General features: G+C 54.6%; 44 protein-coding genes, 2 tRNA genes and 1 pseudogene. 19 read left to right on the top strand and 28 right to left on the bottom strand.

Annotation, left to right across the window (positions count from 1 at the left end; all coding sequences use genetic code 11):
• Nucleotides 1-49: 49 nt before the first annotated feature.
• Nucleotides 50-844: an NYN domain-containing protein gene (locus WA411_RS18910; protein ID WP_291910452.1), complete on the top strand. Its 795-nt coding sequence runs from the start codon at nucleotides 50-52 to the stop codon at nucleotides 842-844.
• 509 nt (nucleotides 845-1353) lie between these two features.
• On the opposite strand, the pseudogene WA411_RS19120 reads toward WA411_RS18910, so the two are convergent.
• The 14 genes and pseudogenes from WA411_RS19120 to WA411_RS18840 form a co-directional block, all read right to left on the bottom strand.
• Nucleotides 1354-1446: pseudogene (locus WA411_RS19120) on the bottom strand (PEP-CTERM sorting domain-containing protein); the annotation flags it as partial.
• A 1267-nt stretch (nucleotides 1447-2713) separates the two neighbouring features.
• Nucleotides 2714-3178: a DMT family transporter gene (locus WA411_RS18900; RefSeq protein ID WP_291910449.1), complete on the bottom strand. Its 465-nt coding sequence runs from the start codon at nucleotides 3176-3178 to the stop codon at nucleotides 2714-2716.
• 18 nt (nucleotides 3179-3196) lie between these two features.
• Nucleotides 3197-3637 (bottom strand): acyl-CoA thioesterase, encoded by a 441-nt coding sequence (locus WA411_RS18895; RefSeq protein WP_069185033.1) that lies wholly within the window; start codon nucleotides 3635-3637, stop codon nucleotides 3197-3199.
• Between the two features lie 72 nt (nucleotides 3638-3709).
• The gene (locus WA411_RS18890; protein ID WP_069185034.1) at nucleotides 3710-5179 is read right to left on the bottom strand and encodes an NAD-dependent succinate-semialdehyde dehydrogenase; all 1470 of its coding nucleotides are present in this window, start codon (nucleotides 5177-5179) and stop codon (nucleotides 3710-3712) included.
• Between the two features lie 29 nt (nucleotides 5180-5208).
• Nucleotides 5209-6366 carry an iron-containing alcohol dehydrogenase gene (locus WA411_RS18885; RefSeq protein ID WP_291910447.1) on the bottom strand — a complete coding sequence of 386 codons (1158 nt, stop codon included), beginning with the start codon at nucleotides 6364-6366 and terminating at the stop codon, nucleotides 5209-5211.
• Between the two features lie 9 nt (nucleotides 6367-6375).
• Nucleotides 6376-7032 (bottom strand): ATP-binding cassette domain-containing protein, encoded by a 657-nt coding sequence (locus tag WA411_RS18880; RefSeq protein WP_069185036.1) that lies wholly within the window; start codon nucleotides 7030-7032, stop codon nucleotides 6376-6378.
• Nucleotides 7019-7822, bottom strand: a complete 804-nt coding sequence (locus tag WA411_RS18875; protein WP_069185037.1) for an ABC transporter ATP-binding protein — start codon at nucleotides 7820-7822, stop codon at nucleotides 7019-7021. Before WA411_RS18875 ends, WA411_RS18880 begins: the two co-directional genes overlap by 14 nt.
• Entirely contained in the window at nucleotides 7819-8769 is a 951-nt protein-coding gene (locus WA411_RS18870; RefSeq protein ID WP_291910444.1) for a branched-chain amino acid ABC transporter permease, read from the bottom strand. Before WA411_RS18870 ends, WA411_RS18875 begins: the two co-directional genes overlap by 4 nt.
• A complete protein-coding gene (locus WA411_RS18865) occupies nucleotides 8769-9665 on the bottom strand; it encodes a branched-chain amino acid ABC transporter permease (protein WP_291910442.1) in 897 nt (298 codons plus the stop codon). The genes WA411_RS18870 and WA411_RS18865 overlap by 1 nt, the downstream gene beginning before the upstream one ends.
• Before the next feature lie 135 nt (nucleotides 9666-9800).
• Nucleotides 9801-11081, bottom strand: coding sequence for an ABC transporter substrate-binding protein (locus tag WA411_RS18860; RefSeq protein WP_291910440.1), 1281 nt, complete (start codon nucleotides 11079-11081; stop codon nucleotides 9801-9803).
• Between the two features lie 237 nt (nucleotides 11082-11318).
• On the bottom strand, nucleotides 11319-12608 hold the full coding sequence (locus WA411_RS18855) for an ABC transporter substrate-binding protein (RefSeq protein WP_291910439.1): 1290 nt from the start codon (nucleotides 12606-12608) through the stop codon (nucleotides 11319-11321).
• The gene (locus tag WA411_RS18850) at nucleotides 12605-13993 is read right to left on the bottom strand and encodes a sigma-54-dependent transcriptional regulator (RefSeq protein WP_291910437.1); all 1389 of its coding nucleotides are present in this window, start codon (nucleotides 13991-13993) and stop codon (nucleotides 12605-12607) included. The genes WA411_RS18855 and WA411_RS18850 overlap by 4 nt, the downstream gene beginning before the upstream one ends.
• Nucleotides 13993-15600: a sensor histidine kinase gene (locus tag WA411_RS18845; RefSeq protein ID WP_291910435.1), complete on the bottom strand. Its 1608-nt coding sequence runs from the start codon at nucleotides 15598-15600 to the stop codon at nucleotides 13993-13995. Before WA411_RS18845 ends, WA411_RS18850 begins: the two co-directional genes overlap by 1 nt.
• Nucleotides 15601-15775: 175 nt before the next feature.
• A complete protein-coding gene (locus tag WA411_RS18840) occupies nucleotides 15776-16375 on the bottom strand; it encodes a DUF938 domain-containing protein (protein ID WP_291910433.1) in 600 nt (199 codons plus the stop codon).
• 27 nt (nucleotides 16376-16402) lie between these two features.
• On the opposite strand from WA411_RS18840, the gene WA411_RS18835 reads away from it, so the two are divergent.
• Entirely contained in the window at nucleotides 16403-16996 is a 594-nt protein-coding gene (locus tag WA411_RS18835; RefSeq protein ID WP_291910432.1) for a GNAT family N-acetyltransferase, read from the top strand.
• On the opposite strand, the gene WA411_RS18830 is transcribed toward WA411_RS18835, so the two are convergent.
• Complete coding sequence (locus WA411_RS18830; RefSeq protein ID WP_222464393.1) at nucleotides 16993-17268, bottom strand: acylphosphatase; 276 nt, start codon at nucleotides 17266-17268, stop codon at nucleotides 16993-16995. The genes WA411_RS18835 and WA411_RS18830 overlap by 4 nt on opposite strands.
• Before the next feature lie 85 nt (nucleotides 17269-17353).
• Here WA411_RS18830 and WA411_RS18825 point away from each other — a divergent pair, with 85 nt between their 5' ends.
• Nucleotides 17354-18127 carry a fructosamine kinase family protein gene (locus WA411_RS18825; protein ID WP_291910430.1) on the top strand — a complete coding sequence of 258 codons (774 nt, stop codon included), beginning with the start codon at nucleotides 17354-17356 and terminating at the stop codon, nucleotides 18125-18127.
• On the opposite strand, the gene WA411_RS18820 is transcribed toward WA411_RS18825, so the two are convergent.
• The 3 genes from WA411_RS18820 to WA411_RS18810 form a co-directional block, all read right to left on the bottom strand.
• Nucleotides 18124-19071 (bottom strand): AEC family transporter, encoded by a 948-nt coding sequence (locus WA411_RS18820; protein ID WP_291910428.1) that lies wholly within the window; start codon nucleotides 19069-19071, stop codon nucleotides 18124-18126. The two genes, WA411_RS18825 and WA411_RS18820, sit on opposite strands and share 4 nt — an antisense overlap.
• Nucleotides 19072-19222: 151 nt before the next feature.
• Entirely contained in the window at nucleotides 19223-21556 is a 2334-nt protein-coding gene (locus tag WA411_RS18815) for a xanthine dehydrogenase family protein molybdopterin-binding subunit (protein ID WP_291910426.1), read from the bottom strand.
• A complete protein-coding gene (locus WA411_RS18810; RefSeq protein ID WP_069185050.1) occupies nucleotides 21553-22014 on the bottom strand; it encodes a (2Fe-2S)-binding protein in 462 nt (153 codons plus the stop codon). Before WA411_RS18810 ends, WA411_RS18815 begins: the two co-directional genes overlap by 4 nt.
• Nucleotides 22015-22175: 161 nt before the next feature.
• On the opposite strand from WA411_RS18810, the gene WA411_RS18805 reads away from it, so the two are divergent.
• Nucleotides 22176-22580, top strand: coding sequence for a DUF1330 domain-containing protein (locus tag WA411_RS18805; protein WP_069185051.1), 405 nt, complete (start codon nucleotides 22176-22178; stop codon nucleotides 22578-22580).
• Between the two features lie 11 nt (nucleotides 22581-22591).
• On the opposite strand, the gene WA411_RS18800 is transcribed toward WA411_RS18805, so the two are convergent.
• Nucleotides 22592-22921, bottom strand: coding sequence for a branched-chain amino acid transporter permease (locus WA411_RS18800; protein WP_291910422.1), 330 nt, complete (start codon nucleotides 22919-22921; stop codon nucleotides 22592-22594).
• Nucleotides 22914-23618, bottom strand: a complete 705-nt coding sequence (locus WA411_RS18795; protein ID WP_209397747.1) for an AzlC family ABC transporter permease — start codon at nucleotides 23616-23618, stop codon at nucleotides 22914-22916. Before WA411_RS18795 ends, WA411_RS18800 begins: the two co-directional genes overlap by 8 nt.
• Before the next feature lie 148 nt (nucleotides 23619-23766).
• Here WA411_RS18795 and WA411_RS18790 point away from each other — a divergent pair, with 148 nt between their 5' ends.
• The 4 genes from WA411_RS18790 (at nucleotide 23767) to pgsA (ending at nucleotide 27213) form a co-directional block, all read left to right on the top strand.
• Entirely contained in the window at nucleotides 23767-24018 is a 252-nt protein-coding gene (locus WA411_RS18790) for a hypothetical protein (protein ID WP_209397743.1), read from the top strand.
• 100 nt (nucleotides 24019-24118) lie between these two features.
• Nucleotides 24119-24781, top strand: a complete 663-nt coding sequence (gene uvrY, locus WA411_RS18785; RefSeq protein ID WP_069185056.1) for a UvrY/SirA/GacA family response regulator transcription factor — start codon at nucleotides 24119-24121, stop codon at nucleotides 24779-24781.
• On the top strand, nucleotides 24765-26627 hold the full coding sequence (gene uvrC / locus WA411_RS18780; protein WP_153637206.1) for an excinuclease ABC subunit UvrC: 1863 nt from the start codon (nucleotides 24765-24767) through the stop codon (nucleotides 26625-26627). The genes uvrY and uvrC overlap by 17 nt, the downstream gene beginning before the upstream one ends.
• 7 nt (nucleotides 26628-26634) lie before the next feature.
• Nucleotides 26635-27213: a CDP-diacylglycerol--glycerol-3-phosphate 3-phosphatidyltransferase gene (gene pgsA / locus WA411_RS18775; protein ID WP_069185058.1), complete on the top strand. Its 579-nt coding sequence runs from the start codon at nucleotides 26635-26637 to the stop codon at nucleotides 27211-27213.
• On the opposite strand, the gene WA411_RS18770 is transcribed toward pgsA, so the two are convergent.
• From WA411_RS18770 to WA411_RS18755, 4 genes are read right to left on the bottom strand one after another with little or no spacing between them, the layout of a single operon-like run.
• Nucleotides 27146-27799, bottom strand: a complete 654-nt coding sequence (locus tag WA411_RS18770) for an ABC-type transport auxiliary lipoprotein family protein (protein ID WP_227549416.1) — start codon at nucleotides 27797-27799, stop codon at nucleotides 27146-27148. The two genes, pgsA and WA411_RS18770, sit on opposite strands and share 68 nt — an antisense overlap.
• On the bottom strand, nucleotides 27796-28734 hold the full coding sequence (locus tag WA411_RS18765) for an MlaD family protein (RefSeq protein WP_136632070.1): 939 nt from the start codon (nucleotides 28732-28734) through the stop codon (nucleotides 27796-27798). Before WA411_RS18765 ends, WA411_RS18770 begins: the two co-directional genes overlap by 4 nt.
• Before the next feature lie 2 nt (nucleotides 28735-28736).
• On the bottom strand, nucleotides 28737-29561 hold the full coding sequence (locus WA411_RS18760) for an ABC transporter ATP-binding protein (RefSeq protein ID WP_291910413.1): 825 nt from the start codon (nucleotides 29559-29561) through the stop codon (nucleotides 28737-28739).
• Between the two features lie 11 nt (nucleotides 29562-29572).
• Nucleotides 29573-30739, bottom strand: a complete 1167-nt coding sequence (locus WA411_RS18755) for an MlaE family ABC transporter permease (RefSeq protein ID WP_291910411.1) — start codon at nucleotides 30737-30739, stop codon at nucleotides 29573-29575.
• A 152-nt stretch (nucleotides 30740-30891) separates the two neighbouring features.
• On the opposite strand from WA411_RS18755, the gene WA411_RS18750 reads away from it, so the two are divergent.
• From WA411_RS18750 to WA411_RS18715, 8 genes are all read left to right on the top strand, one after another.
• Nucleotides 30892-30967: transfer RNA gene (locus WA411_RS18750), tRNA-Gly, on the top strand.
• 60 nt (nucleotides 30968-31027) lie between these two features.
• Nucleotides 31028-31101, top strand: a tRNA-Cys gene (locus WA411_RS18745).
• 166 nt (nucleotides 31102-31267) lie between these two features.
• Nucleotides 31268-32983, top strand: a complete 1716-nt coding sequence (locus WA411_RS18740) for an NADH-ubiquinone oxidoreductase-F iron-sulfur binding region domain-containing protein (protein ID WP_291910410.1) — start codon at nucleotides 31268-31270, stop codon at nucleotides 32981-32983.
• A gap of 11 nt (nucleotides 32984-32994) precedes the next feature.
• A complete protein-coding gene (gene fdhF / locus WA411_RS18735) occupies nucleotides 32995-35865 on the top strand; it encodes a formate dehydrogenase subunit alpha (protein WP_291910408.1) in 2871 nt (956 codons plus the stop codon).
• A gap of 83 nt (nucleotides 35866-35948) precedes the next feature.
• A complete protein-coding gene (locus WA411_RS18730) occupies nucleotides 35949-36509 on the top strand; it encodes a hypothetical protein (protein ID WP_291910406.1) in 561 nt (186 codons plus the stop codon).
• Nucleotides 36506-37216 (top strand): hypothetical protein, encoded by a 711-nt coding sequence (locus WA411_RS18725; RefSeq protein WP_291910404.1) that lies wholly within the window; start codon nucleotides 36506-36508, stop codon nucleotides 37214-37216. Before WA411_RS18730 ends, WA411_RS18725 begins: the two co-directional genes overlap by 4 nt.
• 175 nt (nucleotides 37217-37391) lie before the next feature.
• Nucleotides 37392-38513 carry a metallophosphoesterase family protein gene (locus WA411_RS18720; RefSeq protein WP_291910402.1) on the top strand — a complete coding sequence of 374 codons (1122 nt, stop codon included), beginning with the start codon at nucleotides 37392-37394 and terminating at the stop codon, nucleotides 38511-38513.
• Nucleotides 38510-41149 (top strand): AAA family ATPase, encoded by a 2640-nt coding sequence (locus WA411_RS18715; RefSeq protein WP_291910400.1) that lies wholly within the window; start codon nucleotides 38510-38512, stop codon nucleotides 41147-41149. The genes WA411_RS18720 and WA411_RS18715 overlap by 4 nt, the downstream gene beginning before the upstream one ends.
• A gap of 124 nt (nucleotides 41150-41273) precedes the next feature.
• On the opposite strand, the gene WA411_RS18710 is transcribed toward WA411_RS18715, so the two are convergent.
• The 4 genes from WA411_RS18710 to dndB are packed head-to-tail and all read right to left on the bottom strand — an operon-like array spanning nucleotide 41274 to nucleotide 46231.
• Complete coding sequence (locus WA411_RS18710; RefSeq protein WP_291910398.1) at nucleotides 41274-41636, bottom strand: DndE family protein; 363 nt, start codon at nucleotides 41634-41636, stop codon at nucleotides 41274-41276.
• Nucleotide 41637: 1 nt separating this feature from the next.
• On the bottom strand, nucleotides 41638-43632 hold the full coding sequence (gene dndD / locus WA411_RS18705) for a DNA sulfur modification protein DndD (RefSeq protein WP_291910397.1): 1995 nt from the start codon (nucleotides 43630-43632) through the stop codon (nucleotides 41638-41640).
• On the bottom strand, nucleotides 43632-45152 hold the full coding sequence (dndC, locus tag WA411_RS18700; protein WP_291910395.1) for a DNA phosphorothioation system sulfurtransferase DndC: 1521 nt from the start codon (nucleotides 45150-45152) through the stop codon (nucleotides 43632-43634). Before dndC ends, dndD begins: the two co-directional genes overlap by 1 nt.
• The gene (dndB, locus tag WA411_RS18695) at nucleotides 45149-46231 is read right to left on the bottom strand and encodes a DNA sulfur modification protein DndB (protein ID WP_291910393.1); all 1083 of its coding nucleotides are present in this window, start codon (nucleotides 46229-46231) and stop codon (nucleotides 45149-45151) included. The genes dndC and dndB overlap by 4 nt, the downstream gene beginning before the upstream one ends.
• 55 nt (nucleotides 46232-46286) lie before the next feature.
• On the opposite strand from dndB, the gene WA411_RS18690 reads away from it, so the two are divergent.
• Genes WA411_RS18690 through WA411_RS18680 form a run of 3 tightly spaced genes read left to right on the top strand, consistent with a single transcriptional unit; the run spans nucleotide 46287 to nucleotide 50046 of the window.
• A complete protein-coding gene (locus WA411_RS18690; RefSeq protein ID WP_291910391.1) occupies nucleotides 46287-46925 on the top strand; it encodes a hypothetical protein in 639 nt (212 codons plus the stop codon).
• A 2-nt stretch (nucleotides 46926-46927) separates the two neighbouring features.
• The gene (locus WA411_RS18685) at nucleotides 46928-49048 is read left to right on the top strand and encodes a DNA sulfur modification protein DndB (protein ID WP_291910389.1); all 2121 of its coding nucleotides are present in this window, start codon (nucleotides 46928-46930) and stop codon (nucleotides 49046-49048) included.
• Complete coding sequence (locus tag WA411_RS18680; protein ID WP_291910387.1) at nucleotides 49045-50046, top strand: hypothetical protein; 1002 nt, start codon at nucleotides 49045-49047, stop codon at nucleotides 50044-50046. The genes WA411_RS18685 and WA411_RS18680 overlap by 4 nt, the downstream gene beginning before the upstream one ends.
• Nucleotides 50047-50104 lie beyond the last annotated feature (58 nt).

Raw genomic sequence — 50104 nt, 5'->3', positions numbered from 1 at the left:
TCTGTGGCCTGACGGCCACTCGGAGGTGGGTCAAAATTAATGGCCAGTAGTGGGTCACTTTAATTGGCCACTAACATATGGTAAAGATGCCGCTGACCATGCGCTGATAATGGATGCTATTGAACTAACCATTAGCAATCCAAGGATCGATGCGGTGTGTATTGTTTCATCCGATGGCGGCTTTCATACACTTGCCCAGCGAGTTCGCGAAAAGGGGCTTTACGTGATGGGCATAGGTAAGAGAAATACTCCGACAAGACTTAGAAGAGCTTGCCATCATTTCGTTTACACTGATCTGCTTGAGAAAGACGAGCCCGAGCCAGTTGTAGCAGAAGAACAATCTCTCGAAGAGTTGTTGATCAGAGCTTATCGGGCGACAGATAGCGATGGGGAGGCTGTGTACCTAGGGCAGCTCGGAACTCAGCTCAAAAAGCTTGATCCGGCGTTTGACCCTCGTAGTTACTCATTCCCATCTTTAAAGGCCTTAATAAAGGCTAATGCTCATTTATTTGAAATGGAAAGTGAGACACACGACCGCTGCTTTATATCTCTTAAACATGGTGCTGTGCCGGAAGAGACAAATCAGGTCACAGAAGGAGTGGTTAGGCGCTGGCTTGGGCATTATGGGTTCATTGATGCTGCCCACGGATCGTATTACTTCGCGAAGGTAAATGTGATTCAGGAACAAAGGGATCGTCGGCTGAAGTCTGGTGATAAGGTCCGCTTCGTAGTGGCTAAACATCCAGAGCCTGCGGCAGAGCATTCCTCTGATCAGAACGGTAAGGCCAAGGAAATCGAGGTCATAAGTGATTCGTTTGTGGAAAATGAAATGGCTCAACTGTAATCGCTAACAGAAGGGGCCGTCTCGGCCCCGCATTTAGGAGGTTGCAGCACCCGCTTTTTCGTAGGATCTTGTGATAACTCAGGTCGCAAAGCGAACGCTCAGCTTTACGCCAAGTCTTGTAACATCTGATTACGGATGCACCGATTTTAGGGGATGGTTACAGTACAACGGAATACGAGATTGAGTGATAACGACTGCATTAATTCACAGTTCGTCTAGAGGTAAGGTCAACCTAGACGGGGCAGAAAACAGCATTTGTTATCTTCGCTACGACCGTGCTGCTTCTCCATGCGCATCGCCCACAATCACTTATGTGACCAAAGACTGTTTGACCAGATATCGCCATAACCCTCAAAAAGCCAACTTGTTTTTCTTATATTGCAGAGGTCGCACTTCGCCCATCCCCAAAACATTTATCCTGAAATGATAGCTTTCGGCCAAATGTGGACATTCATCACTTACAAAAAAACCCCACTCAAGGCGGGGTTTTAGATTAATGCGGATTTCATTCAGACTTTCTTTTTGCGTCTTGCCGCGCCCATTCCGAGAAGGCCAATACCCATGAGTGCAAGGGTGCCGGGTTCAGGGACAGAAGTGGCAGAATTGTACTCGAACGTAACTTCAACAAAACTTGGCGGCTGAAAAAGGTTTACGTCGTCAGAAAGATCAACAAAGATGCTTAGGAGACCGTCTGCCACGATAGAACTCACAGCTGCGGCAGATAAAGAATAAGTTCTCTGAAACTCGATATTTCCGGCAGCTTGAATCAGGTTTGTGAAATCAAACGGGCCGCCTACTCCACCGCTACCATCACTATTAAAGCCACCTACACCACTCGCTGAGGCAAATCCTTCGATGTCCCAAGACAAAGCCTCACTTACGCCACCAGTGTAGTCGCCGCCGGCATGGAGAACAAAGGTCCCGCCTGTACCGTCTGAAGGGGCTAAGCCAGAAAAATTGAAAAGGAAATCCTGACCGCTGATAGTCTGCGTTTGACTATCAGTGAGGGTTATCAGTGCAGCATTCGCCGCCATCGGTGACAGCAGAACAGTTAGTAATGCAAGAAACGAGCTTCTTGTTCTTTTCATCAGTTTTCTCCTTGATTAATGATCCTTGCTCCATTCTGCAACTGCCGTACCAGAAACGCGCGCATTTTTAAAAAACAGGGTGATAGCTGTACTTTCCGAAAACCTTCCAACTCCTGTTGGCGCGCCCTGTAAAGAAATCCGACACAAAAAGGCTGCTACGAAAGCAGCTGATAAGAGGTAAGAAGGAGCCAGTAGCCCGTTGAAAACAATATCGCCCTTCCCAGGTGCACGTGACAGCTTGAGCTGTGCGGCATAACGGCTTATTGGTTTGAATTCTTATTGAGCCGCAAAGGTAACCACCTCAATTAAAACTACATAAAAGCCCAAATAATCGTAATTATTTAGTGTCCTACGAGCCCATTTTTGCGAACGCAATCAATCTAGCCTCTTTCAAAAGTTCGCACGCGGTTATTTTTGCAGGTTTCTGCAAGTTAAACCTAGAGAATGGAAAATTTCCTGACAGCTGTGGTTGCACCGACGCAGAGCGGATGCGATTAGTGCCCCTAACCATAGTGTTTTTGAGCACATGGATGAAGCAGCGGGGATCAAAGCGACCACGTACAGCCATTCTTGGGTTCTGTTAGCCCCGAAAATCAGTCGTGTCGGGTTGTCGGCAGTTCAAGTTCGTCTGCAGCTTTCTAGTTTGACGTCCTTTCACGATAAGGCAGGATACTTGCCTGGTGGGTAGGTGCGCTGCTTGCCATCTTTTTAGCGGGCTTACCAAGGTTCGCTTTTGTTTAATAGCCGTCATTGGCCCGACTAAAGAGCAGACATCAACTCCCTACCTGACTCCGCCCGGTACTTTGTTCAGCACCAGGAAAACGCCAATTGTCATCACTCCCAGCCCGGTAAGCCTCTTAAGGCTCATCGTGAATTTCTGCACGCCCATCAAACCAAAGTGGTCGATGAGACTCATCGCGATGAGTTGTCCCAGTAAAACGAATGCAATAGCGTTGGATATCCCAAAGCGAGGCGCTACCCAGGTGATGGTCAGAATGTAAAAGAGAACAAAAAAGCCGCCGAAATAGAAGTACACGGGGACATTGGCCGGGAAAAGTTTGTCGGGAAGCCCCTCGGTGGTGACCAAATAAGAAATCGCTAAAACCAGGGCAACGAAAAAGAGGATCGTTGCGGCCAGGGCTGGGCTCTGAAGTCTCGCGCCGAGTCCTCCGTTGAGCGTTGCCATCACGGGTATTCCGATACCTGCGATCAACATGAGCAGGGCATAGACGAATGAACTGTTCATTTTTACCCTCAGGGACATTCAAGTTTCTGCAGCACTAGCCTGGGCGGGCAGGATTTCTTCAAGACAGTCCCGAATTTGTTCAGGAATAGGTACTGAGCAATTTTGGTCACGATCCACGAAAACATGCACCACCTGACCATGGGCTGCGGCTTCTTCTTCTGATTCGCGGAAAACAGCCAGCTCATAAGTGACTGAACTGTTTCCAAGCTTTGAGACCCTGAGACCGACAGAAATTGAATCTGGATAGGCAACGGGACGCCGGAATTGGCAGGATGAGCTTACGACATAGCCCACGATCCTGGACGAGTGAATATCGAGCCCACCATGCTCAATCAGGTATCGATTGATCGTTGAGTCGAAATAGGAGTAATAGGTAACGTTGTTTACATGCCCGTAGACGTCATTGTCCATCCACCGGGTATATACGGGGTAGAAAACCGTGAAGTCTTGCCGGTTCATTTTAGTCCTCCAAGATTAGAACCGGGGGCGCCCCTGTTTCTGATAGCGGGACGCCCTCGCGAAATTGAGGCGCTATTTCATACCGCCAAGACACAGGTACTTGAGCTCCATGTACTCGTCCAGACCGTAGTGGGAACCTTCCCGCCCGAGGCCACTCTCCTTCACTCCTCCAAATGGGGCTACTTCCGTCGAGATGATACCTTCGTTGACTCCAATCATTCCTGATTCGAGTTCTTCCGCTACGCGCCAAACACGATGAATGTCACGGCTGTAGAAATAGGCTGACAAACCGAACTCGGAATCATTTGCCATCGAGATGGCCTCGTCATCGGTTTCGAACCTGAACAGGGGCGCAACGGGCCCGAACGTCTCCTCGCGGGCGATAAGCATGTCCTGGGTCGCATGAGTGAGAATCGTGGGTTGGAAGAAAGTGCCGCCCAGGGCATGGGGCTGTCCACCCAAAGCTACCTTGGCACCCTTCGATGTAGCGTCTTCAATGTGCCGTTTGACCTTGTTTAGCGCAGCGTCGTTGATCAGCGGACCCTGCTGGGTTTCGCCTTCAAGACCCGGACCAACCACCATTTTGCTGACGGCAGCCTTCAGCTTTTCGGTGAAAGCGTCATAAACGCCGGCCTGAACGTAAACCCGGTTGGCGCAAACGCAAGTCTGGCCAGTATTCCGGTACTTTGACGCCATCAACCCGGCTACGGCCGCATCAAGGTCCGCATCGTCGAAGACAATGAAGGGAGCGTTGCCGCCCAATTCCAGGCTGACTTTTTTAACCGATTCGCTGGCTTGTCGCATGAGCAGCTTACCAACCGGGGTAGATCCGGTGAACGAGACCTTGCGCACAATGGGATTGCCAGTCAGTTCTCCACCCACGGCAACGGCATTCGGTTTGGAGCAGGTAACAATATTGATCAGACCGGGTGGAACGCCCGCTTCTTCAGCAAGTGCGGTGATTGCCAAGGCCGAAAGAGGAGTATCTTCAGCTGGCTTTACCACCACTGGACAGCCAGCTGCGAGTGCCGGCGCGACTTTGCGAGTGATCATTGCAATCGGAAAGTTCCACGGTGTGATGGCAGCGACTACGCCCACCGGCTGTTTGATAACAACGATGCGCTTGTCTTTTGCATGCCCTGGTATGACATCGCCGTAGGCCCGTTTGGCTTCCTCGGCGAACCATTCGATAAAGCTTGCGCCGTAACCGACCTCGCCTCGGGATTCCGCCAAAGGTTTCCCTTGTTCAGCGGTCATCAGGCGAGCAAGATCCTCTTGGTTGGCCATGAGCAGATCGAACCATTTGCGCAGAATACCCGCGCGCTCTTTGGCCGGGGTGGAACGCCATGCAGGCCAGGCGGCTTCTGCCGCCTCAATGGCTGCACGGGTATCGGTATCATCCATGTCAGGTACCGTTGCCAACTGATCACCGTTGGCAGGATTGGTCACGGCAAAAGTCTTCCCCGACTTGGCCATTATCCATTGGCCATTGATGTAAGCCTGTTCGCGCAGAAGTCCGCGATTCGTTAATTCAAGAGACATGAGTAACCTCAATCAATGCTATGGCCGAATCAGAAAGCGGCCTTGTAGATTGCCAGGGCATCCGTTTCAGACACTTCCCTGGGGTTGTTCACAAGCAGCCGAGTTTGCTTCATGGCATCCGACGCCAGGGTGGCCAGATCTGCCTCCCCAATCCCGACCTCACGCAGAGTTTGCTCCAGCCCCAGGTCAGCACTAAGCGCCTCGAGGCGGTCGATGAACTGATTGACCCTCTGATCGCTGGGGGTAGCAGCCAGATCCGGGAAGACATCGGTCGCCAGAACGGCATAGGCTTCGCCGCAGGTCTCGGTGTTAAAGCGCATCACGTGAGGGAGCACCAATGCGTTGGACAGTCCGTGGGGTACATGGAAAATTCCGCCGATCGGGTAGGCCAGGGCATGCACTGCCGCTACGGGCGAATTGGCAAATGCCTGGCCGGCCAGCATGGCACCCAGCAGCATGTCAGAGCGAGCCTTGACATCGGTTCCGTCTTTCACGGCTGACTCGATATTGGCTCCAAGCAAGCGTAGGGCTTCGCGAGCGAGTGCCTTGGAAACCGGATTGTTGTTTGCGGAAGCTGAGGTATAGCTTTCGATTGCATGAACCATGGCATCAATTCCGGTAGCCGCGGTCACGTGAGCAGGAAGCCCGAGGGTCAACTCGGCGTCCAAAAGAGCAATGTCGGGAAGCAGTTGAGGTGCAACAACACCTTTTTTCTCGGTTTCACCAACGGTAATGATTGAGATCGGGGTGACCTCTGAGCCCGTTCCTGCCGTCGTTGGAATCTGAATCAGGGGCAATCGTGTGCCTTTGGCCTGTCCAACACCGTAAACGTCGTCAAGCCTTTCTCCGCCGCCAATCAGAAGCGCAATCAGTTTGGCAACATCCATGGATGAACCGCCACCAAACCCAATGACCCCATCCACCGCTGCTTCTCGCGCGTCGGCTAACGCTGCTTCCACGACCGATACAGGGGGGTCGGCAACCACGCCATCGAATAGCGTGTATTCCACGCCTGCCTCGTTGAGGGATCTTGTCGCTCTATCGAGCAGTCCTGCTTTGATCAGGCCGGGATCCGTAACGAGCAGTACCTTTTTACCCATTTGTTCTTTTACGATTTCCCCGAGGCGCTTAATCGCGCCGGGTTCGCAAATAACGCTTTTGGTTGTGTTAAACGTAAATGCAGACATTTCTTCCTCCTAGGTCAGCGACGCAATCGGTTCGACGCTTCCACGCTCAATCTGAAAGGCTTTGTCGACAAGATCTGCGGAATGGGATTGGTCCGATTCTGAAAGTAACACAGTCAGGCCTTCATCTTTGAGTGTGCTCAAGACGCTGGCGAGCCGTCTTGAGAGTGCCGGTGCCACCCCCTCAAACGGCTCGTCCAGTAGCAACAAGTTGGTTCCAGTCATCATTGCTCGGGCCAGGGCAACGAGCTTTTGTTGGCCGCCAGATAACTGGAGCGCTCGGCGATCGGAGAAGGACTCTACCTCTGGCATCATTTCATAGATCCAGGCAAGTCTGGCCTCTGCGTTAACGAGTTGGCAGGCCCATGCTGGCGCCATGATATTTTCCTCGACCGTAAGATCTGGTACCAGACGACGATCCTCTGGCATGTAGCCAATGGACATGCCCGCTCGCTCAAAAGAACCCTGATTGGTCATGTCCTCGCCATTGATCACTATCTGGCCCGCTTTTGGCTTGATAAGACCCATAATCGATCGGAGAGAGGTGGTTTTTCCCGCGCCGTTGCGTCCGATCAGACCAACCATGGAGCCCTTGCTGACGGAAAAGCTAACGTCCCGGAGAATAGTGGTACCGGCAATCTCCGTCGTGACATTCTTAAGTTCTAGCATGATCAGGCTCCTTGCTGGTGTTGGACTCGTTTTCGCCAAGATCGAGGTGATGCCCCACCACCAATTCCTGGACCTTGGGGTCAGACAGAACGGTTTGGGTCGGACCGTCCGCAAGAACCCGGCCGTCGTAGAACGCGAGGACCCGGTCGGCGTAACGCAAAACAACCTCCATGTCGTGTTCCACGAACATTGTTGCGGCGTCACTTTTCCGAACGGCCGCCATTACGGTATCCATCAGCAGGAATTTGTCTTCGATGGCAACGCCTGAGGTAGGCTCATCCAACAGCATCAGCCCGGGTTCAGCGAGCATAGCCATGGCAATGTCCAACAGCTTGCGAACCCCTTGGGGCAGAGTGGATACGACCTCCTCCGCATACTGCTCAATTTCGTATTCGCGCAGTACCGCTCGGGCTTTTTCGACTTTTTCTTTGGACCTCAGGGGCTTCAGAAAACTCAACTTGCGATCGACTGAGAAACCGAACGCAATCAGCATGTTCTCAAGAACCGTTAATTCCTGGAATAGTTGAGGCACCTGAAAGGAGCGCCCTACGCCGGCCAGCGAGACGTCCCTGGGGGACTTCCCGATGATGGATTGGCCGCGCACGAGAATGTCGCCACCGGAGGGTTGAATATAGCCAGTCACCATATTAATGAAGGTAGTTTTGCCGGCGCCATTGGAACCGATGACGCCAACGACTTCGCCGGAATTCAGTTCGACATTGATGTCAGTCGCTGCAGTTACGGCACCAAAAGTTCGTTCCAGGTTTACAGTTTTCAGCAAAGCGCTCATGACGTTTTCCCCGCTTTCTTGTTCTGGAATCGTTCGACCAGCGACCACAGACCAGAAGGCATAAAGATAATGATTGCCAACAGGGCAAAGCCAAGAATCATCTGCCAGGTGTATGGGGAAACGGCGAACGCGTAGGTGCGCAAGGCCTCAAACAGAACAGCTGCAACCAGCGGTGCCGCGACATGAGCAGTACCGCCCATCAGAGCGATAAACACGAACTCCCCGGAAGTGGTCCAGTAAGCCATCTCCGGATCAACGTGACCGCTTACCAAAGCGGTAATGGTGCCACCAATAGCCGCCAAAGCCGCGGCGATTATGTACTTCACATACACCACGCGGAACACAGAGCCGCCCAGGTACTCCAACCGGATTTCGTTTTCTCTGACGGCTTCTCCGGCGTAACCGGAAAGCGATTTCAGGTACCGCCATGCAACGGTTCCAAGAGTGATTACAAGGATTACTGCAACAACCAGCACCAGATCTGATGAAGCTTCTGCACCCGGCGTCCAGCCCAACAGGCTCGGATTGGCAACGTTAAAACCATCGGTGGATCCAAGGAACTGGTTGCGCACCAGCAAGCCATAAAGAATCATCGAGAACGCCATTGAAAACATGGCGAAGAAGATTTCACGGTAGCGGCAGAGTAGCAGGCCGATGATGGCTGCTATGGCAACGCTGACGGCAACCGAGGCGAGCATTATGACCAGGATGTCAGTGACGTCTGCAAATTGGGTCAGCATGCCCGCAACGTATGCGCCCACGCAGTAATACAGACCTTGGCCAAAGGAGACCAGGCCGGCTCGCATGAGAAGGACCAGCCCGAGAACTACGAGGCCTTTGCCCATGGCAATGGTAAACAGGTAAGACATCCACTGTGGTAGCAGGAGGCCACCAACAATGACGGCCAACCCGAGTACAGATAAAAGCGCTAGGGATCTCGTTTTCATTAGATTTTCCTCGCGTTGGCAACAGCAAACAGGCCTTGCGGACGGAATGCCAGCACAAGCCCCATGACCGCATAGATAACGAACAACTCGACATCAGGGTAGAGATGTACAGCTGTAGCTCGGGCCATGCCCACGATCAGAGCACCTACAAGGGCGCCAGTGATGCTGCCAAGGCCGCCAATAACTACCACGGCGAACGCAAGCACAATCACTTCAATGCCCATGCCCGGCACCACGGAGAGACCCGGCGCAGTGAGAGCACCGGCTAGAGAACCGATACCAGCGCCGATCAAAAAGGTGATTGTGAAAATTCGCGCGACGTTAATGCCAAGTGCACTGGCTATCTCACGATCGTGAATTACGACTCGAAGCAGCTTCCCGTTGCGGGTGCGGTTCAGGCCATACCAGAGGGCGATACCGATCAAGATGCTCACGCCGATAAGCATGAAATCGTAATTGGCGAACGATAAGCCGGCGAGCTTGGTTCGACCCAACAGGGTATAGGGCTGGTAAGCAAAGTAGGGCTCAACACCCCATATAAGCTTGATGGCATCTTCCATGATGAGCAGGACGCCATAGGTGACCAGAATCATTACGACTTCATCCCTGCCGTACATGAAGCGCAGGAGACCGCGTTCTACCAGAAGTCCCACGGAAATACCGGCGACAAGAGCGGCAGCGATCAACGCGACGAAGCTGAACCAGGGAACGGAGCCGGTGGAGAAGTACCAGCCAACCATGGCGGCGCCCGAGTACGCACCTAGGGCGTAAAAGCTGCCATGAGACATATTGAGTATTCGCATGACCCCGTAAATCAGGGTTAGACCGGCAGAAATGATGAACAGCCATGAGGCATAGACTGAGCCATCCACCAGTATTGCAAGAAGTTGTTTCATTGTAAGACTCCCGATACTTCGCACAGACCTCGCCTGTCGTCCGGGCCATCTTCCGGTCGGGGAGGAGTGAAAGATCGTTGGAAAGTCTCATCGGGACCGGATGGTCCCGATGAGCATGTTGCTAGATCAGTGGATTCAGTTGCACTCGGCACCTGGCATGCCGGCTTTGATCCACTCTACGGTCTCTGCGCCTTCCGGCGGGTTGACGCAATCTGCCGGGTAGCGGGTAATGTCGGTAAAGGTGATTTCACCGTCTACTCGCTTGAGGCGGCCATAGACCATCTCTGTTGCAGCCTGATGACCGTTACCACGGCTCATCTCAACCCGGCCGCCCGGGCCGTCAAATTCAAGACCTTCAAAGGCAGTGATCACCTCTTCAGTCGAGGCACCGACTCCAGCCTTATCCTGGGCCAGCTTGAGGCCAATCAGCGCATGAGCCATGTGGTAGGCAGGGAAGGTGGGCGGCGTGCCGAAACGCTCAGTGAACTCGGTCTGGAACCAGGTATTCAGTTCGCTCTCTGGAGCAAAGGGACCGAAGGGGCCACGGGCACCGATGATGGCGCCGTCCGGGAGGTGCTCGCCAAGACTGTTGAGTGCTGTTTCGCCCGCAGTGAAGATAACCTGGTTGTCCGCCAGCAGACCACGAGCGGCTGCCTGGAGTACGAACGCGTCTGTGTCACCACCCCAGAAAGAGGTGTGAATTACGTCTGCAGAGTTTACCTGTAGAGCAGAAATTTCGGCACCGTACTGGCCCGCGAACAATTTGGGGAACTGTTCTGTTGTGATCTCGAGATCACCGCCACGCAGTACCTTCAGAGTCTCGGTGAAGTCGCGCCAGCTGTCGTGACCCCAGGAGTAGTTCTGGTTGATGCCTGCGACAGATTCCAGATCGGGAATGTTTTCATGAACGTAGCGGGCCGCCGCGATGTTGTCCATGCTGGCGGTGGAGTGGGTGCGGAAAACATACTCGTAGTCAGCTTCCTCGAAGACCCGAGGTGTGCCGCAGTCGAACAATACGGTGAGCATCTTTAGTTCTTCAGCGACTGCCGGGATGGCGAGACAATCACCGGAGGAAATATAGCCTACAACCGCATCGACGCCATCGCGCTCAACAAGGTTTCGAAATTCAGAGGTTTGTTTCGTCGCTCCACCAGCTTCGTCAACGTAGATAGGCGTAATCATTCGACCGTCAATTCCCTTGCCTTCGATAGGGGCGGGGAGTGTGCCGTCGTTGATAGCATCGATTACCAGGTCAGCAGCGTTCTTTGCGGGAATTCCGAAAGGCCCGGAAGCTGCGCCTGAGAGAAAGGTTACAAGGCCCAGTTTATACTCTTCATTGGCGTAAACGTTGAGGCTCATGGCGCCTGTCGTCATGGCACAGGCGACCGTCGCTGCGGTAAGCAGGGGACGTTTCATATCAGATCTCCAGACTGTTGTTCTTGTGTCGTTTTGGTTGGACAACCAGTGTTGTTTTTTTCCGGTGTCCTGCCCGACGTTTTCAAGCCGGCCTGTGACTGATTGCACGCCCTATGCCAGAAATTCTACCTTCTTAACTATTTGTTTTTATAAGAAATAGAAATCGGCGTCAGATTTTCATGAAGTCGATGAGCGGAATGCGCTCATGTTAGGTGAGCGTAAATGAGCGGATTCCGCTCATTGTGTTATCGAGTGAACTTGCTCGTAATCAGACGGGTAATAGATTCGCCAATTACCCAGCATTACCTTTGCGGGAGGAAAGCGAGGGTCCTCTACCGTCTCACCAATCGCCATTACTTGGCGGATTTGATGGGTAACCGGATCCATCGAGGATTGGAAACCTGGCGGATCCTCTGGAGTAGTCAGGCTCAATTGTTCAAAAGCTTTCTCGATGTTTTCAAGGTTTGTGTAGTCACCCCCTGCCTGGCGGGCTGCTTCGGCGATTGCGAGTATACCGGTGAATGCACCTTGTGCTCCGGAGGAGGGGTAGTAGCCGGCCTGCCGCTGAAATTCCTGAACAAACCACCGGTTAAAATCTGTTTCTGGCCAGTTGTTGTGATGCCGGGATGCAAGTAACAATCCCAGAGGCATGCGATTGCCCAGGTGAGCAAAGATCTCGTAATCGCCACCTTTTTCAAAGTTGGCGAAGCGGGAAACATCAAACAGCCTGGTGTCAGTCGCCTGGGTGACAAAAGCGACGAAATCACCTCCCCACAAGCTATTCACGACCAAATCCGGTTTTTGTCGGATCAGCTCATTGATGTAGTGACTGTAGTCTGGCTCGCTTAAACGGGGCCAGAGCGCACCAGCAATCTCGTAATCTACGCCCAGTTTATTCAAAGCTTCTCGAAAATCGGCCCATACCTGATAACCGTACTCGTAGTCGGGACCCAGGTAGGAAATTCGAAGCGGTTTTTTCTTCAAGTGGTCAGCAAAGTAGTCTCTGATAAACAGCGCTCCGGCTGTCATTGATTGGCGGGTGTCGTTCGTGACGCGGAAATATCGATCGTGGAAAAATTCATCAGTGAGCCTGGACGAAGCGTGGTCTGTACCGACAAAAAATGCATCCGCGGAAGCGGCAATTTCGGTCACCTGAATCGCAACTGACGAATTAACAACGCCACAGAGGAATGTGGCCCCTTCTTCTTCAACGAAACGTTTGGCAATCGTAACGGCGGTTGATCGTTTGGATTTGGTATCCCCGAGCAAAACCCTGAGACGAGGTAGTGCCGGCAGCTCCTGCTGTTCAATGTATTGAAGTGCGAGCCGTATACCCACCACTGAATCCCGACCCAGAACACCAGCTCGTCCGGACATGGGGTAAAGGCACCCAACAACAATATCCGCAGTGTCCTCGCTTGCCCCCAGAGACTCCAGCGCCTTGGATGGCATTGCAAATGTGACAAGAACCAACTGACAGATTGCAACCAGGATGCCGGTAAATCGGTTGCGGGAAATAGGGATCACAGTTCGTCTCCGGTGAGCCCCAGTTTCTGCATCCTTCTTTTCAAGGCATGTCTGGATATTCCGAGGGAATTTGCAGCTTCGCCTTTACGGCCATTGGATTGAGCCAATGCGTCCAGAATGCACTGGGCCTCGCGTTTTGCGATTTCACTGGTCAAGGATCCATGGCTTTCGTTGCTGTCGGCATCCTTTTCAGTCACCAGGGGGGGCATTTGATCAGATGAGTCGATGATTTCGGGCGGCAGTCGATCAACGCTAATGCTCTCGCCAGCATGCAATATGGTGAGTCTCTCAATGGTGTTGCGGAGTTCCCGGATATTTCCCGGCCAATCGTAATTACGGAGTCTGGCGAGGGTTTCGGGTGTAAGCCTGATCGGCTTGCAGCCCTCTTGCGCTGCCAGCTCCGAGACGAAGTTCGTTGTCAAAACCGGGATATCCTCCTTGCGCTCAGCCAGAGACGGGATCGTCAGTGGCATAACGTTCAGACGGTAGAACAGGTCCTCACGAAATGTTCCCGCTTGGGCTTCTGTCTGCAGATCTCTGTTACTGGCCGCTATGACACGCAGATCCGCGTCAATCTCCTTTTGACCGCCCACTGCGCGAAAACGGTGAGTCTCGAGGAAGGTTAATAATTTTGCCTGCAGGGTTAGCGGTAGCTCACCGATTTCATCCAGGAAAAGAGTGCCCCCGTTGGCTAACTCAACCAAGCCTGTCCGGCGTTTGTCGGCACCGGTATAGGCTCCTTTTTCTGCGCCAAACAGTTCAGCTTCCAGCAGGTTTTCAGGCAGCGAAGCGCAATTAACGGATACGAACGGCGCGGCTTTGTCTTTTGTGGCGTGCAGCGCTTTCGCAATGAGGGTTTTGCCGCTGCCAGATGGTCCCTGGAGAAGTATGGTGCGCGCAGAGCTTTTACCGATTCGCTCGACTTGATCGAGCAGCTTTTTCATGGCTAAGGAGTGGCCAACAAGGCCATGAACTTCAGATTCCCGCTCTCTCCGATACGCCACTTCCTCTGTAAGTTGGCGATGTTTGTGATTGCGCTGAATTAAAAGAATCAGTTCGTCCAGGTCAAACGGTTTAGTGATGTAATCCTGTGCGCCTTTTTTGACCGCCTCGACAGCAGCGCGAGTATCGCCATGGGCCGAAATCATAATCGTGATGGGCGGGGCAGGAAGTGCCTGAACCTGGTCGAGAACCTCAAAACCGGATTGGTCAGGCAATTTAAGATCGAGCAAGACCACGTCTGGTGTTTGTTTTTCAATCTCGGCGAGACCGCTTTTCCCGTCGTAGGCGGCGAAAACCGTCATTTCTTCTTCTTCGAGTGAAAACATCAGACTACTGACAAGATTTTTCTCGTCATCGATGATGAGGACGGTTGGCTTTCGCATTAAACTTTTTCCTGGTTTTCGTTGTTCAGATAAAGCGGCAGTTTCAGAGTGACTTTCAGACCTTCGCCGGAAACGCTCTGGAAACGAAGGTTTCCTTGATTGGCCTGCGCGAGCTGTCTGCAAATGGCCAGGCCGAGGCCAGTGCCGTTGGTTTTCGTTGTGAAAAACGGCTCTGTCAGGTGGCTCAGGTGGTCTGCGCTTACACCAGGGCCGTTATCGCTGACAGAAACATAAACGGCCAAGCCCTGCTGTTTGGTTCTTATGGTAACTCGGCCCCCAATACCTTCCATCGCCTGAATTGCGTTCATCACCAGATTCATCACTATCTGGCGGACCTGTGCCGAATCGGCCCACGCGTAAACAGGCTCGTGCTCGACTTGTACCAACTCGATCCCATGACGATGCGCAACGGCATCGGCAAGAATTTTAACTGTTTCAACAACGTCGATAATATTGACCTTGTTCGCCTTGGCTTCTCTGGGGCGAGCGTAATCCAGGAGCAGTTGAACAACGTCATTTACTCGGTCGATTTCATGGTCAACTGACTCCATTAATTTTTGGCGTTTGGGATCCGACTCCTTCCGTGACAGGGCCTGAATGGTTGTTTTGATGGTAGCGAGAGGGTTTCTGATCTCGTGCGCGACACCGGCGGAGAATTGCCCCAATATGGCACGTCGCTCAACGTCAACCATGCTTTTCACCAGTCGACGAAGACGAAGCCGCATACGCTCGAGAGCGAAAGCCAGATAACCTATTTCCGCCGTACCCTCCGTGTGTAGCGGAGTATCGAAATCTCCTCCAGCGACGCGGTCAGCTCCCTCAATCAGCGGCGTAACCTGCTTTTCCAATCTTCTGGAGAGGTGACGGGACAACAGGATAACGGCCAGAGCTGCTCCAGAAGCCAGAAAGATTAACCCGAATCTCGCGGATTCCAGGGGCCCTAACAACGGGTCGCCCAGCCATTGAAGGCGTATGTGCCAGCCTTCGATAAAATCGTTTGAATCGATGTCTTTAGCGGAAGAGGAGGAGTCTCCGGGTATGTTGCCTACGGCAGTTATCGGCACGTCTTGGGGGGTTACGACAAGAGGGTTCTGCAAGCCAGTGAGGCTGAGGTCCTTTACCTGATCGGTGAGGCTTGCAAGACGGACAACCAGACCTACCCAAGCTTCCGGGGTTGGATTAAGCCCCGTCGGACTGAGTCTGAGAATAAACCAGCCGGGCCGATTCTCAGTTGGCAGGGCGGGGCCGATGATTTCTCCGTTGGCAAACGGAGTGAGAGGTAGCTGATCTAATGCCACTTGATCCAGCAACGTTTGTGTCAGGTACCACAAAGGAACCTCAAATCTGGAGGGTTTTACGACTACCCCGTACAGATGAGGACTATCGAGAGCCTGGCGAAGCTGTGTCATTACCTCCGCACTTGGCTCTTCATTGGGGCTGGCAGTGGTTAACCACTCGAAAACCTCAGGTATGTCGGCAAGAGCCTCTAGCTCATAGATTCGCTCTTGAAGAAAAGTTCTCAAAAGGTTCTCGGCACCAGCAAGTCGTGCGTTTGTCCGACTTTCAGTCACCTTTTCAAGTGCTTTCACATACTGGGTGTCATACATGAACGCCAGTACGATAAGTGGCACGAGGGCAATTAACAGTGCGCTGAACAGATATCGTCTTGCCAGGCCATTCCGACGGAGCACCCTCAAGCGAGGCGGAGTCGAGGCGTCATATTTTATTATGCTTTTCATGGAGCGATCATATCGGTAGTTGAGCGGTCTTGGAATCGACCTGCTACTTCCTCCAAACCAACAACCGATTATTAGCCGGCATCCCAAAATCTTCATCAAGAACCAACCCGGTTTCTCTACCCAGCGCCTTCAGATCCTCCATATCCCGTATCCCCATATGCGGCGCCTGCGTTCTCAACGACAGATCAAACCGCGCGTTGCTCTCACTGGTGTGCCGGCCGCCATAGCTGAACGGCCCATACAGACAGAAGATTCCCCCTTGCGGCAACACCTCCGATACACCGCGAAACATTGCCTGAACCTCCTGCCAGCCCATGATATGGGCGGTGTTGGCAGAAAAAACGCCATCGATGGCGGGCAGATCGGCCCAGCTTCCACCGAGCACGTCCAGGGCCAGGGGCGTGTTGATATTGGTAAGCCCTGAGTCATCGATCCACGCCCGAGAGAGCTGGGCATTACTGGGATGATCGGTGGGCTGCCAAACCAGGTGCGGTAGGTGGCCGGCAAAGTGCACCGCGTGCTGGCCGGTGCCCGTGCCAATCTCCAGAATGGTGCCTGGTTGTTTGAAAAGTGCCCTCAGTTTTTCCAGAATCGGCGCTTTATTGTTTTCGCAGGCTTGGGAAAACGGCTTGTCCTGTTGCATGCTCGACCTTTTGAAAGGGGGTAATAGATGGCGGTATCGATGATCCGGCTCAGCGGCGATCAGATTAACCCATACATTGATGATCTCGCACGTCTGCGAATCGAAGTATTTCGCAGCTTTCCCTACCTGTACGACGGCGATATGGGCTATGAACGCAAGTATCTGGATACCTACGCCCGCTCGCCAGAGAGCCTGTTCGTTCTGGCAATGGATGGGGAGTCGGTTATTGGTGCCGCAACGGGTATCCCGATGGACCACGAAACAGAAGAGTTCAAAGGCCCGTTTATAGAGCAGGGTTATGAGCCGGAAAAGATCTTTTATTTCGGTGAGTCGGTGCTGTTGCCGGAATACCGGGGGCAGGGCATCGGGGTGGCCTTCTTTGACCACCGCGAAGGCCATGCCCGGGAGCATGGCCGTTTCACACACTGCTGTTTCTGCGCGGTAGAACGGCCGTCGAATCATCCGCTGAGGCCTTCGGATTACCAGCCCCTGGACCAGTTCTGGCACAACCGCGGATACCGGAAAGTACCTGAGTTGGCCACCACCTACACCTGGAAAGATGTGGACCAACCGGAAGAAACCGCCAAGCCAATGACCTTCTGGCTGAGGCGAATCGATTAACGCACGCTGAAATTGCTGAATTCGCCGGTCGGGGACTCCTGGGCAATATCGACCGCGTCCACCCGGGCATCCGGTGGCCCTTCCGCGCACCAGGCTTTCAGTTGATCCAGCCGGTCTTCAGGCCCTTCGGCGATAATCTCGACCCGCCCATCGGGCAGATTGCGGGCGAAACCCGTGAGTCCAAGGGAGGAGGCCTTCTGTTCCGTGGAAGCGCGGTAGTAGACTCCTTGTACCCGCCCGGATATAAGAAGTTGCCAGCGTTTGGTGTCCATGGTTTGCCCCCGCTCGTTGTGTCGTGTCAGTCTTCATTTCAATCTACCGGTTCGGGCATCACAACTTCAAGGAGCGCGAAAGTCGATGGCCAATACCCACCTGAAACACAATGCCACTGATTATGCTGATGCCCTGATCTGTGAAGCGGAGGGGTTGGAACGCCTCGCCAGCGCACTCGATGAGGCCGGGGTGACGGGCATTGGCGTCCCGCGCGTTCACCGGGTGGATGAAAATGAACTTGAAATCACCGCCATACAGTCGTCAGGTGCCTCGGATCGGGCTCCCGAGGTCCTGGGTGAAGGGCTGGCGAGAATGCACGCTTTACGTCAGAAGGCCTACGGCTGGGGACGGGACAACTACATTGGCCTGTCGCCGCAACCCAATCGCTGGTGTGACAGCTGGGGTGAATTCTTTGTTCGGGACCGCCTTGGCTACCAGGTCTCCCGTATCCGTGATACGGGCCAGAGGAGCCGTTTCCAGAAGGTTCTGGATGAGTACGGAGGCACGTTGATTGATTGGCTGAACGCCCACTGTGAGCACCCGAGCCTGCTCCACGGCGACCTCTGGAATGGCAATGTCCTCTATGGCGCTGACGGCCCCTGGCTGATTGATCCGGCTGTTTACTGCGGTGACCGCGAGGCCGATATTGCCATGACCCAGATGTTTGGCGGCTTTGGGGAAGCGTTCTACCGGGCCTACGACGCGCACTACCCACGAACGGCGGTGTATGGCACCAAGCGGGACGTCTACAACCTCTACCACTATCTGAACCATTACAACCTGTTCGGCGGCGGATACCTAGGGGGATGCCAGGCGGGGTTTGCTGTTGTCGAGTCTGTCGGGCGCGGTGAGGCCTAGATCAAACCCGCGCTGCGAAGTACAAAGACACCCAGAGTTACGGTAATACTCGCCAGCAGGGTGGTCAGCGCAATGATATTGGCCGCCAACCGGTCATTACCGCCCAACGCCTTAACCATCACGAAACTGGCGGCCGCCGTCGGGCTGGCGAAGAACAGGAACATCAGGCCCAGCTCGGAACCCCGAAAACCAGCCAGCCACGCTGCGGCTGTGCAGAGCGCTGGCAATATCACCATCTTGAACAGGCTGGACCCCAGCGCCGTCTTGCTGTCGCTGCGGATGGCGCTCAGGGAAACCGTGGCGCCAATGCACAGCAGCGCCAGGGGCAGGGTGAGCGAGGCGAAATAGTCGCCGCTGGTCATTACCCAGCGTGGCAGCGTGATATCCAGGGCGGCATAGGGGATGGCCACAAAGACCGCCAGGATGAGGGGATTGCGGACGATGTCGTGGAAAATCTTTGTCCAGTCCGTTGTCTGTCCCGGCTGGTAGGCCACGAGCACGATCACCGAGAGAATGTTGTAGGATATAATCACCAGGCCAAGCAGGATGCCCCCTGCCGAAAGGCCAAAGTCGCCGTAAAGATTGGCGGCCAGAGCCAGGCCGACGATGCCGCAGTTGCCCCGAAAGGCCCCTTGTACGTAAACCCCTCGATCTTCACGAACCACGCGCCACCGGGCCCAGAGCCAGGTTATGGCAAAGCTGGCCAGTGTCGCGACCAGGTACAACACCAGCAGGCCAGGATTGAACGCGGTATCCAGGTCGGCCCGAATGATGCTCAGAAACACCAGCGTCGGCAGCGTGGCTTTGAATACCAGTGCGGAGGCGGTATTCACAAACGCATTGTCGATCCAGCCAATCTTCCGAAGCCCCAGGCCGATAAACACCATGGCAAACACGGGCAGTGTGGTTTCCATGGTTTGCAGGAACAGGTCGATCAGGGTCATCAAGGGTGGCCGTTGGGTAGAGGGAAGTTAAGAGATCCAGCCGGATTATAAGCGGGGAGAAAGCTAGGATGCTATGGGAATACCACGAAGGTATGGGCCGGAAAGAAAATAGCCAATAAAAAATCAGGGCCCCGGAGGGCCCTGATCGATTTCACCCTTTCAGCTGGTCGCCAACCGGCAACCGCCTGATGCGTTTACCGGTTGCTGCATAGATCGCGTTGCAGAGCGCCGGCGCTACAGGGGGCAGGCCAGGTTCACCTACGCCCCCCATGGCCTCACCCGGATTGTCGACCAGATGGACCCTCAGGGTTTTAGGGGCGTCCGGCATGCGCGGAATCAGGTACTTGTCGAAGTTACCCTGCTGCGCCACGCCGTCTTCAAAGGTCACCTCGCTTTGCAGCGCGATGCCAATGCCCATCACGGTGGCGCCTTCCAACTGGGAACGAATTCGCTCCGGGTTGGCCTGGGGGCCGCAATCGAAGGCGATGTCTGCCCGGTGAATGGTGAGCTCGCCCTGGTCATCGACTTCCACGTCAAACACGATCGCGGTATAGGAGACAAAGCTGTGGTGAAACGCCAGGCCAAGCCCTCGGCCTTTACCCATGGACTTGCCCCAACCGGCTTCCCTGGTCGCGCGCTCAACGACGTTGCGCATTCGGCCGATATCGATGGGGTAGAGGTCCGGGTCTTCGCCATAGTTCCAGCCATCGCCTACGGTCAGGTTGTGGATCTTCCGGTCCGGCCCGAGCAGGTCCAGAACGTAATCCCGATGGTCCTTGCCGGCCGCCACAGCCATTTCATGGGCAAAGCTCTGGATCGCCCAGGCATGGGGCAGGTTGTAGACCGAGCGGAACCAGCCAATGCGCACATGGGCGGGTGCAGGCGGGTTTTCCAGCCTCAGGGCAGGCACCGAGAATGGCATGGTGTTAAAGCCCATGCCCAGTTCAAACTCGCCCTTGTGCTTCGGGTCGGGCGCGAATAGCGAGCCGATACTCGGTGACAGGGTCCGGTGTAGCCAGCCTGTGGCCTTGCCATTGCCGTCCAGCCCGGCCTCCAGATAATCGACAGACACGGCATGGAAGTAGGCGTGGTGGATATCGTCTTCCCGCGACCACTGCAGCCTCACGGGCCGACCTTTGAAGGCCTCTGCAATGCTGGCCGCTTCAATGGCGAAATCCGGCTTGGATTTCCGCCCGAAGCCGCCCCCAAGCAGGGTAACGTGAACGGTGACATTCTCTGCATCAAGGCCGAGCCGGCCGGCGACCGTATCGCGGGTTGCCTGCGGATGCTGGACTGGCGCCCAGACTTCGGCCTTGCCGTCCTTGATTTGTACCGTTGCAACCGGAGGTTCCATGGGGGCCTGGGCCATGTGAGGCATGTAGTAGGTGGCGGAGACACGCTTGTTGGCCTTCTCCAGGGCTGTGTCCAAATCGCCATGCTGGCGGACCACCGTGCCGGGCTGCTGCGCTGCCTTTTCCAGAGATTCTCGATAGGCGGACGAGGTATAACTGGCGTTGTCTCCGGCAGCTTCCAGATCCCAATCGATCTTCAGTGCTTTGCGTCCTTCCATGGCGGCCCAGGTATTGGAGGCCACCACGGCAATCCCACCAAGAGGGCTGAAGCCAGCGGGCTGGCCAGTACCCTCAACCTTCATTACCTTCTCGACGCCGGGCACCTTAAGGGCTTCGGTATCATCGAAGCTGGCGACGGTTGCGCCATAAACGGGTGGGCGTGCAATCACGGCATAAAGCACGTTTTCAAACGGCACATCTGCCCCATAAACCGCTTTACCGGTCACGATATCTTCGCCGTCGATCGCTTTCGGGTAAGCCGATTTCAGCTCGCCGTTGATCAGACCGGTTTCCTTGCCGACGAATCGAAGCTCTTCATCGCGCTTCAGTACCAGTGCATTGCGCCCGGGAACCTCGAGTTCCCTGGCTTTTGCGGCGAGTTCGCCAAAGCCGAGCTCTTTGCCGGAGGATCTGTGAACTACTTTATGTACACCGGCCTGAACGTCACTGGTCGAAACGCCCCACTCATTGGCGGCGGCTTGCTCCAGCATCTGCCTGGCGGCTGCTGCGGCGCGGCGCATCGGCTGGTACCAATGGCGCATACTACGCGAACCGTCGGTGTTCTGGTTTCCGTATTTGCTGTGATCGCCTTCGGCCTGTTCGACTCTCACCTGGTCCCAGTCAGCGCCAAGCTCGTCAGCACCGACCATTAACAGACTGGTCCGGATACCCTGACCCATTTCAGACCGGTTGTTCACGATGGTAACGAGGCCATCGGCATCGATATGAATAAATACGTTGGGGTCGTCGACCCAGCCGCCGGGCATTGCACCGGCGCCAAATTGAGCTTTTTCATTGCCACCCAGGGCCACGTCCCATCGGGCGGCGAGCACTAGGGCAGAGCCGCCGGCCAGGCCCATCAGGAACCGTCGACGGCTAACGTTGGCAATCATCAAGTTGTCATCGGTGCTCATGCTTCACCCTCCTTGCCGGAAGCCCGTTCAATTGCAGCAAGGATTCGGTTGTAGGTGCCACAGCGACAGAGGTTGCCTGCCATGGCGTCAACAATCTCGGCGGTTTCGGGATTCGGTGTCTGTTTCAGCAAAGCGGTCGCGTTCATGATCTGGCCTCCCTGGCAGTAACCACACTGGGCGACACCGAGGTCGAGCCAGGCCTGCTGAACCTTGCTGCCAACCGGGTCGTCAGCCATGGCTTCAATGGTGGTGATCTCGCCGGTGGCGGCAGAGACCGGGGTCACGCAGGAGCGGATTGCTGTTCCGTTGAGGTGTACCGTGCAGGCGCCGCACTGGGACATGCCGCATCCAAACTTGGTTCCTTTGAGGCCGACAACATCGCGGATCACCCAGAGCAGGGGCATGTTATCGGGAACGTCGAGCTCATAGCGCTCGCCGTTAATCGTGAGGGTAGCCATATCGTCCTCTCATTTATGAGTTTTGCGTCTCCTTCACTGTAGCCTTACGAACAAAGAAGGCAAAAAGAGCAAACTGAATGAAAGGTAATGAAATCGCTTGCGCGTACGCCTCTGGCCTGGGCTATAGTAGGCCCCGGAAACACGAGAAGAAGAGGATAAGGATGGACGCCGTTAATCCCACTCCCGAACAGCTTCAGAAAGTCCTGGCAGATACCCCGAAAGACCAGCCTGTGGTCATGCTGAATCTGCTGCGCTTCCGCGACCGGGCCAACTACAAGGAAGAGGCACCGGAGCGGACCGGCCGTGAAGCCTACACGCTCTACATGGAAGAGGCCGCTGCCTGCGTAAGATCGGTGGGCGCAGAAGTCATCTGGTCGGGCCGCAGCGTTGGATCACTGATAGCACCCCCGGATGAATCCTGGGATCAGGTACTGCTGGTCCGCTACCCGTCAATCGACGCCTTTATGGCCATGATCGAAAGCCCGGAATACAAAGGCGTGGTCAAGCACCGGACCGCTGCATTGCAGGATTCCCGGCTGGTCGCCAATCTCGAAAACAGGGTGTAAACCCGGCCAGGTCAGAGCCCGGCTTGCTGGATGGCCATGTAGCTGATGGTGCCCGCAGCAATGGAGAGCAGGGCGTTGCGGCGCCACAGGTGAATGATGACCACCAGGGCGCCGGGCAGCAGGGCATCAAAGCCCATCCATGCACCTGACCAGTCCGCCGAACGTAGCAGGAACACCGTCGCCAGCAGGGCCATCACCGCCGCAGGTAAATAACGCCCCAGGTGTCGGACCAGCGGGTGTTCCGTATGCCGCTCGAAAAACAGGAAGGGAATCACCCGTGTGGCGAAGGTGGCGAGTGCCGCGACCGCTATGAAGGCTGCCAGATAGCCGGATTCACCCATGGTTACTCTCCCTGTGCAGTGCTTGCCTGCGATGCTTCCGGTATTCCACCAAAAGCACGGCGGTTACCAGCGCTATGGCCCCGATCAACTGGTGTGCCGGCGGCAGTAGCAGCATGGCAACACCCGCTGCGGCGGCCCCAAGCCAGATCGGAAAGCCTTCGCCCAGAGCCTTGAATTGCTCCAAAGTGAGAACAATGAACAGAGCCACCAGCGCGAACTCGATGCCCGTGCTGTCAAAGGCGACGTTGTCGCCAAGCAGTGCACCGATTGCGCAGCCTGCCACCCAATAGCACTGATTGAACCCTGTAATACGGAAATCCACCTCCTGCTCATGAGCCCGGTCGGTTCCGCGCGGGCGACTGGTGAGCAGGGAATAGGTTTCATCCGTTAAACCGAAAATCAGGTACAGCTTGCGCCAGCCCGCCCCCTTGAACTGGCCAAGCAATGAAAGCCCGTAGAACAGATGGCGAGCATTCAGAACAAACATCGCGATGAATACTTCCAGCAGGCCGGCGTTAACCGCCAGAAGACTCACAGCCAGTATCTGGCCGGCGCCGGCGTAAATCACCAGGCCCATCAGAGGTGCTGCCCACCAGGCATAGTCGAGCTGGGTGGCAAACAGCACGCCAAAGGCCATGCCCAGCGGTAGGTAGCCGAACAGAATGGGTAAGGTGAGTCGAAAGACGGACTGGTTCATTAGCATCCAAACGGTCTGAAAGCGGCGATCATAGAGAATTCGTCACACTTTTTGAAGTAAGTCGCAGAAGCCGCACAGGTTTTCAACAGCTTGTTACCTTCATTCCCTGTCCGTTTATCCGTAACATGGTGGCGTCACAGGAGGTAGTATGACTGACAGCCCCGAAAACCAGCCAGAGCAAGATCCCCGGCAGGAAAAGTTCATTGTTGATACCGAGTTGCTGACCGAAGACCAGCTCCAGGGCCTGGTGGAGGAATATTGCACCCGGTACCACGGCCTGAACGATACTGAAAACCCCATGGGCGAGCAGAGCAGGGTGATGTCTGCGGTGCGGCGGGGCGAGCTGGTGGTCTGGTTCGACCCGGTTGAGAATACCGCTGGTCTGGGTGTGCCGGGTTAGGCGTCAGGTCTGTCACGGTATTTATGTTTGCACCTACCCGGGGCCGGAACTAAACGTTACAATCGCGCTGTTTTCCCGAAAGCCGTGTGCGAGGTGAATTTTGATCAGGGTACTGGTTGTAGATGACCATGAGCTGGTGAGGTCCGGCATTACCCGGATGCTGGCTGACAACCCGGACATTGAAGTCATCGGGCAGGCGTCATCCGGCGAGGACGCTATCGATTTTGTTCGCCAACAGCGTCCGGATATTGTGCTCATGGATATCCGCATGCCGGGTATCGGGGGCCTCGAGGCAACCCGTCGTATCCTCCGAATTGATGATTCCATTCGTGTGATTGTGGTCACCGCCTGCGCAGACGATCCCTATCCGACACGCGTTATGCAAAGCGGCGCCACGGCTTACATCACCAAAGGCGCTGATATCAAGGAAATGGTCCGCGCCATCCGTATGGCACATACCGGTCAGCGCTATATCAGCCCGGAAATCGCCCAGAAGATGGCCCTGAAGCAACTGGGCGGCGGTGATCGGGATGAAGACGGTGAGCTGTCTCTGTTCGACCGGCTGTCCGAACGGGAAATGCAGATTGCCATGATGGTGGTGGATTGCCAGAAGGTGCAGGATATCTCCGACAAGCTGTGCCTGAGCCCCAAGACGGTGAACAGTTACCGCTACCGCATCTTTGAGAAACTGGAAATCTCCAGTGATGTTGAATTGGCCCTGATGGCAGTGCGGCTCGGGTTGCTTGATGCCGACAAGGTCTGACCCTGAGAGCACCCGCATCGGGGAGTTTGACAGCAAGAGCTTCCTGAAACAGTTGACCGAGCGGCCCGGCGTCTACCGAATGTACGACGAGGGTGGCTCGGTTCTTTACGTGGGCAAGGCCCGCAACCTGAAAAAGCGGGTTGGCAGCTACTTCCGCAAGACCGGCCTCGCGCCCAAGACCGAAGCCCTGGTTGGCAAGATTGCCTCCATTGAAGTGACCATCACCGGCAGCGAAACCGAAGCACTGCTGCTCGAGCAGAACCTGATCAAATCGTTACGGCCGCCCTACAACATCCTGCTCCGTGACGATAAGTCCTATCCCTATATCTATTTGTCTTCCCACAGCGATTACCCCTCGCTGACGTTCCGACGTGGGCGCACAAAAAAGGGTGGCGGCACCTGGTTCGGGCCGTTTCCAAGCTCTGGAGCAGTCAAGGAAAGTCTTAATGTTTTACAAAAGATTTTCCGCATAAGGAACTGTAGTGAAAGCTTTTTCAGGAATCGAACAAGGCCTTGCCTGCAGTACCAGATCAACCGTTGCACGGCACCTTGTGTTGAATACATCACGCCCGAGGAGTATCAGCAGGACATCCGTCACGCCACAATGTTTCTGGAGGGCAAGAACCCTGCGATTCTCCACGATCTGATGAACGCCATGGAGGCGGCATCAAAGAATCTGGAGTTTGAAAAAGCGGCGGCCTACCGGGACCAGATCAACCACCTGCGCCACGTGCAGGAGCAGCAATCAATCGAAGGCGAGGGCGGCGACGCGGATGTCATTGCCATTGCCCAGGATGCCGGGGTTGTCTGTATTGTTGTGATCATCGTTCGGGGTGGCCGGGTGTTGGGGACCAAAGACTACTTCCCCCGTTACTCCATCGAACAGACCGAAGGCGAACTGCTCAGCGCCTTTCTTGGCCAGTACTATTTCGGGGGCAACACCCGCCGGGAGATTCCTCGGGACATCCTGGTGCCGGTTGAGGTGGAAGGCCAGGAACTGCTGGCCCAGGCCCTCAGCGAGTCCGCAAACCGGGAAACCCGGATTCGCGGCAATGTGCGGGGTGAACGCCGCCGGTGGCTGGAGCTGGCGATGACCAACGCCCGCCAGACCCTGCTCACGCACCTGGCGAGCAAGGAGACCGTGTACCGGCGCTTGCTGGCATTGAGGGATCTTCTGGAGCTGGCAGAAACACCGCAAAGAATGGAGTGTTTCGACATCAGCCACAGCCACGGGGAAAATACCGTCGCATCCTGTGTGGTTTTCGATGAGAATGGCCCCCTGAAGAGCGATTACCGCCTGTACAATATCGAGGGTGTCACCGCCGGCGATGATTACGCCGCCATGCGACAGGTGCTTACCCGCCGGTACAAGCGGATGGTGGCCGGGGAGGGCAAGCGCCCGGATCTGGTCTTCATCGATGGTGGTAAAGGGCAGTTGAACATTGCCCGGGAAGTGTTTGATGAGCTTGAGATTTCCGATATCCCGCTGATTGGTGTCGCCAAGGGAGTGACCCGTCGTGCAGGCATGGAGCAGCTGATTGACGCCATGACTGGCGATGTGTTCCGGGTGCCTGCCGATTCACCGGCGCTGCACCTGATTCAGCACATCCGGGATGAATCCCACCGGTTTGCGATTACCGGGCACCGGGCCCGGCGGGACAAAAAACGCCGGCAGTCTACACTGGAAGGCATTGAAGGCGTGGGACCGAAGAAGCGTCGCGACCTGATCCGGTATTTTGGCGGCATTCAGGAACTCCGTAAGGCCGGAGTTGATGAGATGGCCAAGGTGCAGGGCATCAGCAAATCACTGGCCGAAACCATATACGCAGCATTGCACGACGAGTAAGGACAGCATGAATCTACCAAACATCCTCACCCTCTCCCGCATCATCATGATTCCGGTGTTTGTGGTGATTTTTTACCTTCCGGTGGGGTGGAGCTACCTCGTGAGCGCGGCCATTTTCGGGTTGGCGGCGGCCACGGACTGGCTGGACGGCTATCTTGCCCGCAAGCTCAACCAGAGCACGCCTTTCGGCGCCTTCCTCGACCCGGTTGCAGACAAGCTCATGGTAGCCGTTGCGCTGGCTGTGCTGATCGAGGAACACTCGGCGATCCTGCTGACCATTCCGGCCACGGTGATTATCGGTCGTGAAATCGTGATTTCCGCTCTGCGGGAGTGGATGGCAGAAATCGGCAGCCGCGCAAGTGTGGCAGTCTCCTACATCGGGAAGATCAAGACTACGGCACAGATGGCAGCCATCGTGGGCTTGCTGGCCTTCCCCCCTGGCGTGCTCTGGGCCAATGTTGCACTGGCGCTGCTCTACATCGCCGCTATTCTCACGCTCTGGTCCATGGGTCTCTACCTCAAGGCTGCGTGGTCTGATCTGTTTCCCGAGAAGGCCTCAGCCGAGGCGGATAGTCACACGTCGTAGCCCAGTCAACCACCTTGGCGGCCAGCTGGCTGCCAGCGGTTCCGAACGCCTCAACAATCTGGTCAACCGATGTGCCCGCCGCGGGCTCAACAATCCGGACGGTACGTGTACACAGGTTGGCCCTCGAACGATTGTGAATCATCTGCAGGTGTAGCTCGATAACCACCTGGGGGCCGGTGTCCGGGGTTTCCGAATTAAACGCAGAGAGTTCGGTCACCAGCGTCAGCTCAGCCTGCGCGGGATTGGTATCGGTGATGACGTTTGTGAAGGCGCCACTCTGGCGAAGGCTGGCAACCAGGGTATCCCGGACCACCACAGGCGCTGTATCCCTCCATCGGATGGCCTCGTAGGCCCGAAACTCCTGCGGTATGGGCTTTGCCAGAATCAGCGAGCCATTGAAGGGCTCTGAGGCGTAGGGAGTATCCACGCGAAGGGATGCCTGAACCGTTTGCTCGACCGCGGGAATTGGCTGTACCAACGCCAGGTCCATAACCCTGGGTGGCTCGGGGTTCGGAAACACCGTGCAGCCACTGGCAAAGGCAGCGCCCAGGAGAAGCGCAACGCTTTTGATTGACCTCAATGTCACTGTGCCATCTCCTTCATGGTTTCATTGCCGAATAGCGTGCCTGTGGGATCCTGTTCCAGCCGGTGAGTGAACTGGTTCAGGCTGCGCAGGGTTGCCCTGAGCTCCCGAAGCGCGGGTGCCAACTCGCCCATGCCTTGAAGCCCGGCGTCCATGGCACCCTGATTGTCACGGGTCAGCTCATCAATTCGCCCGATGGTCGTGGTGATTACCGCCAGGGCTCTGTCCATGGATTCCAGAACCCGCTGGCCATCGGTTTGCAACAGTTCGTTGGCATTATCCGATACATTGGACACCTTTTTGGCGGCTTCTTCTGCGCGAATGGCGGCAGCGTCGAACTGTTCAAGCAGGGCGGTCAGCTGATCCCGGCGGTCGAGCAGGGCATCCGTGGCCTCGCGCGTGTTTCTCAGGATCGCAGAGGCGTTCTCGATATTGTCTCCGGACAGCAACTCCGTGGCGCTGGTAAGCAGCTGGTCCGCCTTGGCCAGCAGTTGTTCGCTGTTGGCCAGCAGGTTGTTGAATGCCGACGGCTCGGCAAAAATGACCGGCGGGTTGTCCCGGTCGCCCTTTAGCACGGGCTGGTCGGGGCTCCCACCGCTGAACTGGACGCTCATGCTGCCGGTAATATTGGCGAGCACCATGCCGGCCTTGGTGTTCTCGCGGATGGGAATCGACTGATCAACCCGCACCAGAACCCGCACATGGGCCGGATTGTTCGGATCGAGGTTCAGTTCCACGACATCGCCAATCTGCACGCCGTTATAAAGCACCGGATTACCCTCGGACAGACCGCCGACTGCCTGCTCGAACACGATCTCATAGTAGCCCCATTCCCGATCGGCAGAGGATTTCGCCAGCCACAGCGAAAAGATCAGTGCGGCGGCGAAGGCTAGGATGGTAAACAGGCCAATGATCAGGTGATGGGCCCTCGGCTCCATGGTTACTGCTCCTGCGTCCGTGTGTTCGAATGGTCCCTGAAGGCGTAGCTCGCCGCCCTGCCACGGGGGCCGTGAAAGTAATCCTGGATCCAACCGTCTTCCGTGGCGGCAACGGCCTCCAGCGTATCGGCTACCAGGACCTTTCGCTGTGACAGAACCGCAACCCGGTCACAGGTTGAGTACAGGGTGTCCAGATCATGGGTGACCAGGAACACGGTCAGCCCCAGGGCATCCCGAAGCGTCACAATCAGCCGGTCGAATGCCGCGGCCCCGATGGGATCCAGGCCGGCAGTGGGTTCGTCCAGAAACAGGATTTCCGGATCAAGGGCCAGGGCCCGTGCCAGGCTCGCGCGTTTAACCATGCCGCCGGAGAGTTCGGACGGGTAGCGAAGCGCCGCATTGGGCGGTAATCCGGTCAGCGCCAGCTTCATGCGGGCCAGCTGTTCCGCTTCGGGCCGCTTCAGGCCGGCGTGTTCAATCAGGGGAACCGCTATATTCTCCTGCAGGTTCAATGAGGTGAACAGGGCGCCCCCCTGGAACAGTACACCGAACCGTTGCTCTATCCGGGAGCGTTCACGCGCCGGGAGCTGAATAAGATCCTGGCCAAACACCCGGATATGGCCCGAGGTGGGCGTGTTCAGCCCAACAATGCTGCGCAAAAGCACGGTTTTGCCGGTTCCAGAGCCACCAACCACACCCAGAATCTCGCCCCGAAGCAGGTCCAGGTCGAGGTCCTCGTGAACAACATGATCGCCAAACTGGTTGCATAGGTCCCGTACCGCAATTACCGGTTTACTGCCGGCTTCACTACCTGGGGATCCGCTCATAGCCGCCATGATTACCAGCCCATTTCCATAAAGAATAGTGCAGCAATGGAATCCAGCAGAATCACCATGAAGATGGACTGAACCACGCTGGAAGTGGTGTGTTCGCCCACGGACTGAGCGCTGCCGGCCACCTTGAACCCTTCAAGGCAGCCAATCACGGCAATCAGGAACGCAAAGATCGGGGCCTTCACGATGCCCACAAGAAAATGCTGAAGGGCGATGTCCCGCTCAACGATCGCCATGAACTGCGTCGGCGAGATATCCAGCACCAGGGCGCAGACCATGGCGCCGCCCACCATTCCCGAAATCATACCTACAAAGGTCAGGATCGGAAGGCTCACCATCATGGCCATCACACGGGGCAGCACCAGCAGTTCGATCGGGTTAAGGCCGAGGGTGCGGATGGCATCCAGCTCCTCGTTCACCTTCATGGCACCAATGTGGGCTGTAAAAGCGCTGGCGGTTCGGCCGGCGAGCAGTATCGCGGCCAACAGCACCCCGAATTCCCGCAGGAAGGAGAAGGCCACCAGATTGACCGTGTAAATGGTCGCGCCAAAATCCTCCAGCACGGTTGCCCCCAGGAACGCCACCACGGCACCCACCAGAAACGTAAGCAGTCCCACAATGGGCAGGGCATTCAGGCCGGTGTCGTGAACCGCAGCAACGAAGGGTGTCATACGCCAGCGCCAGGGCCTCGGAAGGTTCCAGGCCAGGGTGCCGAGCGTCTGGCCGATAAAGCCGACGAGGATCCATAGCAATCGGAATATGCCTTCCACTTTCTGACCGGTCCCGATCACGAAGCTCCGGATAAGGGAAGGTGCGCCCCTGTCTGGCTCGGGCTGGTCTTTCATCGCCTCGCAAACGGCCGCAATCAGGGCAGATTTTTCCCGCGGCAAGTCGCCGGCAGAGGCCACCGCTTCCAGCAGGCGCTGAGGGCCAATGAGTGAGGCCAGCTGGGATGCTCCGGCCGTGTCAATTCTGTTCAGGCCCGAGAGGTCTATTGATAACGCGCCCGTGTCTCTGGGGGACATGGATGAAGCCAGGGACGCCAGTGACCGGTAATGACTCAACAGCCAGTCATCCGTCACTCTCAGGGTGCCGGCCTCAATGGTCACGGATCCGGGTTTGGAGGACGGTGGTTGTGGGTCGGTCTGCTCGGAAGAATCAGGACTGGGCACGTTCTGTCGAATCCCTGAGTGATTTGGCCTGCCAATTACTAGCTTACCCACAATCTCCAATAAAACAAAAACTTGATAAAAAACTGTTGACGCCCGAACGGTAATCCGTAGAATACGCAGCCGTTGACGAGGCAATGCCCCGGAAACAAAGAGCGGGAATAGCTCAGTTGGTAGAGCACAACCTTGCCAAGGTTGGGGTCGCGAGTTCGAATCTCGTTTCCCGCTCCAATTTCAAGTCTCTCAATGCCCACCTGAGAGCACAAAGATTCGATCTCTTCGATCTTTTCCGGCGCGGTGGCAGAGTGGTTATGCAGCGGACTGCAACTCCGTGTACGCCGGTTCGATTCCGACCCGCGCCTCCATTATTTCCCTAGCTTCAAAGTTCCAGACCCAAGGCCAGTACAGACCCTCGGTTGATTCCGTTATTCATCGTCTGGCGCCATCCCGTCTTCCTATGCTTCAATGATTGCAAAGCAGTCAAGCCAGCCAACAAGGCTCTACCTGGATCCCCGGCGCCTGGTCAAAAGCATGGATACGGACGAAAAAGTGGTCAAACGTCGGCGCTCCGCCCTTCGGGGCCGTCAACTGGAACCGGCTATATTGTCGGAGCTGCGTGAACTGATCGGTGACGAACGCGTCGATTCGTCATTGCGAGACCGCGATCGCCTTATCGAGCACCTGCATGTATTGCAGGACGCAGACGGTTATCTCTCCATGCCCCGCCTGCGGGCCCTTGCGGCTTTCATGAATCTGCCCATGGCCGCCATCTATGAAACCGCCACCTTCTATGCCCATTTTGATGTTGTTCACGACGAACAAACGCCACCACCGGCACTAACCCTGCGGGTGTGCGATTCGCTTTCCTGCCAGTTGGCCGGTGCCGAGGCGCTGCACCAGGCGCTGTCCGAAGGCGCTGATCTCGCCCAGGTGCGTGTGCGGCGCGCTCCCTGCATGGGGCGCTGCGACACGGCCCCAGTGGTCGAAGTCGGCCATCGTCACGTGTGCCATGCCAATACCGAAAATGTGGGTGCGGCGGTAGAGCAGGGCCAGATTCACCCGGAAGACATCCAATGGCAAGGACTGGCGGATTACCGTTCAACCGGCGGTTATGGCCTGCTGGCTGATTGCCATGAAGGTCGGGTGAGCGTTGAATCGCTGGCCGAGGAACTGGAGCATGCAGGCTTGCGCGGCCTCGGTGGTGCTGGTTTCCCCACCTACCGCAAATGGCAGGCCGTTCGGGCGGAACCGGGGCCACGCTATGCAGTGATCAACGCCGACGAGGGCGAACCGGGCACCTTCAAAGACCGCTATTACCTGGAACATGAACCGCACGTATTCCTGGAGGGCGCGCTGGTTAGCGCCTGGGCTGTTGAGGCGGAAGCTCTCTACATCTATTTACGAGACGAATACCCCGGCCTGCACCGTGTTCTGAAAGAGGCGATTGCTGAGCTCGAAGCGGCCGACATCGCGGAGCCAGGTTTTATCATCCTTCGCCGGGGCGCGGGTGCCTATATCTGCGGTGAGGAATCCGCCCTGATTGAATCCCTGGAAGGGAAGCCCGGCAAGCCACGGCATCGCCCGCCGTTTGTGGCCCAGAAGGGACTGTTCAATCAGCCCACCCTGGTCAACAACGTCGAGACGGTTTACTGGATACCGCGCATCCACGCCCAGGGCGCCGACTGGTTCGCCAGCCAGGGCCGGCATGGTCGCAACGGGCTTCGCAGTTTTTCGGTGTCCGGCCGGGTGGCGCGTCCTGGAGTGCATGTGGCGCCTGCGGGCATCACGCTCAATGAATTGATCGAGGAATACTGCGGCGGCATGGCCGAAGGCCATCACCTGCTGGCCTATCTGCCCGGTGGAGCATCCGGCGGCATTCTACCGGCCAGCAAAGGGGACATTCCGCTGGACTTCGACACTCTGCAGGAACACGGCTGTTTCATCGGCTCTGCGGCCGTGATCGTTCTGTCTGATCAGGACGATTTGCAGGCTGCGGCCGCCAACCTGTTGGGCTTTTTCGCCGATGAGTCCTGCGGGCAGTGCACACCCTGCCGTGTGGGCACCGAGAAAATGCTCACCCTGCTGGAACGCAAAACCTGGGATGAGGAAACTCTCCGGCAATTGGCGGCGGTTATGGCGGATGCGTCCATCTGTGGTCTGGGCCAGGCCGCACCCAATCCGGTACTGAGCCTGCTGCGGGATTTCCGCAGCGAACTGGCCAGCAGCAACCTGATAGCGAAAGGTTAGGGGAGGAAGCCATGATTGATGCGACCGCAAGCTTCACCCTGACACTCGACGACGTTGAAGTTCAGGCTTACCCCGGCGAAACCCTGTGGCAGGTGGCCAAGCGCGCCGGCGAGACCATCCCCCACCTGTGCTTCAAAGACGCCCCGGGTTACCGCGGCGATGGCAATTGCCGCGCCTGCATGGTGGAAGTGGAAGGTGAACGGGTGCTGGCCGCAAGCTGCATTCGCGAGGCCGCGCCCGGCATGGTGGTGCGCAGTGCAGGCTCTTCCCGGGTTCAGGCAGCCCGCAAGGGCGTGCTCGAACTGCTGCTGGCGGATCAACCTGAACGGGAGAATAGCCCCGACCGCTCAAGCCACCTGTGGGATACGGCCGACCAACTGGCCATCGATGCCGCTGCCGTGCGCCAACGCATCCCTGCGCATTCGGAACGTAATGAACCCACGGTTCACCATGTAGAGCCGAGGTCGGATTCTCTGGCTCACGCCCGCGGCCACGACGCCAGCCATTCGGCAATGAACGTCAATCTGGACGCCTGCATTACGTGCGGCTTATGCGAACGCGCCTGCCGGGAAGTGCAGGGCAACGATGTGATCGGACTGGCCCACCGTGGCGCTGCGTCCAAGGTGGTGTTTGATTTTGATGACCCCATGGGTGACAGCACCTGCGTCGCCTGCGGCGAATGCGTGCAGGCCTGCCCGACCGGGGCGCTCATGCCGGCCACCCTGATCGATGCCCAGGGCCGCGGAGACTCCGCCACTGCTGATCGCAAAGTCGATTCCGTCTGCCCCTATTGCGGCGTGGGCTGCCAACTGACCTATCACGTGAAAGACGCGCCAACACCTGCCGGATCTGAGAAAGGCGAGCAGCGAGGGCGCATCCTGTTTGTGGAAGGCAAAGATGGCCCCTCAAACCAGGGCCGGCTTTGCGTGAAGGGCCGTTTTGGCTTCGACTATCCCACGCACCCGGCGCGGCTCACCCGACCGTTGATTCGTCGGGAGGGCATACCCAAGGGGCTGGACCCGGAGTTCGATCCGGCTAAACCGTTGACGCACTTCCGAGAAGCAAGCTGGGAAGAAGCCCTGGATCTGGCAGCCAACGGATTGACCGGTCTAAAAACACAATACGGTCCCGCCGCGCTTGCCGGCTTCGGCAGTGCCAAATGCTCCAACGAGGAAGCCTGGCTGTTCCAAAAGCTGGTGCGCACTGGCTTCGGCTCCAACCATGTGGACCACTGCACCCGGCTTTGCCACGCAAGCTCCGTGGCGGCATTGATGGAATGCCTGGGTTCCGGCGCCGTGACAGCCTCCTTCATGCAGGCATTGCAGGCCGACGTGGTAATCCTCACCGGTTGCAATCCGGCGGTCAACCACCCGGTAGCCGCCACCTACTTCAAGCAGGCGGCAAGAAACGGCACCAAACTGATCATCATCGATCCTCGCGGCCAGGCGCTGGATGCCTATGCCTGGCGCAGCCTGCGATTCTCGCCCGGTGGCGACGTGTCCCTGTTCAACGCCATGCTCAATGTGATCATCAGCGAAGGGCTATACGACCAAACCTACATTGACGCCCACACCGAAGGTTTCGAGGCGCTGGCGGCCAGTGTTGAAGGCATGACACCGGAAGTGATGAGCCCGGTCTGCGGCGTGGCGCCCGATGCCATTCGTGAAGTGGCCCGCGCCTACGCGAAGGCAGATAAGGCAATGATTTTCTGGGGCATGGGCATCTCCCAGCACGTGCACGGCACCGACAACGCCCGCTGCCTGATATCCCTGGCGCTCAGCTGCGGCCACACCGGCCGGCCCGGCACTGGCCTGCACCCATTGCGGGGGCAGAACAACGTGCAGGGGGCATCCGATGCGGGGCTGATCCCCATGGTATTGCCCGACTACCAGCCGGTAGGCGATCAACAGCTGCGGGCCGCCTTCGAAGAGCTCTGGAACACAGAGCTGGACCCTGAGCCGGGGCTCACCGTGGTGGAGATCATGGATGCCATCAAGGCGGGCACCATCAAGGGCATGTATATCCTGGGCGAAAACCCCGCCATGTCCGACCCGGACCTTTCCCACGCCCGGGCCGCGCTCGCTGCCCTTGAACACCTGGTGGTGCAGGACCTGTTTGTCACCGAGACCGCCCAGTTTGCCGACGTTATCCTGCCGGCCGCCGCCTGGTCGGAAAAATCCGGCACCGTTACCAACACCAACCGACAGGTGCAAATGGGCCGTGCCGCGCTGGCGCCGCCGGGGGATGCAAAGCCCGACTGGTGGGTTATCCAGGAAATCGCCCGTCGTTTCGGGCTGGCCTGGAACTACGCCGGCCCCGAGCAAGTGTTTGAAGAAATGAAGCAGGGCATGCACTCACTGGATCATATCTCCTGGTCTCGCCTTGAGCGCGAGGGGTCCGTTACTTATCCATGCCCGGCCGACGACGCCCCGGGCAACGACGTTGTCTTCTCCGATGCCTTCCCGCGAGCGGGAGGCCGCGCCAGATTCTCACCGGCCAGCCCGCTACCGCCGGACGAGCCTGTGGATGAGGCCTATCCCATCGTACTAACCACCGGGCGATTGCTTGAGCACTGGCACACCGGCGCCATGACCCGTCGCAGCAAGGTGCTGGACGAGCGTGAGCCGGAAGCGGCGGCGTATCTCGCACCAGCAGAGCTGGCACGCATGGGTGTAGCACCGGGGAATGACATTCAAATCGCCACCCGGCGCGGCACCATCACGCTGACGGCACGGGCCGACCAGACCATGCCCGAAGGCATGGTGTTCGTGCCCTTCGCCTTTGTGGAGGCGGCAGCGAACGTGCTCACCAACCCGGCGCTGGACCCTTTCGGCAAAATCCCGGAATTCAAGTACGCCGCGTGTCGACTGAGCCCGGTGTAAAGGAATGTGTTGGTGAGAGCTTGCAATTAATTGAAATCTAAGCAACGCTTGTCCCGTGTCCAAAAACTAGGGACATCCAACGTATGGATGGAATCAAGAGTCAAGATCTCGGCCTGTTGCTCAAATTGGTTTCGCTGCGTCAGCAAGAAGCGACCGGAAGTGGGGTAGACACATCAGCCTACACAGTGCGCAATCTTGAGCTGGAAACCGGCATCGGGAAATCCCAGGTTAGCAACTCACTGCGCCGCTGTTTTGAGGTTGGTCTGGCTAAAAAGGATCGCAATTCCGGTGTACCGCGTGTCAACACAAAGAGCTTGTTTGAATTCATAGTTTACGGTGCCAAATACGTATTCCCTGCCAAGCCGGGCCAGTTGGTGCGGGGTATAAGCACCGCATTCGCTGCGCCCGTGTTGGAAACTCGCTTGTTCAGCGCAGGAGAACTTTTTCCGGTTTGGCCAGATGCGCGGGGTAAAAACAAAGGCTTGGAGATTGTCCCTCTATTTAAAACCGTGGGCCATGCGGTTCAGCGCGACCCGGAGCTTTACGCCTTGCTAGCCCTGGTAGACGCAATACGCATAGGCAGCGCGCGTGAGGCAAATCTGGCAAAAGACCTGTTGAAAAAACACATGGAAGTGAGTGAATGAGCATACCGGTGTTACAAAAGTGGATGGTAAGCAAAGTTGCTGAGGCGCTTGGTCCCGACCTGCGAGAGCAGGTGGCCTTTGTAGGTGGTTGTACCACCAGTTTTCTATTAACCGATGAGTTCGTACTTGAGCAAGTTCGTCACACCGAGGATGTGGATCTGATCGTCCATGTCATGGGCTATCCGGGATTTTATGCGTTGCAACAGGCATTGAGAGCAAAAGGCTTTAAGGACATGCCGCCAGACCCGGAGGAAAACGCCCCCGTGTGTGCTATGAAGCTGGGCGATTTACGAGTGGATTTTATGCCGGACGATCCACAGGTCCTGGGGTTCAGCAACCGCTGGTATGGCGATGCGTTGAAGACTGCCATGCCTTACAAGTTGTCTGATGATCTCTCTATCAGACTGGTAAATCCGTCATATTTTCTTGCGACAAAGCTGGAGGCATACAAGGGCCGAGGTAAGGGCGATACACTCTCCAGCCACGACATCGAAGACTTGCTCACGTTGATTGATGGTCGTGAGTCATTGATCAACGAGGTCAAGGCTGCGCCCGAGGAACTACGAGGCTATCTGGCAGAAGAATTCAGGCAATTGTTGCAAGATCCCAACTTTGAGTATGCCGTTAACAGCCAGGCGGGTGGAAATGCAGAGCGAGAGCAAATTTTGTTTGAACGGATTGAAACTCTGACCCAGTTTGGGCATTGATGCGAAGCGATAGTGTTTTCGAACTTCAAGAATGCGGCGTGCAGGTTGAGCTCCGTTTAGGGTCCGAAGCAAACCATCTCTTCCAGAACGACCTCTAGTGTCGCGTTACGTCTGTAATGTATCCGTGTGTAGTCTAGAATAACGCCAAAATTTCCAGATCTTTCAGGTAGATAAAATGCCAAAGTTTTTGCATACGGCAGACTGGCAGATGGGCCGCGCATTTACCCGTTTCGAAACGGAGGACGGTGCCGCCCTGGTCGAGGCCCGGTTCGAGGCCATTGAAACGCTTGCACGACTGGCCAACGAACACCAGTGCGATGCGGTTCTGGTAGCTGGTGACGTTTTCGATGCCCAAACCGTCTCCGACCGAACCATTCGCCGGGTGTTCAACGCCACGAAGGATTTTACTGGCCCTTGGGTCATGCTCCCCGGAAACCACGACGCTGCACTGGCAGAAAGCGTGTGGACCCGAGCCCAACGCCTGGGTGCGGTCCCGGAGAATGTGCATCTCGCGCTGCAGCCTGGCGTGATAGATCTGGAACCCCAGCGCCTCAGCATCCTCTGCGCACCTTTGACCCAGCGCCACACGTATGGCGATCTGACCGAGCCATTCAGCGGCTATGAAACGCCCGAGGGCTTTCTCAGGGTCGGCCTGGCCCACGGCAGCGTTCAGGGCCTGCTGCCGGACGAGATTGATTCAACCAATCCCATCGCGCCGAACCGTGCCGAAGCCAGCAGGCTCGACTACCTCGCCCTTGGCGACTGGCACGGAACCAAACAGATCGATGAACGCACCTGGTACAGCGGAACGCCAGAGCCCGAACGGTTCAGAAACAACGAAGCGGGTAATGCCCTGATTGTTGAGGTTGCCGAACCCGGCGCCACACCTGCGGTAACCCGGGTTCCAACAGGGCGGTACCAATGGCACCAGTTTCGGGAAACCCTGGCTGTACACTCCGATCTTGAACAGTTACTGGAACGTTTGAACACCTTGCCCGAATCCGCCGTAGTCGACCTTCGACTTGAAGGCTCGGTGACCCTGGCCGGCGAGGAAACCCTGTTGAAGGCGCTCTCGGTTGCAGAAGCACGATACCGCAGCCTTCGCTGCGAGCGAAGTGGGCTTCAGCTTGCCCCGACCGACGAAGACATTGCGGCTCTGAAGGCCGATGGCTACGTGGGCGAAGTGGTTGAGAGCCTGCGCGATCGGCAAGAAGACGCGCAGGATGACACCGCCCGGGATGCTCTGGCGATTCTGGCGGGATTACTGCGGGACCGTGAACAGGAGGCGGGGCAATGAAGCTGCAGCGAATGCGCATCGAACAGCTGCGCCAGTTCCGCAAACCCTTTGTTCTGGATAACCTGCAGCCCGGCCTCAACCTGATTCACGGCCCCAATGAATCCGGGAAAAGCACACTGGTACGTGCCATCCGAGCTGCATTTTTCGAACGCTATCGGTCAACGGCCGTTGACGACCTACGCCCGTGGGGCGACTCCGCCGCGGCGCCCACCATTGAGCTGGATTTTGAGCACGACAACCGCGTTTGGCGGCTCACCAAAAGCTTTCTGCAGCGTAAACGGTGCGACCTGGTTGTTGGCACCGAGTCATACAGTGAAGACGATGCGGAAGAAAAACTGGCTGAACTGCTGGGCTACCAGTACCCGAAACGGGGCGCCAGCAAAGCCGAACACTGGGGCATACCGGGACTACTGTGGGTTGAACAAGGCACCGGGCAGGACATTGAGCAGGCCATAGAACACGCCGGAGATCACCTGAAATCCGCCCTGAATTCCATGGTCGGCGAGGTGGCCAGCTCCGGAGGCGACGACCTGATCGAGACCGTCCGTAACCAGCGGGACACCTTGCTGACCGGCACCGGCAAGCCCCGTGGCGATTACCTGAAACTGGAAAAAGACCGCGCCCAATACGAAGTTGAAATTGAAGAACTGAAAGAGCGGGTACACAAATACCAGGAGCAGGTCGACCGCCTGGGCAAACTCACCCAAGACTATGATCAGGCCGAGGCCGAGCGCCCCTGGGAAGAGGCCCAGCGCCATCTGGAGGAAGCCCGTGCGCGCTATCAACAGGTTGAGCGCCTGGAGCAGCAACAGAACCAGGAGAAAGCCACGCTCAGCCAGCTGCAACAGAACCACCGCCTGTTGCAGCAGAACAAAGAGCACCTGGAAGGTCTCAGTCGCCAGCTTGAAGGCCGAAAAGCCGAACTGGACTGGGCGGAGCGAGACCTCGCCACCGCAGAAGCCCAAAGCCCGATGATTGCAGGCCGCTTGAAAGAAGCCAGAGCCGCCTATGAGCAGGCGGAAAAGCAACGCAAACTCGCGGGCCTGCTGCAAACCCGACAGAGGCTGGAGCAGGATGTCCGCCGGCTTGAGCAGCAGATACAGGTGCTGACCGATAGTCTGGGCAAAGCAAAGGAATACCAACAGCAGTTGGAGCAAGCCAGGCAGCAGGCCCGGGAAAATCGGATCGATGCCGAGCTGGTCAAGAAGCTGCGGGCAACCGGGAACCAACTGAACGAAGAAACCATCCGCTCACGGACCATCGCCACCCAGGTAAGCTGGCAGTTGGAGGCCGGCGCATCCCTCACGCTGAACAACGAAGCGCTCACCGGGCAGGGCGAACAGCAGCTTCTGGAAGAATCCACACTGGTGATTCCGGGGGTTGGCACCCTGGGCATAACACCCGGCGGCGAAGAACTGGCCAGTACCCGCAGGAAACTCAAAACCCTTGAGGAAAGCCTGGAAGACCAGTTGAAGACCCTGGGCGTAGCCTCCGTGGAGCAGGCAGAGGAACGTCTTGCTGCCTTTGAAAACGCCGGAAGAGCCCAGAAGCACTCCGAAGATTTGCTGAAATCCGTAGCACCCGCCGGCATTGAGCAACTTGTCTCCGAGCACAACGAGGCAGAGAGAGAACTGAAGAAAGCCAAAAGCCAACTGGAAGCCACCCGAAAACCGGATCCGCAAGAGGATGTGCCGGCCCTGGAAGAAGCGGAGGCGGCGTTCGCCCGGGCTGGCAGTGCGCTGGACAAAGCCGAATCCGATGACCGTGAGCATCAGTCCAGGCTGTCTGCCCTGAAACAGGCCCGCGAGAACGCCAAAACCGAATGGCAACGGCTGGCCGATGAAGAAAAGAGCCCTGAGAGGCAGCAGCAACTTCGCCAGATAACCACCGACCTGGCCAACCTCGAAAAACAGCAGGCCGAGCTGGAAGCCAGCCTAGAACGCCGCGAACGGGAAATCCGCGAGGCTCGCCCGGAATTTCTAAAACAGGACATCGAGCGCTACCAGAACGCGGTCAACCAGCTCCGCCAGACCCAGGAAAATCGTGGGCGCGAACTGCGCGACATCAAAGTCAGGTTGGAAGCCTGGGGCGCGGAAGGGCTGGAAGAACAGCTCAACGAGAAAGAGGCGGAGTACGACCAATGCAATCGCCGCTATCAGGAATTGCACAGCCGTGCCCAGGCTCTGGATCTTCTCCTGACCCTGCTCACCGAAAAGCGCCAGGCTCTCACACGCCGCCTGCAAGCTCCGCTTCAAAAACACCTCAACCATTATCTGTCGGTGCTCTTCCCGGAAGCCTCCCTGGAAGTGGACGAGCAGCTACGGCCAGGCACCTTCAGCCGGGGTAGCGAACTGGGACAGATTACCGAACTGAGTTTTGGTGCGCGGGAGCAGATGGGCCTGATCAGCCGTCTGGCCTATGCTGATCTGCTGCAGGAAGCCGGAAGGCCAACGCTGGTCATCCTGGACGACACCCTGGTTCACAGTGACAGTGACCGCCTGGAAGACATGAAACGTATCCTGTTCGATGCGGCCAGCCGACATCAGATACTGCTGTTTACTTGTCATCCGGAGAAGTGGCAGGACTTGGGAGTGCCGCCTGTGGATATTCAGGCTTCGAAGGAGCAGGGCGCTTAGTCCTTTCAAGCGTACAAAGAATGGCCAAGCTCCAGCACCTTCGTCCGCTAACTGAACATGCTTCGTGTGGTGCTCAAGTCACCCGACCCTCGAAATATACCGGGACATAATTCGAGGTCAGGATCTAGCTGGGATTATTGAATAAGGCTTTAAGGTCCAAAAGGCTCTTTACATGCCCGAGCTTATGAAGCCCATCGTCGATCAAATAGCGAATAATGTCTTGAATATCTGTTTTGACTTTCTGCTCAGAGCAGAATTGACGTATAAGAGCCTCGTATTCTTTCTCGTGATCACCGAATAGTACGTCTCGGTTAATCACGTGCGTCTGTTCAGGTTTGTTTTCAATAATCGATGCAGTGCGGATGTCTCTGAGGGCCAAAGACATTGCGATGCGAGCCATCACATTGGGAGTGAGCTGGGTCTTAGTTTGCAGGTATTGCAAGCGGTCCCAAGTTCTTTTGCTTAGCTGAATTCGCGTTGGAAACATTTCAGCTTGCCTCCCTCATTTCCCAAAAATAGCCCTCAAAAACCCGTGTGGCTCCGGCTTGTGAGTCATATTCGAGCTTGTAGGCTCTTGCAATATCCGGTGCAAGGCTCGCATAAAAGGATTCATCCACCTCAGTGTCTGTCGACAATACAATCATTTGGTGGCTTGCAGTTGGGAAATACCCGTCGATCAGCTTACCTCGGTGTTGAGAGTCCAGCCGACCCAAAGGGGTATCGACTATCATAGGCAGTTGTCTTCCTGAGGTTTTGGCAAGGGCTTCAAGCATTGCGATCGCAAAAATCTGTTTTTCACCGGCAGATAGCTCGTCCTTGGCTATGGTGCGTCCGATACCACTCAAAAGATCGACATGGAAAGTTTTGGGGTCGATTTTGATCTGTAGTTGTAAGTCGTTTTTTCGTGCCAGTTTTGCAAAGCACTCGGTAAACTGAGATTCTAAATCGCGAATCTTTGCTGTCGCTGTTTGGTCCACGAACTCTGTGAGCAGACCATTTGCATTATTGATATAATTTAAGGTTCTCTCTTGGTCGCTATGTTTAGCAGCTTCCTCATATAGACGGTCTAGTCTACGCGCAGTCTCCACAGCCTTGTTGGCAACTACCTTTCCAGCCGCGCGACGTTCTTCTAACTTCCCGTCATACCGCCCGATTTTCTGCTGAAGTTGTTGAAGATTTTCAAAGTCATTTGCGATAAGTGAATCATCTGGCGCCCTGGCCAGAGAGGCACCAATGTCATCCATCGATGATTCAATCTTTTCCAATTCATCAAATAGCTGTGTGATTTCCTCTTTCTGTTTACGCGCTTCTGTGAATGAAGAGAAAATGTGGCCGGCTTGGGATGGCGTCAGGTCGTGAATAACTTTTTCTGACTCTGAATTCGAATTCGCGGCAGTGAGAGCACGAAGCTCCCTATCGACAGTAGCCAAGGCTTCCGCGGACAAATGGTCTTTTAGTCTGGCATTTAGCTGGTCACGGTACCCATCTAGTATCTGTTGTTTCTGATTCACCATTTGAGCGTTTAGATCTCGCTCTATTCTTGATTCGATTCGCTCATAAAATTTAGTGGCGAGAGAAAGAGGCGCTGCATCGGAGATCAGGTTTCTGAGGAGTGAGCTGAGCTGGTCGCGTCTGCTTTGAAGGTCATCGAGGCTGTCTTCGATTTCTTTCCGAGATGTAGAGAAGTGTCCACCTCGGTCATCAATTGCCTTTTGAAGCCTAAGAGCTTGCGCTTCTACTTCTGAGCGTTTAATCCCAATTGAAGTAATTTCCTCGCGAATAATTTCGATTTCTTGTCTGCACTGATCGAGGATGGAATTTTCGGCCTCTATTTCAGCTTGGATAGACTGAACGGCAGAGCGTTTGGTTAGATTTCGGTTTAGGACGATCAAATCGCCGGAGAGGCGTTCAACGACATCAAGCCCAAGAAGTTTTTTGATCGACTGCTCAAGAACAGCTCCTCCTGTATCATCTGCGAGCTCCGCAATTTTCTCCCCATCGAAGAAGAACAGATCTGATACACCGATGGGGATTAGCTCATTAAGAAAATTTTGTCCCTGCTCGTAGGTTAGGCCTTTAACGAGATTTCCGTCCTCATGGATGGTTAGCGTTTCCTTGACGCCTTTACCTTTACGCTCCCATTCCCTTCTAACGTGGTATTGGCTTTCAGTGCCAAGCTTGGCATAGGTGAAGGTAAGCTCAACTGACGCGGAACTTGCCGCCCGCCCGGTTTCTCTGGAATGGTGAATTGCGTCTAACAAAAATTCATCGTATCGCTTTTGCGACACGGATGCGCCTAGCGAAAGGCGGCCATATAGAGCAAGGCGAACACCAAAGAGTATGCTAGTTTTTCCTGAGCCATTTAACCCACCGAACAGAACAATGGGTCGAGTTTTGCCCGAGAGTTTTTGAGGCGTTAGATCGAAATAATTGACGCCTTCGTAAACTCGGAAGTCAGTAAGGGTAAGGTCCCGAATAAGCATTATTGCAAAAACTCTGAAAATTCTTTTTTGACTTCCTCCGCGTGGGATTTGCCACGCTTACGGAAGGCTTCATTGCGTTTGTTAATCTCGTTGAGTTCTTCCCAGTCACGCTGAAGGATGGACTCTAGTTTATTGAGAATACCTCGACGGTTTCCAAGCCCCGATACCTGAAGCTCGGCTTCAAGCATTTTGCGGATTAGGGCAGCGGGAACACCATATTTGGAGGAAAGCGTCTCCAGCGTCTCTGAGTCAGCCCGCGTAAAGGCACCCGCATCATCCTCAATCCAGTCTAGGTCCTCCCCATAGACATCTCGATAAATCCTCGGTAAAGAGTCTTCCCAGTCTGGTTCATTCGGGTCCCTTAACCATTCTCTCCTGATCATGTGGAGCTCCGGCCGGGTAATGAGTTCAATGTCTTCTCCGCCATCGTTGATTTGTTTTTCGATCGTTAACAAATCGCGAAGAAATTCCTGACGTTTTTCCAGCCAATAGGGCCCCGGAATATGCCGAACTTCGCGAACGCTGTCATCATTGATATCACCATTGTTGTAGGAGACCCGCCCGGTACGTCGACGAAAGTTGCGATACTCTTCGGAATTTTCAGGCTGACGTGATTTGTAGAGCTTATTTCGAAAGGCAAGCAATGGCCTCATCCAATCGGCTCCGTTTTCAATCAGTCCATGCAATGCTTTGTCTTCAGTGACAACTGTGCAGGTCCAGCAGCCGAAGCGGCTGTTCCCGCAAGATGGGGTGCTCTTGTCTATAACCAAGGGACATTCACCCTGATTAGATCCTTTATAGAGTTCCAGTAGATTCCTGTTCGAGCCACCCCAGGGACAGGGCGCGCTCATCAAATACATCCAGACTTCGTCATCTGACCAACTTTCAATCGGCATGTAGGTATAAGCATTGGGCAACGAACTATGTCGGCTCAATGCAGAGCCATCAATCTTATGTTTGGCGATTACTTGAGCCCGGGAAGCGCTTTCTTGACTCCTCGAACCCAAGACAACTACCGCCTCCCCAAATTGGGCAACTTTATCGAGAATAAACTCACTTACAGGGTCGATTTTCATCCGCTCCGTACACCAGCGAAAGGTCTGGTTAGGTGCGGGATAGCCCCTTCCCAAAAGATTAACCCAAAATGTTTGGTCCGTTTTCGGCACCACAGTATGGGCACTAATTGGCAAACCATCCTGCTTCGCAGATTGGTTGACCGTCTCGATAGTTCGCTTGATCATATCGACCACAACCGGCGTCTCAACCAAGGTGTCCGATGAAACGACGTAAATGTGCTTGGTGCGCTTTTCTGGCTTGACATAAAGCAGGGCCATGTAGATCAAAGAAAGGACGCTGGTAGAGTCCTTCCCGCCACTGAAGCCAATGATCCAAGGTCTATCATCCGACTGATAGATGTTTTGAATCTCTCGGACTAGGTCAGCCAGAGGCCGATTGCCGAGAGATAGTTCTTGAATCATAGAGGTATGGTCGGAGAACACGAACTGCTCTTGTGCTGTCATTTTTTCAGCGACTCCTCGTACTCTTGCTCACTCGCAGTCAGCGGAATTCCCAGTTGTTGCTTAATGTAGTTACCAGTAAGTACGACGCTGCTCCTTGCTTTGCTGATGCGGCCATGGTGCATTGCACGTCCTTCCCAATGCTGATTAGCCCTCGCCCAGTCAATGTCTTTCAGTGCCTTTAGAACTCCCGCCCACTGGGTTTTTGGACGTACAAGAAGACCCGCGCCAATATTGCCCATCGCTTGCAGCATTACTGCGTGAGCGTGAATGTATTGCTCACGCAATTCTGACGTAGCCACCTTTTTCTCAAGAGCCAATTGCCAGTCAGGCATATTGGCAGCAACTTCATTCCAATATTCTCCAGCAAGCGCCGCCTCAGTATCCTCAACAGAGTCGTTCTTGCCCTTTGCTAGAAGCGACTTAGAAGCATTTTTAATCGCAGAGAGTGTGAAGAGTTTCGTACTACGATTTGAAATGCTTGATCTTTCCATCTCAGTAAGACGCGAAAACACCTTTACCTGTTTGACCATCTGGCGAGCAAGCTCAGCCGTTGAATCTCTACGGTCATAAAGGGTGCTGATTGAATCGCTTGGCCGCACAGCATGTTTGTTGAGGTCCGCAAACATCTGTTGACTTTTCTGAAGACCTTCATCGATGAAAAAAAGGACCGGAATATTGTCATAGCCGAGCTCTGGGTTTTCCTGGATTGCGTACTCAATTGCGGCTCGGCGGTGTTGGCCATCGTTTATCAGGATCTTTGCATCCATTGAAACTGAGAGAATACCGAGATTTTGTCCCAGTCCAGTGTCCTCATACGGTTCAAAGGTTATTTGCCCGTCGATTGATGCAGTGATTGCCGAGAGCGTGTAGTCTTTACTGTTCTCAATAAGATAGCTTACGATTTCGGGAATTCTTGCTCTATTCAGGGTGCGCTGAGCTCTCAGTTCTGGCGGAACTTCCTCTTCGTCAAACATAAAAATTTTGGGGATAAGCCGCATCGGGCACATTGCAACATAGCAAGGTCGTCCGGCTTGGCTTCCTCTTGCAGCAGGGAAGGTGTGTGAAAACTCTGAAATCATGTGTTCTTCCAAGCGTCAACGTTATGGACGTCATTTTCGTAGAGGACGTTTTGCTTTGTCAATATTGACTTCCAAAAATGCGGTAACTGTTGCGCTGGCGGCATCTCGTTCAATTGAGGAGATTCCTGAAATGCCGGGAGTCTACGCCTTCTATTCAGCGATAACGTCCAGAAGGGCGATAGGTCTATACAGTGGGGGAGTACCGACTGCAGATGAGATAGCAAGAGCCAGAAAAATTTTTTCTAGGAAGCTCCAAGCTCTTCTTGCTTTGAGGAAAGCGCGTGCATATTCGGGCGAGGTCAAGGACCCCTCTAGAGGCGTGCATCTATCTCCTGCATATGACGTCACCTTGCAAGAAAAAGTATCGCTGGATGCTATCTATCCTATTCTTGAACTCGATGACGATACGTTTATTAAGGCGGTCGATCTCCTAGAAGAAACTTTCTTCTTACAAGTACCGGTCTATTTTGGTATCACAAAATCACAAACACTCAGAGACCGTTGCCGCCAGCACAGGTATGATTTTCGAGCATATAACCAAAATAGTACCTTTGGTTTTCGAGCGAGAGAGGCCGGACTAGACTGGTCCGACCTGATATTTTCAGCCTGTCCATCAAAGGCTTATGGAAGTGAGTTAGTCCAAGTTGAGCGGATTATGCATTTATTAACGAACCCGATCTTAAGTTTGAGGTAATTATGAAAGAAGAAATGGAAGTCAATCTAATTGATGATGAAAAAGAGTACGATATTGAGAAAATTGGTTCTTATGGTAAATTCTCGACGAAAACTTCGTACCCCATCGAATACATTCTGACTTCCCTAAGGCCAGATCAGCTTTCAGAATACTTGACTTTTGCGAAAGATGTGAGACCAAAAGAAATAGATTTTGACCTTCTAATGCAGCGTGACTTAGATGAGGATAGAGTTCGAAACGAAATAGCGCCTTACCTCGATCCAGATACATACACAGATCCTAAGAACCCTGACAGCTCATTGCCCAGAGCGTTATTTTTTCCCCCTTTATTGGTGGCTGTTGCTCCAGTAGAGGGAAAAAGCATGGGCGGCTATTATGATAATGAAGTCTGCAGCTTTAGCGATAATAAGAAACTTGCGTATAGAAAGTGGGGAGACAACCTTTTCAAGATTACATACCAAGTGTCGAACTCTGCAACAGCGCCATTAATTAATAGTTATGACGCAAATGGGGACAGCGTCAATATAAAGGTGAAACCAGGGCAGGTTTTATTTGAGGGTTGGAGATCTAAAAAGAGTTCGCCTGGTATTAGGCTAATTGTTATCGATGGGCAACACCGGCTGAAGGCACTCCAAGATATTTACGAGAGAAAGCCAGAGGCAATTGACGATTTGCAGGTTCCTGTCTGTTTACTGTTTGCGCCGAACTCCCAGGATCGGCTAAAAGACAAGGGTGTTCTGTCGGTACCTGAAGTTTTTAGGCAGCTTTTTGTCGACGTTAATAATACAGCTGAAACTGTCGGCGGACACTTTAATATACTCCTCTCTGATAATAATATTGGCAGTCTAGTGTGTCGACAGTTTTGCTCCAACCTGTTGAAAAAAGAAGATGGAAAAAAGAGGCTTTCGGTAGTCGAGTGGAATACGAAAAAGGCAAAAGACTCCTCTAACGTAGTAAGAAAGTACTCTTTAACCTCAATTGGTGTAATCGAAAAGGCTCTACGAGAGTGCTTTAAGAAATCTCCCTCTGAGCTTGAATACTGGCTTAACTTAAAGGCTGTCGAAAGTAATCTCTATCCTGACGATGAGGAGAAGGGGTCAATAGAGTGTCCCGTGGTCGATTGGGATACGTTTAATTCTGTTCAACGGAAATGCTTAGCAGAGCAAGTAAATAAATACGCAGTCCCACTATTTGAGAATATTTTCTTCGGTTCCAAGCCCTATAAAAAGGCTTTTGAAATTTTTGACCAAGAGCTGATCAAACTGGAACAGAAATTAGAGGACGACAAGAAGGGACTTACAGTCTACACGCCTGCGTACGAACAAATAGTCGACTATATGCAGATTCCCGATGATAAACAGAGAGATAACAAGGAAGCGCTCGCCGTTGTTAAGGCAATCGGAAATGCTGTTGAAGAAAAATTAGAGGATTCAGGCTTGAGAATTCTTCAGTATGCTCTTTATCAGCGTGCACTCGTCGCATTCTGGTTTGAGCTCTTACAAGTCGGAAATATCTTTAATGTGGATCCAGAAATAATTACTAAGATACTTATTTCAATTCTGGATGAACAGCATTCTGACGAGATGAAAGGAGTATTGAGCTATAAAAGAGGATATATGCAGTACTCAGTTTTTCAAGGCAGTACTATAATTACATTGGAAGAAACAAGGAAAGCCCTTAAAAACCTTTTTCTATCTTTTCTTGGTCGCGAGCAAACTCTTGCCCATATTCAGGACATTGTGAAAGATACGGGGATAAATGATCACGATTTCCTCGCCAAACTTAAGGAGAAGGGTGATTTGGCACCGTCAGAGTTTATTAAGTCGTTTGAGAAAGGATTCATAAAGGACTTCAAGCGTACCTATACGCTTAATCAGTCATTGAGCCCTGCTGAAAAAGATAAGATTCAGCAGGCTGAGGCAAAGCAAAAACAACACAAGAAAGAATACAGAGATAAAACACGAGCGAAAGAAGACATTTCGCATGAGTTCGATGATCTAGTTGGGAGTTATTCTATCAAGACAAGGGAGAGAGCTTCTGCCGAGCTAAAAGAAGCTCTGAATCTGTCCCTAGACATAATATCTGAAGATAGCTACGAAGAGTATGGGGATGAAGAGGCTTGACTCGTTGGGTTGTAATGTTGTGTTGCTATCCGGAGCAACATGATTATTCGGATTACATCGAGCTTGTCACGGGACAAGCTCATGAATCTGATGAATTTGCGTTTCTGGTACAGTGTGATCAAGCGGTTTTTCAGAACTTAGAGTCCGGTTGGCCCGCTCACAAATTTTGGTTTTTGGGGGCGCAGAGAAAGAGTCGCGCAGAGTGCGTCATAAGCGCTCTCAGATTTTGGGGCGATTTTGATATGATCCTGGACCCGTTCGAAAATTTTGAGTGTAAATCAAGAGATTACCTCGCCTACACTGTTCCAAAGCAGATCTTTTACGAGATTCAATGCTTAATGGAGAAAAGTAGCGTTTCTTCCGTAGTAACTAATTTGATAGCGAATATTAAAGCTCAGTTGGATCAGCTGAAAGCTTTGGCAGTTGATTCAAGCCTTCTTTTAGAGGAGTGGGTAGATCAGGTTTCAATTATTTGTGATATAGAGAGGAAGTTATTTAAGGGTTACTCTAATTGTTCGTTGGGTGAGCTAGCCTCATGCACGGTGTTCAGTCTTTCCAAATATAATAACATCGAATTCTTGACTTCTAATATCAGGCATTTTCGTACTTGGAAACATGTGGATACTGAGAATATTGAATCTAGACTAGAGCTCTGTATTGCGTTGGGATCCCCGGTCAGAACAAATCCAGTAAACTACTTTATTGATTACTATTCGGTGTTTTCAGCTTTCTTATTTTCGAATTCAAAGTCTTATTTAGGAGCAAATGCAAACCTGTCAGCTCTTTATCTATTCAGATCTTTTGAGTTGGCAGTTGTCTGCTTGGCGTTGAAGAAAAATTTAATAGCGGCCAATGTTATAGATAAAGAAATTGTACTTCGGTGGATAGATCCACCCCCGAGAGCAAAACAAGGGGATAGCGTTGATGGCGTTGGTAGAATCTGGTATCGGTTGAGGGATAAGAAGATTCTGCCTGCTTCTGTAGTAGCCCCCATTTAAACCGGACACCTTGGTAGAAGCAAAGGCCTAGGCATAGACCTAGTGCAAAGGAGTGTCC

Origin of the sequence: Marinobacter sp. CH_CUG1437-1 (genome assembly GCF_037029655.1) — a bacterium.
Taxonomy (GTDB): Bacteria; Pseudomonadota; Gammaproteobacteria; order Pseudomonadales; family Oleiphilaceae; genus Marinobacter; species Marinobacter salsuginis.
This window is presented reverse-complemented; position numbering and strand designations above follow the sequence as displayed.

Excerpts from the sequence above, each read along its gene's own strand:
- WA411_RS18900 (WP_291910449.1), bottom strand. The coding sequence starts at position 3,178 with ATGAACAGTTCATTCGTCTATGCCCTGCTCATGTTGATCGCAGGTATC.
- WA411_RS18895 (WP_069185033.1), bottom strand. The coding sequence starts at position 3,637 with ATGAACCGGCAAGACTTCACGGTTTTCTACCCCGTATATACCCGGTGG.
- WA411_RS18890 (WP_069185034.1), bottom strand. The coding sequence starts at position 5,179 with ATGTCTCTTGAATTAACGAATCGCGGACTTCTGCGCGAACAGGCTTAC.
- WA411_RS18885 (WP_291910447.1), bottom strand. The coding sequence starts at position 6,366 with ATGTCTGCATTTACGTTTAACACAACCAAAAGCGTTATTTGCGAACCC.
- WA411_RS18880 (WP_069185036.1), bottom strand. The coding sequence starts at position 7,032 with ATGCTAGAACTTAAGAATGTCACGACGGAGATTGCCGGTACCACTATT.
- WA411_RS18875 (WP_069185037.1), bottom strand. The coding sequence starts at position 7,822 with ATGAGCGCTTTGCTGAAAACTGTAAACCTGGAACGAACTTTTGGTGCC.
- WA411_RS18870 (WP_291910444.1), bottom strand. The coding sequence starts at position 8,769 with ATGAAAACGAGATCCCTAGCGCTTTTATCTGTACTCGGGTTGGCCGTC.
- WA411_RS18865 (WP_291910442.1), bottom strand. The coding sequence starts at position 9,665 with ATGAAACAACTTCTTGCAATACTGGTGGATGGCTCAGTCTATGCCTCA.
- WA411_RS18860 (WP_291910440.1), bottom strand. The coding sequence starts at position 11,081 with ATGAAACGTCCCCTGCTTACCGCAGCGACGGTCGCCTGTGCCATGACG.
- WA411_RS18850 (WP_291910437.1), bottom strand. The coding sequence starts at position 13,993 with ATGCGAAAGCCAACCGTCCTCATCATCGATGACGAGAAAAATCTTGTC.
- WA411_RS18845 (WP_291910435.1), bottom strand. The coding sequence starts at position 15,600 with ATGTATGACACCCAGTATGTGAAAGCACTTGAAAAGGTGACTGAAAGT.
- WA411_RS18840 (WP_291910433.1), bottom strand. The coding sequence starts at position 16,375 with ATGCAACAGGACAAGCCGTTTTCCCAAGCCTGCGAAAACAATAAAGCG.
- WA411_RS18835 (WP_291910432.1), top strand. The coding sequence starts at position 16,403 with ATGGCGGTATCGATGATCCGGCTCAGCGGCGATCAGATTAACCCATAC.
- WA411_RS18830 (WP_222464393.1), bottom strand. The coding sequence starts at position 17,268 with ATGGACACCAAACGCTGGCAACTTCTTATATCCGGGCGGGTACAAGGA.
- WA411_RS18825 (WP_291910430.1), top strand. The coding sequence starts at position 17,354 with ATGGCCAATACCCACCTGAAACACAATGCCACTGATTATGCTGATGCC.
- WA411_RS18820 (WP_291910428.1), bottom strand. The coding sequence starts at position 19,071 with ATGACCCTGATCGACCTGTTCCTGCAAACCATGGAAACCACACTGCCC.
- WA411_RS18815 (WP_291910426.1), bottom strand. The coding sequence starts at position 21,556 with ATGAGCACCGATGACAACTTGATGATTGCCAACGTTAGCCGTCGACGG.
- WA411_RS18810 (WP_069185050.1), bottom strand. The coding sequence starts at position 22,014 with ATGGCTACCCTCACGATTAACGGCGAGCGCTATGAGCTCGACGTTCCC.
- WA411_RS18805 (WP_069185051.1), top strand. The coding sequence starts at position 22,176 with ATGGACGCCGTTAATCCCACTCCCGAACAGCTTCAGAAAGTCCTGGCA.
- WA411_RS18800 (WP_291910422.1), bottom strand. The coding sequence starts at position 22,921 with ATGGGTGAATCCGGCTATCTGGCAGCCTTCATAGCGGTCGCGGCACTC.
- WA411_RS18795 (WP_209397747.1), bottom strand. The coding sequence starts at position 23,618 with ATGAACCAGTCCGTCTTTCGACTCACCTTACCCATTCTGTTCGGCTAC.
- WA411_RS18790 (WP_209397743.1), top strand. The coding sequence starts at position 23,767 with ATGACTGACAGCCCCGAAAACCAGCCAGAGCAAGATCCCCGGCAGGAA.
- uvrC (WP_153637206.1), top strand. The coding sequence starts at position 24,765 with ATGCCGACAAGGTCTGACCCTGAGAGCACCCGCATCGGGGAGTTTGAC.
- pgsA (WP_069185058.1), top strand. The coding sequence starts at position 26,635 with ATGAATCTACCAAACATCCTCACCCTCTCCCGCATCATCATGATTCCG.
- WA411_RS18765 (WP_136632070.1), bottom strand. The coding sequence starts at position 28,734 with ATGGAGCCGAGGGCCCATCACCTGATCATTGGCCTGTTTACCATCCTA.
- WA411_RS18760 (WP_291910413.1), bottom strand. The coding sequence starts at position 29,561 with ATGAGCGGATCCCCAGGTAGTGAAGCCGGCAGTAAACCGGTAATTGCG.
- WA411_RS18740 (WP_291910410.1), top strand. The coding sequence starts at position 31,268 with ATGGATACGGACGAAAAAGTGGTCAAACGTCGGCGCTCCGCCCTTCGG.
- fdhF (WP_291910408.1), top strand. The coding sequence starts at position 32,995 with ATGATTGATGCGACCGCAAGCTTCACCCTGACACTCGACGACGTTGAA.
- WA411_RS18730 (WP_291910406.1), top strand. The coding sequence starts at position 35,949 with ATGGATGGAATCAAGAGTCAAGATCTCGGCCTGTTGCTCAAATTGGTT.
- WA411_RS18725 (WP_291910404.1), top strand. The coding sequence starts at position 36,506 with ATGAGCATACCGGTGTTACAAAAGTGGATGGTAAGCAAAGTTGCTGAG.
- WA411_RS18720 (WP_291910402.1), top strand. The coding sequence starts at position 37,392 with ATGCCAAAGTTTTTGCATACGGCAGACTGGCAGATGGGCCGCGCATTT.
- WA411_RS18715 (WP_291910400.1), top strand. The coding sequence starts at position 38,510 with ATGAAGCTGCAGCGAATGCGCATCGAACAGCTGCGCCAGTTCCGCAAA.
- WA411_RS18710 (WP_291910398.1), bottom strand. The coding sequence starts at position 41,636 with ATGTTTCCAACGCGAATTCAGCTAAGCAAAAGAACTTGGGACCGCTTG.
- dndD (WP_291910397.1), bottom strand. The coding sequence starts at position 43,632 with ATGCTTATTCGGGACCTTACCCTTACTGACTTCCGAGTTTACGAAGGC.
- dndC (WP_291910395.1), bottom strand. The coding sequence starts at position 45,152 with ATGACAGCACAAGAGCAGTTCGTGTTCTCCGACCATACCTCTATGATT.
- dndB (WP_291910393.1), bottom strand. The coding sequence starts at position 46,231 with ATGATTTCAGAGTTTTCACACACCTTCCCTGCTGCAAGAGGAAGCCAA.
- WA411_RS18685 (WP_291910389.1), top strand. The coding sequence starts at position 46,928 with ATGAAAGAAGAAATGGAAGTCAATCTAATTGATGATGAAAAAGAGTAC.